This is a genomic window from Aliiglaciecola sp. 3_MG-2023, assembly GCF_030548205.1.
Classification (GTDB): domain Bacteria; phylum Pseudomonadota; class Gammaproteobacteria; order Enterobacterales; family Alteromonadaceae; genus Aliiglaciecola.
Genome location: NZ_JAUORV010000018.1, coordinates 1 through 57,671 on the forward strand (window position 1 = coordinate 1; position 57,671 = coordinate 57,671).

Below are 57,671 nucleotides of genomic sequence, written 5' to 3' on the forward strand. Positions count from 1 at the left end.
GCCATGGGTTTTAATGTGGGATTCAAATTGCATTTACGGGGCTAAAGCACCCGCCTACAGGGTAGCGGTTGTAGCCTGGTCTTTAGGCCATGGAATTTAAAGTGGGATTCAAATTGCATTTATGGGGCTAAAGCACCCGCCTACAGGGTAGCGGTTGTAGCCTGGTCTTTAGGCCATGGGTCTTAATGTGGGATTTAAATTGCATTCACGGGGCTAAAGCACCCGCCTACAGGGTAGCGTTTTGTAGCCTGGTCTTTAGGCCATGGAATTTAAAATGGCATAAAAAATCCGGCAGCGGCCGGATTTTTATCTTCGAGAAATTATAGATACCTAGTGTTTAAAATGACGCATACCGGTAAACACCATGGCTATATCGTGTTCGTCTGCCGCGGCAATAACTTCATTGTCTCGCATGGAACCGCCTGGCTGAATGACCGCTACAATGCCAGCCGCCGCGGCCGCATCGATACCGTCTCTAAATGGGAAGAACGCATCTGAAGCCATTACTGAACCTTTTACTTCGAGGTTTTCATCTGCAGCTTTGATGCCTGCTATTTTAGCTGAATAAACGCGACTCATTTGTCCTGCACCCACACCAATTGTCATGCTATCTTTGCAATAAACAATCGCGTTAGATTTAACATATTTGGCCACTTTCCAGGTAAACATGAGGTCTTTTAGTTGCTCTGGAGTTGGTTGGCGTTTACTTACAACGGTCAGGTCTTGCTCTTCAACCATTCCAAAGTCGCGCTCCTGCACTAATAAGCCACCATTGACGCGTTTAAAATCATAACCATCAGTTAATTGACCAGTCCAATCGCCGCACTCCAATAAACGCACGTTTTTCTTGGTTGCGACAATTTCAATGGCTTCTTTGCTTACCACTGGGGCAATAATCACCTCCACGAATTGACGATCAACAATAGCTTGAGCGGTTTTGGCATCCAACTCACGGTTAAACGCTATGATACCGCCAAATGCAGAAGTAGGATCGGTTTTGTACGCTCGGTCATAAGCGGTATACAAGTCATCACCTAAGGCGACTCCACATGGGTTGGCATGTTTCACTATCACACAAGCGGGTTCTGAAAATTCTTTTACACATTCTAAAGCTGAATCCGTATCAGCAATGTTATTAAATGATAACTCTTTGCCCTGTAATTGCTTAGCCGTGGCAACGGATGCTTCTTGAATCTGATTTTCCACATAAAACGCAGCCGATTGATGGCTGTTCTCACCATAGCGAAGATCTTGTTTTTTGCTCAGTTGAATATTGAAAGTCCGCGGGTATTCGCTGTGTTGGTGACCACAATCTTCATCGCAAGATTCGGAGTCTAGGCGCGCGCCAAAATAGTTGGCGATCATGCCGTCATATTCTGCGGTGTGCTCGAAAGCTGCAATGGCTAGGTCAAAACGGGTTTTGTAGGTTAATGAACCTTCATTTTCAGACATTTCGGACAGAACCCGCTGATAATCTTTAGCATTCACAACTATGGTCACATCTTTGTGATTTTTAGCTGCAGCACGAACCATTGTTGGGCCGCCGATATCGATGTTCTCGATGGCGTCTTCTAAAGAGCAGTCGTCGTTAGCTACGGTTGCAGCGAATGGATATAGATTGACAACTACTAGGTCAATAGCTTGAATGTCATTTTCTTGCATCACAGCTTCATCGATGCCGCGACGGGCTAAAATACCGCCGTGAACTTTTGGGTGTAATGTTTTAACCCTACCGGCCATAATTTCTGGATGACCAGTGTAATCAGATACTTCCGTTACATTAAGACCGGCTTCAGCAAGCAGTTTGGCAGTGCCACCAGTGGAAAGTAGCTCAACTCCTTGTTCAACTAGAGAGGTGGCAAATTCAACTATGCCTGATTTATCTGAAACACTTAATAGTGCGCGGCGGATGGGTTTAGCAGATGTCATTCTTTTACTCTTGATTGTGTGAAGATTAAATTGACCAAATAGTCAGGTATGGCGAAAACAAAAAGAGCACCATGAGGTGCTCTTTAGATTAAATTGTTACTAGAACCATAACGTGGGAAACCCCGATCATTAGTTCATTCCGTATTGCTTTAACTTTTTACGAAGCGTACCACGGTTGATACCCATCATGATAGCTGCGCGAGTTTGGTTACCGCGAGTGAAAGTCATTATTTCTTCCAATAAAGGCGCTTCCACCTCAGCTAAAACTAATTCATAAACATTTTCAACGTCAGTGTTATCTAACTGTCTCAAATATTTATTAACAGCTTGTTTAACGGAGTCTCTCAAAGGCTTTTGCGCTTGAGTTTGAGATGGAGTTGTCACTGTAGTAGTGAAAGGTGAAGTCACATTTTGATCGAACATAAACATCGTGCTCTTTAGTTGATAAAAAATTAAGCAGCAGGTGACATTGAATGACACTCTGCCAGTTTTTCAAAATACGTATTCAATTGGTCGAGTTGCTCTTGAGCATCTTCGATTAAATTGAATTTAGCTCGAAATACGCGTTCCTTGTCGTGATCTGCTAAATACCACCCCACATGCTTGCGGGCTATTCTGGCTCCCATAAAGTCACCATAAAATTGGTGAACATTACTGACGTGTTCAAGCATAACGCTACGAACTTCATCAATAGTTGGCGCGGGAAGCTCTGCGCCGGTGTTCAGGTAATGTAATATTTCGCGAAATATCCAAGGGTTACCTTGGGCACCGCGACCTATCATCAATGCATCAGCGTTAGTCATATCCAGCACTTCTTTGGCTTTCAACGCACTGCTGATATCACCATTTGCAACAACAGGAATCGATACCGATTGCTTGATTTTGGCAATCGTTTCGAACTCTGCATTGCCTTTATACATACAGGCTCTTGTACGTCCATGCACTGCCAAAGATTGGATACCATTGTTTTCGGCAATCTTCGCGATTTCTACACCGTTCCGATTATCTTGGTTCCAACCCGTTCTAATTTTTAATGTAACGGGTACATCGACAGCATTTACCACTGCTTGAACAATCTCTTCAACCAGTTTTGGGTATTGCAATAACGCAGACCCAGCCATCTTCTTATTCACTTTCTTAGCAGGGCACCCCATATTGATATCAATAATTTGAGCACCAGTACTAACATTTAATTGTGCTGCTTGAGCCATAAGCTGTGGATCTGCACCGGCTATCTGTACGGAACGAATACCAGATTCACCCGTATGATCCATCCGCTGCTTTGATTTGTCTGTGTTCCAAACTTTCGGATTAGAAGACAGCATTTCTGACACCACAAGCCCAGCACCCAAACGTTTACACATTTGTCTGAAGGGTCTATCTGTTACACCTGCCATAGGTGCTAACATGAGATTATTGTCTAATTCGTACTGACCAATCTGCATGAGTTAGTAGGCCCTTATATTGAACATTAAATGTTCGGCTAGTCAAAACGGGCGCTATGTTACGGTTTTTTGACCGTTTTGAAAAGGCTAATTTTTAAACAAAAGTGTAATTTATTTGCTTTCAATATCTTGACAGACAAGGGTTTCCATGGCCTGACCAGTCTTTGGGTTGTTTTTTAATCTGCTGATTTGAAGAAATATTATTTGTTAAACAAAACCTTATGTTATTTCATATCAATCGGTGAAGTTTTGTTACAAATTTTCCAAATGGACTAATTGGTCTGTTTTTATTTTTAAAAAAATTTTTGAATTTGCGCTTTATGTCAAACCAAGATGGTTAAATACTGCTATGAAGTTTCAAATTAAATTAAAAAACGAGCTTGTCTGTCAAAATTAAACAACCCTTAAGAAGGATTTTAACGATTCATTTTTTTACCTGACACCCTTGCCCAATCTCCTTCAATTGCGATGGGTTCCATCTCAAAATCTTCAGCATAAAGTTGATCTATTTCTTCAGCTTGATTAGCCAAAATGCCGGATAAAACGAGTAACCCACCTGGTTTACAATAGTCTGTTATAACGGAGCGCAACTCCCTTAACGGACCGGCTAGAATATTAGCTAAAACAATATCTGCTTGTAAATCAGGCTGGTCTTTAGGTAAGAATACGCTAATTTTATCAGCGACATCATTTCTGCCAGCGTTATCCATACTGGCTAACAGTGCTTGAGGATCGATGTCAATCCCGACCACAGATTCGGCCCCTAATTTTAACGCCGCAATGCCCAGAATACCCGAGCCGCAACCAAAATCGACAACGCTTTTATTGTCTAAACTGAGAGCGTCTAACCAACGCAAACAAAGAGATGTTGTGGGGTGAGTACCTGTACCAAAGGCCAAACCGGGATCCAACATCACGTTGACTGCCGAAGGATCAGGGATGTCTCGCCAACTAGGACAGATCCACAGTCGCTTTCCAAATTGAATTGGATGGAAGTTATCCATCCACTCCCGTTCCCAATCTTTATCTTCCAGTTGATCTAATTTATGGGCGAACCCTTTGCCTAGAATCTTCGATTTTTCAAGTTTGGATACAACGCGCTGCATATCGAATTCCGCATCGTACAAGCCAACCACTTGGGTGTCAGGCCAAAGCATAACTTCCCCTGGCTTAGGTTCATACATAGGGGTATCTTTAGCATCAGTAAAAGTTACAGCTTGGGCTCCATTGGCCGATAACATATTACCTATCTGCTCTGCATTTTCTGCATGTGTGTCGATTATTAGTTGAATCCAAGGCATCTGGGTTTCCTAAAAAGTCAATTTACAATAGTATCAAGTTCAGAAAAGATCGGCTTATTATTTTTTTAACTATTTTGGAATCAACGTTTTTTCATGATAAACAATAACCTATTTATTGCGCTGTTTTGTCTGATAAATTTGATAGTGCCAAATTTTGTTCAGGCGCAACAAAGCCTATTTGTTGCCATTGGCTGGGACAAGCCGCCTTATGTGATGAACAACGCCAAAGCTGGCTTTGAGGTTGAGTTATTGCGCGATGTTATGCAAACCATTGGCTATGAAGTTCAATTTGTTCAGATACCTTACGGCCGATCATATGACATTTTTAATATGAACAATATTGATGCGGTAGCCACTTTGAGCAGTAAGCGTAAGGCTAAACAACTATATCTTTCGAATGCCTATATTCAATATCAGAATGTGGTTGTGACTTTAGCTTCATCCAATATCCAACTCGATAGTGTTGCAGACATGTCTGAGATATCGACTGTTGGATTTCAATCTGCTTACAAACTCTTGGGGGCTGATTTTACCAAAATGACTTCTATTAATCCCGCCTACAGAGAAATACCTGATCAGGGGCGTCAACTAAAACTATTATTTAGTAAAAAGACTCAAGCGATTGTGCTAGATGTTAATATATTCAATCACTTAAGTCGCACAATCATAAAAAAAGCCAATCAACAACCGGTGGTCATTCATCAGCTTTTCTCGCCTAATATGTATCGCGTTGGCTTTCGCAACCCTGAGATTCAAGTTAAATTTGATCAAGGTTTAACAGCATACTTAACCTCTGAAAGGTATGTAGAGTTAAGCAAAAAATACCACTTTTACAGCTCTAACGTTTCTACTGAAAGCCACGCAACGCCATCTTTTACGGAAGAATAAAAGCTCTCATATCCTTAACTAAAGCTTTAAAGGAGGGCTCATGAATATACATCATGTGGCCAGCTTCATAATATTTCATCGTAACACGACTAAGATCTATGCCGTGGTGATTCATAGAATGTTCAGTGGCGAAAAATGGCGTAGCTAAATCGTAATAACCATTGGCCACAAATACTCTAAAATCTTTATTCTGACGCATTCCTTTTGATATGAATGGTGTAACGTTCATAAAGCCTTGGCTGCGTGCTGACTTCTCGTACAACCAATTCCAACTCATGAAAACTTCACCACTTAAAATGTGGTATTGCTCAGACCGTTTCACGTTAATATCATTGGCAAAGTAATGCTGTATGGCCGCTGTATATGCCCCGTCTATAGCATAAGACGACGGGTCAGCTTCAAAGTAGCCCGCTACGATGTTGGCCTCTTCACCTAAATAACGGCTGTCTAACCGACCAATGGCCTTTCCTTCATCTCGCATGAGCTCCTTCATGAATAAAAATTCGCTAATCCGCAGTTTAGATTGTTCAATATATTGTTTTTTTAAGCCGGTATAAGTATGCAGCTTGTTAACTACATTTTTTACTTCTTCAGGCTTAGCTAATGCGCCTTTCAATAAAACCGATGCGTATTCATTTAGGGCAAAATCACGCGTATCGGCTAAAAACTCCTGCAAGTTATTCCACTGTGATTTATTCGGTACTTTGTTGTGATACCAAGCTGTAGCAGCATAGGTAGGCAAGAATGTAACATAGGGTAAATCATTGCCTTCAGTGAAGTCTCCAGTTTGAAAATCAATGATAGATGAAATCAACAAAATTCCGTTTAGATCAATGGACCCCCAACCTTCTTGTAATTCTTTAACCATTGCACCAGCACGGGTGGTGCCATAACTTTCACCCGCTAAAAACTTAGGAGAATTCCAGCGGTTATTTTCAGTGATATACACTCGCACAAATTCAGACAGTATTTCAGCATCTTCTTTAACTCCCCAGAACGCTTTACCTTCATACTCGCCAAGGGGTTTGGAAAATCCGGTGCCAACGGGGTCAATAAAGACTAGATCTGCAATATCCAACAGACTTAACGGATTATCTTTCAAATTGAATGGCGCCGCACCCATGGGTTCAGCATCACTTGGCAACACCACTCGTTTGGGTCCGAATAACCCCATATGCATCCACACTGATGATGAACCAGGGCCACCATTGAATACAAATAATAAAGGTCTAGATTCGGCGTTCTTTACATCTGTTCGTGTGTAAGCGATATGGAATATGCTGGCTTTAGGTTTACCTTTTGCGTCTAGTAAGTGACTGTCTCCTGCGCTTACTTTGTATTTAACCGTAGTGCCGTTAAATTTTCCTTTGTGCTCAGTAACACTCATTTGCGCTTCGGGAATTTGCTTTACCTCCTTGCTTGATTCTTCTTTAGCATCCGCATGTAAGGTTAAAAACAACGTTGTGGTGAGGATCAGTATTATTTTTTTCATTTAAGTCTACTTATCATCTATTTTTGTTAAAAAATGTTTGTTGATAAACATTTTACCCAACCCAATCTGATTTGGATACGGTTAATGCTCGCTTACCATAAGAATCGCGAGTTTAATGATAAACTGCTCTTATTGAGTTGAAAATAACAGATTAAAATTGAGTGTATTTTCAACAATATTAGTGCGGAAACACCAATCAATAACACTAATATTGTTGTACTAAAAATGTACAATAATAAATTAAATAACAGATTTTATTGAATTAATTAACAGATTTAATTTGACAGAATCTCAGAGTAGGGTATGCTGCCCCTAGCTAAGAAAACCTCGTTAAAGATCTACATGTTCGTTGTTATATCGTTGTTCTTCGTCCTGTCGTTTTTAAGTTCGGTCTCTTTTTATGCTAAACCTGCCAATTATGGCACCCAATTTAATTTTTACAGGAAGATATAATATGTCTGATAAAGTAGTAGGAACTGTTAAGTGGTTCAATGAAGATAAAGGTTTTGGTTTCATCGAGCAGCAAGGCGGCCCTGATGTTTTCGCTCATTTCCGTTCAATCGTTGGTGACGGCTTCAAGACTCTTAAAGAAGGTCAAAAAGTTGAATTCACTATCGGCCAAGGCCAAAAAGGTCCTCAAGCTGAGAACATTCAAGTTATCTAATTCAATTTATCGTTAGATTTATCTAACGAATTGATAGAGAACTCAAAAAAGGCAATCTAATGATTGCCTTTTTTATTGTCTTTTTAACGCCTTTGGTATGCCATTCTTATTCGCTAATCTTGTTTCGATGGTACAAATGGGCTAATCCGCTGCCATACCTCACTGGGCTCCAGTCGTGACTTACTACCCACTACACAGAAAAGCCCTGGGCAGTCTGATGAAAAGCTTTTGGCCGTATCCCACGTTTCGTAGGGATGAGAATCATGGATCAGCAATAATTGTGGGTGGCTTTGACTTCCTGCGGTGATATGGAACTTATCTAGATTATTTTTTTTCATCGCGCACAAATAATACAGTGAATACTCTGTCCATTTAAGCATTAGAAAGCGTGATATCCGCCAGTTTCTGGGGTCTTTAGGGTTATGTAACGAACACAACACTTTTACCCAATCTTTTTTCCAAAGGGCACTTAATTCTTCGGTTAACTGGCTTGCCAATTTAGTCGACAGTATTGCCGGTGTAACATGCATTCCTTTGGATGTGTCGCCCACATTTGCCGACATTTTTAAAAGGCGCGCCGATGACTTCCACCATTTTGGATGAAAACTTCGAGGTTCGTATTGCAGCAGCGCTTTACCCTGATCAATCAGCTTTTCTATGGACAGAGGTTTTAAACAAATTACGTCGGCGTCAAAGGTAATGTAAAATTCATCAGTGAATTGTGTATGTGCAGCAATTTTGACAACTTGTTGTTTCCGCCAACCGCGCATATGTTGATGTTTAGCCAATTCAGGAACAAGATCTTCTTCAGACATCACAATCGGATTAAACTGCGCCCAACGCTGCACTTTTTCCCTGACTATTTGTACTTCGTCTGGCGGAGTTACAATCAAAAACTTAGAGAATAGGCCGGGTTCGCAGAACGCATCTAGGGTTTTAAATAGGATTTCAGTTCTACCTAAGTCATCTACATCGTAACTGCCCCTAACACTCAATGGTAAAATTGCACCAATTGTCATTCTATTATCCTATTAAATTTTCTGATGTATTAACTGTAAACGACTCTTATTACCTAAAATTGGCAGTGACTACTTACCTAGGTTACTTTACTTGAGGTTGGACTGAAAAGGCAATCCATTGAATTGCCTTAAATTTACCTTATAACCTATGTGCTACTTTTTTAACTCGGAGCGCAGTTTTTTAGTTGAAGCCTCTTTGTACAGGTATGTCATTGCCAATTGCTGAGCAGCATCTTTTAATTCAAGTTGCTCGATGTGTGCTTGCCTGAGTGAAATATAGATTTCGGCTAAGGTTTCCAGCGCAACAAACAACGATTTTTTGTCATTTTGCGCCACTGTTTTGACTAACTTTTGAGATAACTTGGGTAGTTTGAATTCAATTTTACGAAGACCATTGGGTTCAAACCCGCTATTAAACATGCCTAAGGGACCAATTACTGTTTGCCGTATAAAGGAAACAAAGTCTAGGGCTTCGTAGAGTTCACCTCTGGCTACTTTTGTTACGCCATAGTGCATCCATATCCAAAATCTATCTTCAAACCATTGGGGAGAATGGATGGGGTAATGCCCTTCGCCCTGCTCATATATATGGCTTAAGCAATTATCAATCTCCCATAATATTAACGGGTTATCTACTCGCTGATGGGCGTCTTCAATGGACACAAACTTCAAATCTACGTGTAAAGGCTCGACTGTATCGAATAGACAAATTAATAATCTGGGTTCCCCTACATGTTCTCCTGTCGCACAAGCGACTAGTGTACCCAGATTTGCTGCTATTGCCTCACGTTGCTGCATTACCAGCTCAACTTGAGATGGTACAACAGCAATGACTAAATCAAGATCACTGAATCTATCGACTTTATTTTCAGCAGCAGATCCAGATAGGGCTAACCCCATAAAACGATTATCTGTTGATATTTGTGCGATCAATTCCGTTAAAAAACGTCGTTGGTGGTCAAGTAAAGAACTTGGAATATTTGACATGAAAGCATGCTCCTTCGCTGGCTTGAATTGGCTGTTCGGTATACAGCGGGTTGAATTCAAGCCTAATTTTCAATCCCTTCGGCTTCTCCTTTCTACTATGCAAAGCAGCATTTTAGAATCGCATTAATTTTTGAAGGAGTAAATAGGTTGGGGACAAAAAAGAGGTTACCAAAAACACCAGTGTTTGCAGTTTTGTTGCTGCAGAAAATGCTCGGCATTTTGGCCTTGCAATAGTGCCAATGTGGCGAGTAACCCACTTTGAATACATTGTTGCGCTGCAACTGTTACCGATCGTGGTGCCTGTTGGATAGGGTAACCGGTTTTAGGATTCAAAACATGACCATAGCGTACCCCATTTTTAAGTAGGTACCGATTCGCATCGCCACTTGTTGCCAGTCCTCCACTGGCAATATTCACCATGGCTATGCCTCCCGAAGTATTGCTCGGATCCTCAATTCCTACTTGCCAATAGGGATGATCTTTGCGGGCTTGAGTAACTTGTATATCCCCACCGAAATTAACTAAAACGGATACCTGTGCTGCGATTTTCTGGCAAGTTTTGGCGACGCAATCTACAGCGTATTCTTTGCCAATACCGCCGAAGTCCAATTCGAAACCGACTGGTAAGGTAATTGACTCTGAGGTGTATTTAACACGTTGCCAACCTAAAAATGGTAGCAATGCTGTCACTTGTTCTTGTTTCGGAAGGTTATCGGAACCATCAAATTTCCAAACCTTTCTTAATACGCCAGAAGTGATATCAAATAATCCATCACTAATTTGATAACAGGTATCTGCAAACGTCAGTAGTTTTGCCGTTTCTGCATCAATTGCAACAGGCCGATTGTTACTTTGGTTTATCTGGAACATCAAATTGTTATTCTGATAACGACTATATTTGTTTTCGATGCGTTTGGTTTCGGTGTAAGCCATTTTAGTGAGTTTTTTAGCTAGGTTTGTATCCGTACTGTCCACTAATATTTCACAAGGACTGGCCATCGCAGAAAAGCGACCACAAATATGGTCGCCTCGCTTTTCTATCGTGAAAGGCAGTTTAGTGTTATGCATTTCTTGTCGATCTCAACCAAGCGGCTAAAAACTGTAGCTTACCTGCGCAATGACCGCTTTTAAAGCTGGATATAAGTCTTCATCAGCTAATGTCCCAGGTTGCTCGAATCCGGCATTCTCTGGGGTTTGCTGATAATATTCCAAACGAAATGCCAGTTCGTTACCGTTTTCTAACTGCATGCCGTACTTCAATCCTAGGGTAATAGCGGTCATTTTCCCGAGTCGGTAGTCTGCGCTGGCATGTTCAGGAAGAGGTGTTCCTTGGGATAAAAAGGGGTTGTAAAATTCCGCCTCATTCTGTTGATAGTAACGAATGTGTGGCTGGATATAGCTGGTTTCCGATAGGTTATATCGAAAACGCGTGTCAATTGTATGGGAGTCTATTTCCCAATCATCCGTAGCAAACCGATAGGAAAAGTCCATTACACCTTGATCAAGAGCATATTTAGTTTGCCAATACACACTGTGCTTGGTTCTTTCTGTGGGGCGAGATTCATGCACTATGTCTTGGGTCAAACCTTGTTGGTCAACTATACTGAGTACTTTGTACGGGTCATTGTGATAACCATCAGACATCGACAAACTATAGTTAAATTGCATTAACATCCGGCGATTAATTACTTGGGTGACACCAAACAGCAAATCTATGGTGTCTTTTTGTTCACTACCTTGTAATCGTGTCGCATCAAACGCTTGTTGATAGGCTTCAGTACTATCGAATTGTCCGTTATCAATGACCATGCTGGAAAAATCAACTGGACGCCCACCTACAGGATCTATGCTATCAAACGCATAGGATACACCCGCCGATAGGGTGGTGTTTTTCTGATTTAAGTCCATATCTAAAGAGCCATTACCGACAATAGATAAATAATCATATTCTTTAGAAGCTTGTAAACCAGCGCTGATACGGTAATTTTCAGCTAAAGGCTGAGTCCACTGTCCGCTAGCTTGCACACGGGTATCTCTAAATGTGTCATCTAGTGGTGTTTCGCCACCTTCTACTGTATATGAATCGTTGCCGGAAGGGCGTGTGAATGTTTGCACTCCAGACTGCGCAACCGCGCCTGAGGCAGAAGCGCCAGTGAGTGTATCGATGACCAATTTACCATTAAAATAGTGTTCATCACCGAAGTCTTTATTGGCATTAAATACTCCCTCAACTAATTGTACCCGATCTGTTTCGCCGTAATACAAGATGGCTGTATCAAACTGCCATTCATCACCTTTGTCTTGTGCTTGCACAGGCGTACCCAACAAAGCACACGAAGCTGCGGCGAGAATAGCACTGACGTTGTTATTTTGTTTTAGTTGCATCCACAACCTCCGCCTGCAAATGAACGGCCACCACTGGTCGCTTCTTTACTAAAGTAGATGTGATCATCTAAGCCAATATCGACACCTTCTGAATCAAGGGCCATTTCATCCTTTGCGAGTAAATCACGCTCCCAAGGTTGGACACCTAAATTTGCACAACCTGCGAGTTGCAGTAATGCCATCATGGCAATAAAAATCGTATATTTTCGTTTCATTTTTAGGTTCTCCTATTGTTTTAATAGCGCGACAATTTCTTGTTCATAAGTTGCGGATTTATCTATATGAAATCCTTTGTGAGCGACCACCAGTTCCCCTTGTCTGTTGATTAAGTAGCTTGTTGGCATACCGGGAATTTTATATTGGCTGGCTAAACTGCCGTGGGGATCGAACGCAATGTGAAATTGAGCTGGGTATTTGCTTAAAAATTTTTGTGCTAACTTAGCATCCTTATCCAAATTTACAGCTAAAACGACCAATCCTTCAGACTCGTATTTACGGGTCATTTCATTCATCCATGGAAACGATTTTCGGCAGGGCTTACACCATGAGGCCCAGAAGTCTAGATAGACTACTTTGCCGCTGTAATCACTTAATTTAATGTCTTGCAATTGAAAGTCAGGTGCAGGTAAAGCACTGGATTGAAAAGGTAGAAGTAGAACCAAAGTCAACAAGAAAAGACGCATAAAATACTTACTCTAAACAACAATGGTTATAGGGTAAGTTATCAACCTTAAGGGAACCTTAAGCTCAATGAATAGGGACGTTTTTCGCCTTGGTGAATCGAATTTACAGTACCAAGGTTAAAATTCGTACTCGAGAACAAAGCGCAAAGTATGATCTTTACTATCGCCATTCAAACCAGAAATAAAACCCAATTCCCATTTTAATTGCTTTTGACCTTGGTAGCGCTGGATCCCCATAAATGCAGGACCAATTCCAACGAAGTCTTCTCCTGTATATATTTCTACTGAAGGTTGCAGCCAGGGGTGCCAGCGGTATCTATATTTTAATCTGAATTGAGGGATGATCTCGCTTTCGGTTTCGCTATCTCTATCATTTCCCCATGTATAGGCGAGTAAAAAGTTGGTGGTTAAACTGGTTTGGCCAAACTCCTTTTCAATCAAGATACCAGATGTTGCTTCCCAAAGATCTCGGTGATGGGCTTTCTCAATTTCAAACAGTGCACCCCAGTCAGCCCAATATTGACCTTGCTCTGTTAGCATCCAGCGTGCCTCTACTTCATATGATGCTAAATCAAAGTCATCGTATTCGTCTCTGGCTCCGACTAAATAAAACTCTAACATCACATGTTCTGAAACCGCTTTTCCAAATGCCAAACGTTGGGTAAGTAAATTACCATCATCATTCTGGCGAGAGGCAAATCGCCATTCCACTTCGCGCTCATTGGGTAAAACGTAGGGGTGGTAAACTTTGTCTACTGAGCCTTCATCGGCGAAAGCTAGTGGCTCACATATTAGGGATGCGAGTAAACTCAAAAAACTGAAAAGCCTCATTTCATTGACTCCTTTTTCCCTTTTCTCATTGAATTGATAAAAAGTCTTAGCAAATTTGGCGTTATTAACGCGATTAAGTAGATCAAAATATATAGTCCTGTGGGAGATGACTCATAACCTATTAATGTGGCAAGAAACTGACCTATTTCATTTTCATCTGAAATGAATTGTTTGCTATTCCAAATTTGTTGTGAAGTGACTAAGTCTGTTTGTTGCAACAGGTAGGCGATGTGGGAGAATTGACCGACAACAAATACTAAAAACAGGTAGCGAGCTACTTTGACTTTTTGCAGGGGTTTTAATAGCAATACCAGCAAGGTAGCGATGCTTGTGCAGATACCGATACCTAAAATTAAACCTAAAAATAGCGAATGAGTCTGTTCGTTGAGACGCCAGAAACTGACATAGAACAGGAGTAGATTACTGGCATTTAGAATAATAATACAAATGATGAAAAGCGCTGCCAAAAGCCCAGCTAATAAACTGTACCTGAGCTGATTATTCACGAAAAAGGCCACAGCAATGAGGTAAGCAATGATAAGTAACAGGATCTTTAGAAACTCAAACCCCAAACCATCGGCGTATTGAGAGATAATTCCGATGTTATTGAACACAAGTAAACAAACAATAATGCCACTCACAATGCCAAAATACAGCCAGTGCTGCCACTTCGGTATCAATACAATTAGGATGGCTATTGACCAAAATATTGGTAAAGCATCTTTTAAAATCAGCACCACTGTATTACTTAGCATCTTGATGCTCCTCAGTGGACACGACATTCACGAAGCCTATTGCCGTATTCGGGTGATACTCTCCAAAGTAACGATATCTCCCCGCTTCTAGAGGGCCGACAAAGATACTCGAACGGCTATTAGCAAACACAACTTTTTCCCGATTGAGGTCAAAACTATCAATCTCTTCAGGGGTGTCATCTTGATTGATAAAGTTAATTTTGACTTTTTTGTGCTCAGGAATATCAATTTCAGGTGGGTAAAATAGGTGATTTCGAATGGTAATAGTAATTTCGTCGATTGCAATGGCGTTAAACGACAAGGTAAGTAACACTAACATCATGAATTTTTGCATGATGTTTTTAAGCTCATGACGGCGCACTTTACTCATGCAGAATTGAGCTCAACAAGCACGCTTAAACCACCTAAGTCTGATTTACCTAGTTTGAGTTTGCCATTGTGCATAGCGACTATTTGCTCGACTATGGATAGTCCTAGCCCACTCCCTTCAATTTTACTTTTTTGATGACTCTGACCGCGATAAAAGCGCGCTGTAGACTTTATTTGTTCGTGTTCGGGAATTCCCGTTCCTGAATCTTCAACAAGAATGCTTAGACATTTATCCTTGAGGCTTATGTTTATGCGTATATCACTATTTTCTGGCGTGTATTTATTGGCATTACTAATCAGGTTTTGTAGCAAAGTATATACAGCAAACTCATTGCCTCTAAATTCACAGGATTCACCACTAAGTTCAATATTTTGGTTTTTCTTATCAATATTCACATAGATATCGGATATCACTTTTTGAGCAATTTTGAAGGGGTCACAGATATCAAAGTTAGCAGAGATGATTTCAGGGTTGGTGCGACTGAGCAGTAAAATTTGGTTAACTACGTGAATCATTCTATCTGTATCTTGTTGTAATTGCTCAACTTCCTCGTGTTCAGCGCTCTGACTCTGCTGTAAATTATGTAAATTTATTTTCATTACGCTAAGTGGTGTTCTTAGTTCATGGGCGGCATGGCTGGCGAATTGTTTTTCTCGCTCAAATGCTGAATTTAAGCGGCTCAGTAAGCTATTTAGGGTACTCACCGTGGGCAGTAATTCTGCAGGTGTTCGCGACAGCGCAATGTTGGAAAAATCATTTTCTCGACGTTTTGATAACTGAGTCGTGAGTTCTCGTAGCGGTGCCAAACCGTAGGTAACGAGAAGGAATATTGCAAGGGCTAACACCGGGATGGCTAGAAAAAATGGGGTCATCGCCGAAATCATCATTTCCTCAGTTAGCTCAAATCTGGTTTTTAATGGTTGAGCGACAAAAACCCATAAAGAAGTTTGCTGATTGAAACTGGCATATACCCGCCATCGTTGAGCATTAAAATTCTGGTCAGAATAACCCACTTCAAAGGGAGCTATGGCAGTCAACGGGACGTTACTGGTGCGTAAAACTAAGTCATTGTCTGACCAACTTTGAATGGCCAAGTCTTCATTGGAAGCGGCAATGGCATGGCTTATTTGATTGGGTAAGTTAGTAATACTTTGGGCAAGGGTTTTTAATTCAGCATCGAACAACTCTGACGACATTTGCATACCTGAGCGATATCCTTGCAAAGCAGCCATAAAGCTAATCAGCGCAATAGCACTGATAAGAAGTAGGGTCAGATATTTGCGAATTGAATCCATTTAGTCACAGTAGGATCGTTGATTAATACTGTAGCCTACACCACGAACGGTTTTAATAAACTCCTTTGGTAATTTTTTACGTAAGTTATGGATATGCACTTCAATTGTATTGCTCGCCACCTCATCACCCCATTCATAAAGCTTGGATTCCAGTTGTTGTTTGGATTGAATACGCCCTAGGTTTTCCATCAATGACTTAAGCAAGGTAAATTCGCGACGAGAGGTTTCTACTTGCTGATTATTAATAAGCAGTAAGTGGTGGGTAATATCAAGGCTAACCGGACCGCAGCTTACTAAAGATTGTTGAGAGGTGCCTAACCGTCTTTCCATTACGCGCAAACGTGCCAATAACTCAGACATCTCAAAAGGCTTAGGCAAATAGTCATCAGCGCCTTTGTCCAAACCTTGGATTTTATCCGAGGTGGAGTCCCGCGCAGTTAGAATCAATGTTGGTATCGTATTTTTTTGTTTGCGGATTTTATCGAGTAAGGTTAATCCGTCCATATCAGGCAAGCCAAGGTCTAGAATCAATAAATTACAATCATCTATCTCTAGCGCGGCTATGGCGTCTTTGCCATTAAATACACAGTTTACGGCATAACTTTGCTTGCGCAATGATTTGCTTAGGGCTTCAGATAAAGCAAGGTCGTCCTCTACTAATAATATACGCATAATAGTTGGTTCTTATTCATAAACTGCAACGGGGTAGCAAATCGATAATAAAGTAATTCCATCGAAATTTGCATATTGATTGTCCCTATAATGATAGAAGCTTTACCTTAAATTAGCCTTAACACCGAATTTCTAATATCGATGTTTTCAAGCTCCAATAAAAAGGGGCACTAGTGTGCCCCTTTCATGCGTATTGAACAGGTTTAGAATTTATAACCTACGGTGAGTGAATAAACAAAGGGGTCAATATCCACATCTACTGTGCCTGCAGTACCATCATTGGTAAATGTCGCTTCAGTACTGATATCGATATAGCGAGCAGAAGCGTTAACAAACCAATTGTCATCCAACATATAGTCAAAACCAATTTGCGCAGACAAACCAACAGAGTCGTCTAATTCTAGGTCACTAAAGCCAGCTTCTTGATTGGCAGCAGTGAAATCTTCACTGAAGAAAATAGTGTAGTTGATGCCCAAACCTACATAAGGTTGAAAGGCACTATCACCGTCTAAAAAGTGATAATTAGCTGAAACAGTAGGGGGTAAGTGTTTAGTGGAACCTAAAGCACCAACGGTATTTAAACCAATATCGTGCTCAAAAGGGGTTGCTGCTAATACTTCAATTGCCCAATTAGGAGATAGGAAGTACGCAAAATTTAAGCCTAATTGAGAGTTATTATCAACGTTTACACCTACTCCAACATCCGCTCCGCCGATAAAAACGTTGCTGCTAGATTCGTCTGGGGCAACGGTTGTTACACCAGCACGTATGATCATATCACCGGTTGTGTAGGCTTGTGCATTCGTTGCACCAAGTGCGACTGCGACTGCTAGATAAACTGCGAGTTTTTTCATGTGTTTCTCCATCGAAATAATGTGTTTAAATTTGATGGAGAAAGCTTACCGAATTGAATTTTTATGATATTGATCTGGCTCAACCAAAAAGATTCAAAACATTGATGTAAATCAAAGTTTTATAATAGGCTTCTAAAAATCGATATTGGCGAGCAAATGTATGACGTTTAGTTTTGGTATTCAGTGCTTTTTCTAATCTGCCAAACGATTCCTGCGCCAAACGCATAATTGTTGTTATCTACGAGCAGGGGGCTATGGATATTGGCGGCGTTATTTTGAAAACGATAAGATGCACTCATAAACATGCGAACTGTTGGGGTTACATTGAACATGTAAGCGCCAGATAGTGAGACTCCTAGATAGCCCGCTTTTGCATCATATTCAGGTCGTTGTGCCGTGGCGAATTTAGCATCGACTTGATAAAAATAATCGTGTAATTTTTCTGTTCCCCAAATGGGCGATATGCTGATTCGAAAGCGATCTTCTGATTGCAATGCACCAATATATTGGTAGGTTAATTCTGGGTTTAGTACATATCCACGGTGGGTAATAGATGAAAAGTCAGTGGAGAATACTCCACGGCTTTGTAGTTTAAATTGAATTTGTTGGATACCGGTTGCTTTTTTACCGCTTTCGAACAGTTTAACACGAATTTGTGGCCCTACTTCAAACACAAAATCGAGATCTGGCATGCCTGCTCGAACTGAATCATCGCTAGAATCTGCGCTAAATGCGGCGTCTAAAGACAAGTCTATTTCCAACCAGCTTTTTTCTACTGCCACTGCACGAATAACACTGTTTTCTCCTACTCTGATAATGTCACCACGGTAGATGAAAAAAGGTAATACAAAACCATTGTTATGATTGTCAGCTGCTCCAGGGTATTCCGGCGTGCTGAAGCCTGCGCCTATAATACCGGCTTCCCAGCGTGGTTTTTTAATATAATCTTCATCCATCGATGTATCAATTTGCGCAAAACAAGGGAAGTTAATAAGGATTGCAATTAGCCATAATAGACTCAGTTTGAGAGACACAAAAATACCGTTTGAATGGGAATAGTAATGAAAATTTACTACAGCAGATGTAACTAGCTCAAGCTTAATATTATAAAAATGAAAAAGTATAAGACTAATTCGTGAGGGAGTGGAATATGGCTACAACGAATGAGGTGATAGAGCCGGTAAATAATAATCAGGGTCTACCTAATTTTCACTAGGTAGACCCTGAGAAGCATAAACTACAATCAGAGTTTCAGCTTTTTCTCTAGATAGTGGATATTTGTGCCACCGTTAAAGAAGTTTTCATCTGCCATAATGCTTTGTTGTAAAGAGATGTTAGTTTTAATTCCATCCACAACAAGTTCATCTAGGGCATGACGCATTCTGGCTATAGCCACATCACGATTTTCTCCATAGGCAATCAACTTGCCAATCATAGAGTCGTAATGAGGCGGGACACTGTAACCTGCATAGATGTGAGATTCCCAGCGAATACCAAAACCACCTGGTGAATGGAACATATCAATTTTGCCAGGGCTAGGCATAAAGGTCTCAGGATCTTCTGCATTAATTCGACATTCAATAGCATGACCGCGAATTTGCACATCTTTTTGTTCGATGGATAAAGGTTGACCAGCGGCAATACGAAGTTGCTCTTTGATCAAGTCCACGCCGGTAATCATTTCTGTTACTGGGTGCTCAACCTGAATACGGGTATTCATTTCAATGAAATAAAAATCACCGTTTTCATAAAGGAATTCAAAGGTTCCCGCACCACGATAGCCGATTTCAATACAGGCTCTACGGCAGCGCTCACCGATTCGTTCACGGGTTTCTGAATTAATTCCTGGTGCTGGTGCTTCTTCAACGACTTTTTGATGGCGTCGTTGCATTGAGCAATCACGTTCACCTAAATGAACCGCGTTACCTTGACCGTCGGAGAGTACTTGAATTTCAACGTGACGTGGATTTTCTAAGAATTTTTCCATGTACACAGTCGCATTACCAAAGGCTGCTCCTGCTTCGGCCTGAGTCATTGAAATAGCTTCAATTAGCTCTGACTCTTCACGCACCACGCGCATTCCTCTACCACCACCGCCACCAGCGGCTTTAACGATAATTGGGTAACCAATGCGTTTGGCGATACTTTTGTTGCGTTCTGGATCGTCATTAAGAGGACCATCAGAACCAGGTACACAAGGCACTCCTGCTTCTTTCATGGACTTAATGGCCGAGACCTTGTCGCCCATCAAAGTAATGGTTTCTGCTTTTGGACCAATGAAAATAAAACCACTTTTTTCAACTGCTTCTGCAAACTCTGCATTTTCAGCTAAAAAACCGTATCCTGGGTGGATAGCAACTGAATTAGATACTTCAGCGGCGGCAATGATTCGGGGGATATTTAAATAGCTTTCTGTGGCTGAAGCTTTACCTATACAGATAGATTCATCTGCAAGCAAAACGTGTTTCAGATCCTTATCTGCAGTGGAATGTACAGCGACGGTTTTGATCCCCATCTCCTTACATGCACGCAGAATACGAAGTGCTATTTCACCCCGGTTCGCAATTAAGACTTTATCAAGCATGGCAATTCGCTCGCTTATTCGATTACGAACATGGGTTGATCAAATTCAACAGGTTCTTGGTTTTCTACCAATATTTGTTTTATAACACCTGTTTTATCGGCTTCTATTTGGTTCATCATTTTCATTGCTTCAACAATACATAATGTGTCACCAACATTCACTTTTTGACCCACTTCAACAAATGCAGGTGAAGTAGGTGAAGCTGAGCGATAAAAGGTACCGACCATAGGCGATTTCACAACATGACCTGATATTTCAGGACTTGCTGCAGGAGTAGCAGGAGCTGCGGCTGGAGCAGCGGCTACTGGAGCAGGTGCTGGAGCATACTGCACAGGCGCTTGTGAAGAAGCACTCGCCCGATGAATACGTACTGACTCTTCACCTTCAGTAATTTCAAGTTCAGAAATACCTGACTCTTCTACTAGTTCTATCAATTTCTTTATTTTACGAATATCCATTTAAGCTCTCTTTAGTTACTCATTAAATTAATTTTGGCAATGGCCTTTGGCAGCAATTAATGCAGCTTTATAACCGTAATCTCCCAATCCACAAATTACCCCTTGGGCAACATCTGATAAGTAGGAGTGTTTTCTAAATTCTTCGCGCGCGTGCACATTTGATAAATGCACTTCTATAAAGGGTATACTCACACTCAATAGCGCGTCTCTAATCGCAACGCTTGTATGGGTAAATGCTCCAGGATTTATAATAATAAAATCGACATTCCCCATGGCATTGTGAATTGTGTCTATCAATTCATGTTCAGCATTTGATTGCAAATGCACTAGCTCAATGCTTTCCTGATTTGCTAGTATTGTTAATTCATCTACAATATCTTGTAACGTCTTCGACCCATATATGCCGGGTTCACGCTTTCCCAACATATTGAGGTTTGGACCGTTTAATAATAAAAATTTCACGAATTTGTCGCTATCTTCTTTTAAATTTCATTGTAGTGATACTCTTAACGTAAATTTGTTCAAAGTCAAATAAGAATCGAACGAAAATTGGTCAATTAAAAGTTGTCTAGAGTAATTATAGAGAATAGTGCCCAATTAGCAGCAAAATACTGGTCTTATCAGCGAAGTTTACTGCATCTTTTCTAAGTTATAGCTCAAAAGGTAAGGTTTTTGAATTATTTAGCCCATATCCACCTAGCGCATGTTTCACAAACGAGCCTGTTGGGTAACTTTTTAGGAGATTTTGTAAAAGGAAGCAATTTAGATCATCTACCCACTTCTTTACAGCACGGCATTCGCTTACACAGGAAAATTGATTCATATACCGATAATCACCCTGTTGTTAAATCACTTCGAAAGCAGTTTTCTGCTAATTTACGCCGTATGTCAGGGGTTATGATTGATATTTACTTTGATCACTTACTTTCACTGCACTGGCCAAGTTTTACAGTCCAACCCCAGCAAGTGGTCTTGTCTGCATTTTACCAACAATTGAAAGAAGAGCCGTCTAAGCATAGTCAACATTTTGCTTCTGTGCGTGCGGGTTTGTTAAAGCATCAGTGGTTACAAAATTATAATGAACGAAAAAGTTGTTTAGGCGCTTATCAACAAATTGAGAAACGATTAAATAGGCGAATTGAATTCGCTCAGGAAGGGTATCAATTCATGAATTTATACCATGCTCAGATAGAACAAGATTTTTTGGCGTTCTATCCTGAACTCATACATTATGTGCAAACAGTAGAACTAGATTAAAGGATGAATTATGGCAGTCCACGAAATTAAACACCCATTAATTTTACACAAAATTGGCTTGATGCGAGCGAAGGGTATTAGTAGTAAAGATTTTCGAGAACTTGCGAGTGAAGTTGGCAACCTTTTGACCTATGAAGCGACTCGGGATCTGCAAACCGAGCAAGCAAGTATTCCTGGTTGGACTGGCGAATCCATCGAGGTGGCCAAAATTAAAGGCAAAAAGATCACTGTTGTACCAATTCTGCGGGCTGGATTAGGAATGTTAGATGGTGTTTTGCAATTAATTCCCAATGCCAAAATAAGCGTCGTAGGATTATATCGCAACGAAGAAACACTGGAGCCTGTCGCGTATTTTGACAAAGTGGTTAAGGATGTTGACTTGCGTACTGCGCTAATTGTTGACCCCATGTTGGCAACTGGAGGCACTTTAATCGCTACCATAGACCTGTTAAAGCAGAAGCAATGTAAAAAAATACTAGGCTTATTTTTGGTCGCCGCGCCAGAAGGCATTGCAGAGGTTGTTAAAAAACATCCAGATGTAGATATATATGTGGCAGCAATTGATGAAAAGTTAGACCACCGAGGTTATATATTGCCAGGGTTGGGAGATGCTGGAGATAAAATATTTGGCACCCGTTGATATTGGCTTCGTTTGTTAGCAGGTATTAATCGCAAATTTCGCTGTTGTAAAGGTCAAGTTATAAAATAGTTGGTTAGCAAGCTATATTGAGTAATAATCAAGTTTTGCTTTTTAGTGTATTTATTCAACATGTTTGGCTAAAACTAGTACAACCTTGGGGCGTTACCAACTTTGCTTGAAAATTCTAAAAATAGCGTTGCATGTTGCGGAAGAAATTTATGTCAGTTGATTAGTTCTGCTTTTATTGCTTGTATTTCAATTCTCTGGGGATTGCATGTTGCAGCAGACCCACTAATTAGTGAACCCAAATTTGTACAATTATCAACCGTACAAGGGTTGTCGCAAGATACAATTAATGACTTACTAATTGATTCCAGCGGCTTCCTTTGGCTAGCCACTCAAGCTGGATTAAATCGATTTGATGGTTATCGAGTGGAACATTTTGACGGCAATGAAATGCAACTGGCTGACATTTCCATCGAAATTATTTTTGAGGATAACAACCAAAATATTTGGGTAGGTACAGGTCGTTCCGGTCTTTTTAAGATCGAGACGAAAACCGGCGAAACCAAACTAGTTGACGATTTTATTGAAGGCAATAGTACTTGGTCGGATAGTGTCACTAGTATCAGCCAATTGGCGAACAACCAAATTATAGTCAGTACTGAACGAAGTGTTTATATTGTTAGCCCTGATCTGGGTAAAGCCTCGTTATTGTATCAATTACCGAAAAACCAGCAGCTCGTTCAATTTAGAATCAATGCCGCGCTATTTTTGACGGATAAATTATTACTGGGGCGCAGTGATGGATTATTCGAGGTAAACTTGGATAGCGGCAAAGAGCGTCAAATAACCTTAGTCGATGAAGCCAACCTCGAACCAATTAACAACTTATTTTTAGCCAGTGATAATGTTGTTTGGATTGGCAGTAAGTTAGGTTTGTTTTGCATTACATTAAACCCCAATAATGGGTTAAACCTGATTGATCACGCATTAACTATTCCTATTTTAGACGTTTATGAGACAAGCTATGGAAGTTTGTATATTGGTTCCGAACGAGGGTTGTTTAGCTTTGACCCTTCATCAGGGCAACTGCAAGATTATCTAAACCCCTCTGATAGTCGCTTCTACATATCATCAGATAGCGTGACCGCAGTTGAAATGGATAGCAAAGGCAACTTGTGGTTAGGCTCTCCATTTGATGGTGCGCTGTATTGGTCGACCCAAAGCACGAAGTTCGAAAACGTGGGTCAAAACAAAGATGATGAAATTCAGTTAAGTAGTAATAGTGTGAAGTCTTTTGCACAATTTAATGATGAAGGTTTGTGGATAGGCACAAGCAACGGTCTTAATTATTATCATCTTAAAGAACATGAATTACGCGGTCACTGGTTTACTGAAGATATTGTCGGCACTAAGCGAGCCAGAATACGCGATATAGAAACCTTTGGTGACAACACCTTATTGTTAAATACCGATGGGGGATTATGGTCTTTTGATACCAAGACCAAAACTTATGCGCTGGCGAACAGTTCTGATTCAAAGGTGGCGCAACTTTTAAGTTCGAGGTTAGGTAGCTTTGCCAAAGATAATAATGGGCGCTACTGGTTTAGTAACTTTGAAAAATTTTATACCTATGATGCACTTACGGGCGTGGTGTCCGAAGTCGAGACCCTGAATAAACAAATTGATGCCAGTGCGTCATATGGCTTTTTAGGCGCTAGCCGGGCCTACAAGGATCTGTTGTGGATAGCTGAAAGGGAAAAATTGTGGGCATACAATACGCAAACCGATAGTTTACAAAGTGTACATGAGTTAGAACGCGCTAACATGGGGCAACCAGTATACCCAGAGAGCGTGGTTGAAGATAATAACGGAACCCTGTGGATTGCCTATCCTGGAGCGGGCTTGGTTGGCTTAGATTCAACAATTTATACGCCGAAATATGGCTTCGACAAGCAGAGTTTACTGCCAAGTAATATGATTTACGGTATTAACCAAGATGAAAATGGTGCCATATGGATGAGCTCCCATGCGGGGTTGTTGAAATTCGATCCCGCAGGGCCTTATCTACAACAATTTGGGATTTCTGAGGGGTTAGATGGAAAAGAATTCAATGGTTTGTCTCATATCGTTTTACAGGATGGACGTTTAGTCTATGGCTCTCAAAAAGGCCTTAGTATTTTTGATCCGGCCTCTTTTAAAACTCAAGATGCGGTGCCGCCCGAAGTCAAAATAACCTCGATCAAACTCAGTTCCAGTACTCTTAATATGCCCTTAGTAAACTTGGACAAAAGGGTGGTGTTACTCGATCATAAAGATGCTGGTTTAACCATAGAGTTTTCTACCCTTGCTTTTGAACATCAAAATACTACCCAATACCAATATAGACTTGATGGAACGGATAGCTATATCTATCCAGCAACAACGGATTCTCAAGTCACTTTTCCTAAACTAGATCCTGGTGAATATGTTTTTTCCGCGATTTCTTTTGACCCTATGACTGGGGTCAAAAGCCCTCCAGCTTCTGTGCATATTTTTGTGAAATATTCACCTTGGTTATCGCCAGCGGCATATACCATCTACATTTTTGTTTTCGTGTCTATGGTGCTGTTTTGGTGGTACAGACGAGATTTACAAAATAAACAGGTGATGTCGGCTCATGCTCAAGCATTGCAGAGTAAAAATCGCTTAACCCTAGCCTTAAGTGCCAGTAACAGTAATGTTTGGGAGTGGCGTTCGGATACCAAGGAGTTTTATGCTCCAAGAATTTCCGAAGAATTAGGTTATAAGTCTGATGATAATGTATTGAGCTTTGACGCACACATGGATCTTATTCATGAAGAAGACAGAGCTGTATTCAAGTCTAACTGGCAGGGCTTTATCAACAAAAACAGTCATGGTTTAGACGTAACCTACCGATTACGTTCTCGAACAGGTGAATGGCTTTGGTATCGTGATGTTGGCAATGAGGTTATCGATGAAACTGGCATGGAAAGAGTTGTTGCTGGTACCTATAGCAATGTGACTGAAACCGTTGCCGACCGAGAAAAGGTTAGATTGTTCGGTGAAGCCTTTAAACATACCCGAGATTGGGTAGTGATTTTTAATACTCAGTTAGTGCCCGTGGCAGTGAATACCGCTTTTTGTGACGCTTTTGGCATAGATGAAGATGGCGATTTAATGCGCCAATTAACGCGTCTGTTTAAATTGAATGCCGACTATCCCCCTCGATTTTGGAAAAAGCTATCTGAATTGAAGGTCACAGGGCATTGGAAAGGTGAAGAGCAGTTAAATATTAATGACGATAAAGTGTTAAATGTGCTCATTAATATGACGTCTATTGCCAGTATGCGAGCACAAGGAGAAATCGATTATTATCTAATGATCATGTCGGATATTAGCGAACAAAAAGAAGCGGAAAGTGAACTACGCCGACTGGCTAACTTCGATGGTTTGACCGATCTTCCCAATCGTACGTTGCTATTAGATAGGATCAAGCATGGTATTGATCATGCTGCTCGACATAAATCTAAAATGGGTGTGTTCTTTATCGATTTAGATCGTTTTAAACAGGTAAACGATAGCTTGGGGCATAAAGCCGGAGATGAACTGCTTAAAGTTGTTGCTCAGCGACTGACCAATCTATTAAGAAAGGACGATACGGTTGCGCGCTTAGGCGGCGATGAATTTGTTGTGATGGTAGAAGAGGTTAAGCACCCAGATCGTTTAAGTATTTTGGCTGAGCAGCTAATTAATATCCTTGAAGCGCCTATACAATTGGGCAACCAAACCGTCAGCGTATCTTCAAGTGTGGGTATTGCTATTTATCCCGGAGATGCCGATACGCCGGAAGAGTTATTAAGAAATGCGGATTTAGCTATGTATCACGCTAAAGAGCAAGGGCGTAGTAACTTTCAATATTTCACTCAACATATGAATGAAAAAGCCAAAGACCGTTTGTTAATGGAGAATCGTCTTAAAAAAGCTCATCAAAGCAAAGCTTTTATCAATTACTACCAACCCATAGTCAATACGAAAACAGGGTTAGTGGGGGGCTTTGAATTATTGATGCGTTGGCCAGATGCCAATGGCATGGTACCTCCTGATCAATTTATCCCTGTTGCTGAAGAGTTAGGGCTAATTGAAAACATGACTTGGGATGCTTTGGAGCGAGCCATGCCGGTGCTAAGTGAATGGCAGAGCAAAGGGCGGGAAGTGTATTTGTCGGTTAATCTCTCAGCACGCCACTTTGAGCGGCAAATCTCAATTGACCACATAGAATTGCTATTAGAACAATACGGTTTACCTGTGTCTAGCTTGAGATTTGAAATTACTGAAAGTGCGCTAATGAGAGACTATGAGCGTGCCTTACATTATATGGATTCAATGCGTCAACGTGGTTTTATTATTGCCCTAGATGATTTTGGTACAGGTTATTCGTCTCTAAAATATCTAAAAGAATTCCCCATCCAAGTTCTTAAAGTGGATAAAAGTTTTGTCGATGATATTGGCAAAAATAAGAGCAACGAAGCGTTAGTATTAACCACTCTGCGGATGGCCGATAGCCTCGGGATGTATTGCGTTGCAGAAGGGATTGAACAACAAGTACAAATTGATTTCTTTAATCAACATGGTTGTAATCATCTGCAAGGTTACTTTTATTCTAAGCCTGTACCAGAAGATCAAACCGCCGCGTTAATTGCTAAAAGTTGGTTGCTATAAGCGAAATTGCTCTGGGAGCTATGTATTTATCTGTTTCCCTAACCGCTAGTCGAAAACAAGTTCTTTGACTACCTATATGACTGCTCATGATTAGTGCCCAGCCAGTGGCTTATAAAGAAGCTTACACTACTCCTACCGAAGCTTGCTTAGCAGCCTGTATAACGGCTAATCAAATACTTGATTCACATGGTTTGCAAAAGGGCTTGCTTTCATAAACCCGGTTACTCTGGCAGAAGACAATTCATTACCCTGCTGGTCAAAAAATAAAATGGTGGGCAATCCCAAAACATCAAAGGCGTTTTGAAATTCAATATTCGTAGCCGTGTTGTCGGTAAGATCTATTTGCATCCACACTGTATCTGCAAGTGCATCCACCACTTGGGGATCTGGAAAGGTGTATTTTTCAAATTCTTTACAGGCTACACACCAGTCGGCGTAGAGATCCACCATCACGGTTTTTCCCTGGGCATTGGCAGCACTAAGTTTTTCCTCAAAATCCTGTAGGTTCTTCACCACTAAAAACTTGGGATGACCACTGGCACTGATGTTGACCGATGAACTTGCAGTAGAATGAAGCCCAGACGGTGACTGGGTGTACTGATGATAACCATATAATGCTGAGCCTATTAGCCCAATAAATATAATTAGACTGCGTATTCCTTTCCACAAGGAAGTGGGACTATTGATATTCATGACATAAAAATAGGTAAAAGCGGTTAGACCAAGTGCAGACCAAACATATTCTATCCAAATGTTACTGACTAAGCGCTCCAAGAAGGTTAGCGCAACCACTAACATCATAAAGCCGAACGCGACTTTTACCACGTTCATCCAATTACCTGCTTTGGGCAGCAATTTACCTCCGGTTACGCCAAATAAGATCAGTGGAATGCCCATGCCGATACTTAACGCATATAATGCAAAGAAGCCCAGAAGTTGATCACCTTGTTCGGCAATGTACAACAAAATCCCCGTTAGTGGTGCTGTGGTACAAGGAGAAGCCACCAAACCTGAAATGATGCCCATAATAAATGCACCAATAAAACTGCCACTTTTCTGTTTGTTACTCAATCCGTTTAATTTTTCTTGCCATTTAGACGGTAATTGCAGCTCGTATGCGCCAAACATAACTAAGGCTAGACAGACAAAAATGACAATTAATCCCCCTAAAATATAAGGGTTCTGCAAATAGGCAGTAAATTGCGCACCCGCAGATGCGATGATTAACCCTAATATTGAGTAGGTAATGGCCATGCCCTGAACAAACATAAAGGACAAACTAAACGCCCTAGAAGTGCGGATTGATTTACCTTGACCAATGACAATACTCGATAGAATGGGGTACATGGGAAACACGCAAGGCGTAAAAGCTAAACCTATACCTAACAGCAAAAACGCAGCTAACTTAAGGATAAGTAACTGCTCACCTTTGAGTAAGTTGGCAAGCTCGAATTGTTGCGAGACTGGAGTTGAATTCGCTTCTTGGTTAGAGTTGTTAGGTTGCTTAGTTTGAACCCCTTGATTGGCTGTTGTGGCGTTTCGTACCTCATCTAGATATACCACCTGAACCGTTGGTGGGTAGCACAATCCTGCGTCTGCACAACCTTGGTATTGCAGTTTCACCACTGCGTCTTTTTCTGAATTCAGTACCTTGTAGTTAATCTCGACTTGATCATAAAACACCGGTTGGGGCTCATCGAAAAATTCATCTTCTTTGATAATGGCCTCAGGGTAAATTGGTTGGCTTATTTCGCCATTTTTTGTGACTGTCTTAAATTGGTTTTTGTATAAGTAGTACCCTTCTGCGATGGTGAAACGCAAATACAGTTGATCACTTTTCTGATCGAAATCGAATTGAAAAGCTTGCTCAACGGGTAAAAATTGCGGTTCATCTGCAAACAGATCATCAAACGCTAGATTGCTTTGCGCCCAAATTGTGGAACAGAATAATACAAATACAGTGAACGATATAAGACGTCTAAAATTCATTTAAGGCTACTTTTTATCCAATTTAAATATGCATCGCTGGCGGACGCATTATCAAGAATTATCCATTGAGGAATATCATAGGGATGCAAACTTAACGTTAACTTAAAGGCATCCTCTACTTTGTTCGACATGGTTTTTATAATTAAGTGCATTTCAGAGTCAGTAACGACTTCCTCTTCCCAATGGTAGAACGATGATATCGGCTGAGATACCTGCACACAAGCAGCGAGCTTTAGGTTTACCAACTCACTTGCTATTTTTTCTGCTTGTTTCTTTGTCGGACAAGTTGTTAATACTATACAAAATTGTGAACTCATTAATATACCTTTTGTACTCTGGCCATAATTGACCCTAATGATAAGAGATATATTTCAAAAGATAGAGATTTGATCTATTCGCACTGTATAGAATTTTATACTTGCTCGAGTGGAAAAGTTTCTTGCTAATTTGCAAAACGGCCCCAGATCACATGTTTAATCAAGGAGTCTATCGTGTTTGGTAAATTGTTTATTTTGTTCGCTATCTTACCCATAGCTGAGATTGCGTTATTAATTAATGTTGGCGAGCAAATTGGTGGGTGGAATACAGTCGCTATTGTTGTTGTGACTGCCTTTATCGGTGCTTATTTTGTGCGACAGCAAGGAATCGCTACCCTAATGCAGGCCCAGTCAAAAATGCAGTCTGGCAATATGCCAGGACAAGAGATGGCTGAAGGTTTATTACTCGTAGTAGCAGGAATTTTATTGGTAACGCCCGGGTTTATTACCGACGCATTAGGTTTTTTATTGGCGCTACCTATTACGCGTCCGTTCATTGCCAAAAGTTTACTTAAGCAAATTTCCGTTAACGTTGTTGCAGGCCAACCTGGTCAAGGGCAGCAAAGTTATTCTCACACCAGTTACACACAAACCACCTATTCAAATCGTGGTAATCAGCAAGATGGCGATATTATAGAAGGAGAGTATGTCGATAAAGATGAGGTTGAGAACCGACCAAAAATCGATTCACCACCAAAACGTGACTAAGTGTACTGACATTATTTGAGTAAAGGCTAGTTTAGTTTTGTTTGGCTTTTACTCCGCCGGTTAAAGCAATGCGCATGGCTTCTTCCACTCCAATATCTAGTTTGCTGATCTGCTCCCTTTTTACATAGAGTGTATATCCCCCTATTTGATAACTCAGTGGGATATACACGCCAATTTTATCGTCATCTTTAAACAATTCAGTTGCAACCTGATCGGCCGTAATAAAGCCAATTAAATGCATGTCGGGTTTAATCTCTACAGAGACTACTGCTTTTGTATTTTCTTTATCGCTAATTTTGAATACGGTTAAAGTATCTCGTATGGCGCCGTAGACGGATTTAATGAGTGGAATTTTTTCCACTTGGCGGTTTGCTGTGGCCACTATCCAGCTAACAAAAAATACATTGACCAATAAACCTGCCAGTAAAATCAATATACAAGCGGTTAATAGGCCCATTCCGGGAAAATAGTATTCTTGCGGTACATAGGGAAACAATAGCGCTTCGGCACCTGACATAAACCAATAAATAAAATATAGGGTCAATGATAAGGGTAAAATAGCGGCTAACCCCTGAAAGGATAAAGACAATAGCTTTTTCATTAATTAACAACTCATGTAGTAACGAAATCCAGGTTATAATGACAGAGCTTCACCCAACTGGCGAGAATATAAGGATGAAAAAATGAAAGCAGGTGTATGCCATATATTGGTCAAAGACAAACAACAAGCCGAAGAATTAAAACGCCAGCTTGCCAAAGGGGCCAATTTTCAACAGCTCGCCAAAAAACATTCCCTATGTCCATCCGCTAAAAAAGGCGGGGATTTGGGAGAAGTGAAACCGGGACAAATGGTAAAGGCGTTCGATAACGTTGTTTTTAAGAAAGCGACGTTAACCATTCACGGCCCAGTGAAGACCCAATTTGGCTTCCATTTAATTAAAACTCTTTACCGCATGTAATCGCCTGAATCCCTTCGCTTTCCATAAAAATAGCAAAAAAACACAAAAATCCTCTTAAAAATAGATTTTTTTTAACATAAACCCTTGAAGTCAGTAAGGCTATCCCCATCTTTGCTCGCAGACACTCATTCGAGTTGAGGTGAAAGCCGCAACTCAAACCCCGATGTTCGGGAACTTTAACTTTAAAATTGGAATTTTCAGGAGATTTGAAAATGGCAATCCGTCCTTTACACGATCGCGTTATCGTTAAACGCCAAGAGCAAGAAAGTAAATCTGCTGGTGGCATCGTGCTAACTGGCTCTGCGGCCGAAAAATCAACTCGTGGCGAAATCGTTGCAGTGGGTAATGGTCGTGTTTTAGATAATGGTGAAGTAAAAGCACTTGACGTTAAAATTGGCGACGTCGTGATTTTTAATGATGGATATGGTGTTAAAACCGAAAAACTAGATGGCGAAGAAGTGCTTATTATGAGCGAAGGCGACATCCTAGCGGTTGTTGAATAACAGCATAATCAATTAGACAGAATTAAGAGGAAATTAAACATGGCAGCTAAAGAAGTACGTTTTTCTGATGACGCTCGCAACAAAATGCTTGCAGGCGTTAACATTCTTGCTAACGCGGTAAAAGTTACTTTAGGACCTAAAGGTCGTAACGTTGTTCTAGACAAATCTTTCGGCTCTCCTACCATCACTAAAGATGGTGTATCTGTTGCTAAAGAAATCGAACTTGAAGACAAGTTTGAAAACATGGGCGCACAGATGGTTAAAGAAGTTGCGTCTAAAGCAAATGACGAAGCGGGTGACGGAACAACAACTGCAACCGTACTAGCACAAGCTATCGTTACTGAAGGCTTGAAATCAGTTGCTGCGGGCATGAACCCAATGGATCTTAAACGCGGTATCGACAAAGCTGTTTTGTCTGCTGTTGAAGAACTTAAAGCGATTTCTACAAAATGTGCTGACAGCAAAGCAATTGCTCAGGTTGGTACTATCTCTGCAAACTCTGATTCAGAAGTTGGCGACCTTATCGCTGAAGCAATGGACAAAGTAGGTAAAGAGGGTGTTATCACTGTAGAAGAAGGTCAAGCACTTCAAAATGAACTTGAAGTTGTTGAAGGTATGCAGTTCGACCGTGGTTACCTTTCTCCTTATTTCATGAACAACCAAGAAAACGGTACTGTTGAGCTAGACAGCCCTTACATTCTTTTGGTTGATAAAAAAGTGGCTAACATCCGCGAATTGTTACCTACACTTGAAAGTGTTGCAAAAGCCTCTAAGCCGCTATTAATTATTGCTGAAGATGTTGAAGGCGAAGCCCTGGCAACTTTGGTTGTAAACAACATGCGCGGTATTGTTAAAGTTGCTGCTGTTAAAGCACCTGGTTTTGGTGACCGCCGTAAAGCAATGCTACAAGACATCGCTACACTAACTGGTGGTACTGTTATCTCTGAAGAGATTGGTCTTGAGCTTGAAAAAGTTCAACTAGAAGATCTAGGTACTGCAAAACGTGTTGTTATCAATAAAGACAACACAGTAGTTGTTGATGGTGCTGGTGATGAAGAAGCGATTAAAGGTCGTTGTACTCAAATCCGTGGTCAAATCGAAGAATCTACTTCAGATTACGATAAAGAAAAACTTCAAGAACGCCTGGCTAAACTAGCTGGTGGTGTAGCCGTTATTAAAGTGGGTGCAGCAACTGAAGTTGAAATGAAAGAGAAAAAAGCACGTGTTGAAGATGCACTTCACGCTACTCGCGCAGCGGTAGAAGAAGGCGTTGTAGCCGGTGGTGGTGTTGCCCTAGTTCGTGCAGCAGCTAAATTTGCTGACCTGACAGGCGACAACGAAGACCAGACTCACGGTATCAAACTAGCACTACGCGCTATGGAAGCTCCTCTACGTCAAATCGCATCTAATGCTGGCGCAGAAGCATCTGTAGTCACTAACGCAGTTAAAAACGGTACTGGAAACTACGGTTACAATGCTGGTAACGATACTTACGGTGACATGCTTGAAATGGGTATCCTAGATCCTACTAAAGTCACTCGTTCAGCTCTACAATTTGCAGCATCAATTGCAAGCTTGATGATCACTACCGAAGCGATGATCGCAGACGCGCCAGCTGACGAAGCTCCTGCTATGCCAGATATGGGCGGCATGGGCGGCGGTATGGGCGGAATGGGCGGCATGATGTAGTCGAAAGACTCGCTTCTGCTCAAAGCTTAGCTCTATGCTATGTACAAATAAAAAACCCGCTTCGGCGGGTTTTTTTATCCCTATTGATACTGCTTAGTATAGCTTTCAATTTGGCCTAAGTAGCCATTCTTTGTCTCGTCATCTAACCAAGCGACCTTGAAGGCGTTTTCTACCATTGTGGTAATCTGAGCTTGACTAAACTGACCTTCTTTTTGTAATTCAAGGAAGTTTTCGTTTAGGTAAGCCCTAAAGTAAGCAGGGTCATCGGAGTTGATCGTCACTAGCATTTCTTTTTCTAACATGCTGTGTATTTCATCAGATGTGAGGGATTGCACCACAAATCGGTTTGAAACTGGACATACTGTCAGTCCTAACTCTTTGTCTTTTATAAGCTGACACAGCTCGTCACTTTCTAGGGAATTAATACCATGATCAATGCGATCAACTTCAATGGTATTTAAACACTGCTCTATATGTGTTTGGGTGTTAAGTTGATTGACATCACAATGCATGGTTAATTTTAAGCCCATTGTTTTGGCTTTAGCAAACACCTCTGCAAACTTGATCGGCGGGTTATTTCTTTCATCAGAATCAAGACCCACTCCCACTAGCCAGTCTAAATAGGGTTCAGCTAAGGTTAGATGTTGCATAGCCGACTCTGCACTCATGTCTCGCAAAAAACATAAAATCAGCTGACTTTTAATGCCTAAGTTTTTTTCAGCGTCAAGCTGTGCTTTGTGAATGCCGGTGATGACTGTCTCAAAGTCAACCCCTCGGGTTGTGTGAGCTTGAGGGTCAAAGAATAGTTCTGCATACACAATTTCTTGGCTACGGGCTTTGCTTAAATAAGCATAAGTTAATTGATAAAAGTCGTCTTCGTCTATCAGTACGCTCATGCCGGCATAATAAATGGATAAAAACGAGGGTAAATCATGAAAATCATAAGCAGCGACCAGCGCTTCAGGCGTATCGTACGCTAAGGTTACGCTATTTTTCTTAGCTAAGCTAAAACTCAACTCTGGTTCAAGGGTGCCTTCAAGGTGGACGTGTAACTCTGCTTTAGGGATGTTTTCAATAAAAGTCTGCATAATAACTTACTCAACATTTGTTTGTGTTTGCGTATGTTCGTGTAGTTAAGCAAATTTAATACCTGTAGCTCACACCTTATTTTAATGGCTATGCTTAAAACTAAAACACAAATTGCACTGAAAACTCGGTTGCAAAGAACTTTTAGCCCCTCAGTCGCACTTATTCAGTGCAGCTAATTCTCAGTACAAGTAATTCACTGTGTAAGCTAGCCTCAATCCAGATAGTTTCTTAGAAGGTTGTTTACTGCTTACGACTCAAGGTTTACGCCTCTAGTTCCGTCATTGTTATTACGGGTTATTTTAAGTGCCGTCCGCCGTCGAGATGAATGGTGCGGCCGGTAATGTAATGACTTGCCATTAACCATTCTACTGTGTTTAGCACTTCCTGGAATGAGCCTTCGGTTTGTAGCAAAGACTTATTCCGTGCCTTTATTTTGTAACTTTCGTCGTCGTGCTCGTTAAATGCTAACAAGGCTGGAGCAATGGAGTTTACTTTGATATGAGGGCTATAACGCTGGGCAAAAGACAAGGTTAAGTTTTCCAACGCCGCTTTACTGGCGGCATAAGCCATGTGTTTTTTACTACCTTTAAAGGCAACATAATCACTAATGTGAATAATATCACTGTATTGTACTTGCGGCTGGTCAGCGGCTCCCGACTTACTAGCCCTAAATTGTTGTTTAAAGGCTAAATTAAGCAAGTAAGGCACTTCAGCATGAATAGTCATCATGTTCGAAAAAATAGCATGATAGTCAGCAAATGCTAAATCATCTTTATCATCGTGCCAATCAGATGCATTGTGAATTAAGCAGTCGATAGCAGCATGCTTGCTCTTCACAGAGTCAATAAACTGCTGGATCTGCTGTTGCTGGTAAAAGTCTACTTGATAGAGTTCAGCCCCCTTTGCCTGCAAAATATCGATAGACGCTCGGGGGGTCCGATAGGTACCTATAACCTTATATTTTTTGGCTAAAAAGTACTCGGCTAAGCACAACCCAAGGCGCTGACCCACGCCTGTTATTATAACGGTTAGCATTTACCTTAAGAACTCTTGCCGAGTAATGGCATTATCTTTAAAACTGCCACCTAAGGCCGTGGTGGAGGTATGAGAATTAGCATCCATTACCCCACGAGACTTTACACAATAATGGGTAGCATCAATTGAAACTGCTACATTTTCGGTATTCAGTAGAGTTTGCAATGCCACTAAAATTTGCTGGGTTAAGCGTTCTTGTACTTGTGGGCGTTGAGCAAAGAACCGCACTATGCGGTTTATTTTGGATAAACCAATAATGCTATCGTTAGGGATATAGGCTACGCGAGCTGTACCATCTATTGTGACAAAGTGGTGTTCACAGGTACTGATCAGACTGATGTTGTCTACTTTGACCATTTCATCCACATGCATTTTATTTTCGATGGCGGTAACTTTAGGGAAAGACTTGTAATCCAGGCCAGAAAATATCTCGTTAACATACATTTTAGCGAGGCGATGGGGCGTTTCGCACAGGCTATCATCGTTTAAATCTAAACCAAGTGTACTGACTATATCGGTAAAGCTGGCTTTAATTTTGGCGTATTTTTGCTGATCACTTAGCTGATTATCGAGCATAGGGGTTTCTAAACCACGCTTAATCAGCGCATTTCTAACCATTAATGCTTCTTGGCTAATGGGTTGAGACGACTTATTTTCACTGGCGATACTCAAAGTGGCAGATTGTGATGACATAATTATTTCTCCTGAGTAAAGTTGTTGTGATAGTCGAGTGATAGAGATACCGAATCGGCAAAGCGCAGGGCATGAGGCTTGTCTATTTTGACTTTCGCATACACAACATCTTGATGCTGACTACAAATTCTAAGCACATCGGCCACTAACTTTTCTAGCAACAAAAACCTTCCAGATTCAACATGCTTGATAATAGCTTTGGTGATGGTTTTGTAATTCAGGGCATCGGATACCTGATCTTCTAAACACCCGCTGCTAAGGGGGTAGTGGATTTGAGCATTAATCACTATGTCTTGTTGTTTGTTTTTTTCGTCGTCATTGAAGCCAATAAAAGTTCTGAGCCTTAAATTGGTGATCTCGATGATAGCATTCATCTTTGTAACAGTTTGTTTTGACAACTGACTAACAGAGTTATTGTCTAAAGCGAAAGCAGGAGCATTCATTAAGCATCTCTACACTATGTTGATATTAGTCAGTTGTACGCCTTATGTGTTGTTTTGGTTCAAATAAAAAGCTCTAACAGCATGTTAGGCATGAAGCAGTCAAAGCCACTATCAAAGTTGGTCAGCAATGACTCCGTGAAAAAAGGCCATGGAGATGGCCTTCTTACATGAATGATTAAATCTTATTTCTGGTTTTGCTTGAAACGAATAGCGAATAGGTCAAGGTCCAATATGGTCAATGTTGCTTCCCTTCGCTCTCAGTGCGAAGCAAACATATCCCTAACCAGGAAAACCAGACTATTTGACCTACACCAAAAATTTCCTTGAACACATCTGCTGGATAGATGGTGAAGACCCCAACCAGACCGACAATTGCACCAATATAGTTGAGTCCATGTGGCAAGCATTTAGCTTTTATGGCGATGATAGATATAAGAATCATCCATATTGCGCCGACTATTTCAATGCCGCCGCCAAGAGATTCTTGAACAACACTTACTGAAAGCCATACGGCTCGAGCCTGCTCAGGCTCTGTAACGGAAAGGCCAATAACTGTCTGTAACCCTATGTTTGCCACCATTCCTGCGGCAATAATAATACCGACCCAGATAAGTCCAAATATGCTTGCCGTTTGCGTCAATGTTTGCGAATGTACCTTTAGTCTGGCGTGAAGTGATTGAACAACCACCACCAATAAGATGCCAAACAATATATATCCGATGAAATTCATCAATGATAAAGGCAGCTGGTTTTGAGACAAGTAAATGAGCTTTTCTTCAACAGTTGAATTACTCGGATAACTAAAATAAGCCCCATAAAATACAAACATTATTATATATATTAGTGCTTCTCCCAATGCCGCGATGCCGCCACTTTTTTGCATTCTACTCATTAATGTTCTCCCTATTGATTAATATTAAATTTATTAGCCAGATAAAACTGGTGCGTCGTTAAATTCAAGTGAGCGGGCAAAGGTTTAATATATGCCACTAAAGCGAAGTCCAAGCAATGTGTAATAGAAAACGCTATCTACAAGTTTGCATTGTGTTCTACCCTTGGCAGGCTTTTTATATGCTCTGTTACCAACTAGTTAAGAATATGAGAATTATGTAGAATGCCTTAAGTAATGTCGTCCGAGCTTGTTGTCTCGGACTATCTATACGCTTTATCCTATAGGGGCGGACGTTTGTATAATGCTTGGAAACCCTCGTACTTTCTGATTTGCATGGTGATCGAGGTTTTATTGTGATAGAGAATTCAGTGTTACTCGCACTTAATGTTTCCTCCTTAATAGTCATTGCTTTTAGTGCGAATTTACTGGTTTTACGCTCTTTTGAACGGCAAACATATTTACCATTAGCTATCTGTTTTATCGCCATTGCGGTGATAATGTGCCAGCCAACCTTAGCTGTTTTTTTCCCAGCGTTACAAAACGCATTGCTGATCCTTGCGCTGCCTGCAATGTTGCTTATCAGTCCTTGTTTTTGGTTTTATGTTCAAGGACTCACTTCTGAAAAACCATGGCGTTTTAGCCGAAAATCATTACCTCATTTTATGCCCGCAGCCTTGGGCATGTTGATTGCGCTACTGACAATAATAATACCTGCCGACATTATTAGTGCCTTATTAGTTGAAGGAGATGATAGTGTTCTTACCCGCTCTCCCATCCTATTGCGCTACTTAATCTACGGAATGCTTATTATCACTTTTATCTTAATACTGGGCTGGGTATTACAATCGGGGTTTTACTTTTACAAAATTATTCAAAGGCTTAATACATATCGTCAGCACTTAAAAGACTTGTTTGCTAGTACCGAGTCGAAAGAAATTAAATGGCTAAGCTGGTTATTATTTGCGGTAGGGACAGTTTGGGTAACTGCGGCGGTTTATATTGTGCTAGATAATCTATTTTACTCCATTAAGATCGATCCTGTTTGGGCGAATGCAGTAATATTCGTGATGCTCTGGAGTGTCGCAATTTGGGGGCTTAGACAAAAACCAGGCTTTGAAGAGCTGTATGAAAGCAAAGATGATATTAGAGAAGTGCTTGAACAAGAAAATAACCAGCAGCGTAAATATCAACGTTCAGCATTAGATGAGCAACAATCCACACTGATTGCAGCAAAAATAGAAAAAGCAATGCATGAAGACAAAATCTATTTAGATGCATCATTGTCCATGCAAAAGCTGGCCAAGCATATTTTTACGTCACCTAATTACATTTCACAAACACTGAATGAAACACTGGGAATGAATTTTTTTGATTATGTAAACAAGTACCGTGTAGATGCCGCTAAACGCATGTTAGAACAAAGTAATGATACCGTGTTAGATATTGCTATGTGTGTCGGCTTTAACGCGAAATCGTCTTTCTATACTGCATTTAAAAAAGAAACCGAACAAACGCCAAGCCAATACCGAAAACAAGTTAAGTTAAATAAGGTACAGGCTTGATCACATTAAAAAGTGGTAACTGCGCCCATCAAACCAATAAAATTTACATTGGTCGTATACATGAATGTAAACAGTGATACGAGGCAGCAAAGAAACTAATACAAAGGCGTTAGATTAAATCCCAGTGCTTTTTTATTTTCAGTAATATCAGTAAGTTAGCAGTTTAGCGTGGTATTCAAAGGGATAGGGTTTTGATGTGTGAGGCACCCCGTTAATGTGCTGAATAGGTGGTTGTAAGGCGCAAATTAGTGGCGGTTGAATATTTCAGGCTTATCGTTTACTTTGTATATAAAATAAACACTTGTTAGCTTTGCCGATCGACAACATTTTTATAGTTTGGCAAGTAGAACCATGCGCCGCATTTTAGTTGATCACGCCCGTAGCATTAGTCGCTTAAAACGCGGTGCCAATGGTATGAAAGTTACCCTCAATACCGAGCTATTAAGTAACAAACAGGATGTTTCGCAATTTCTTTCCTTAAATTCAGCCCTTGAAAAGCTAGTGAAGCTGGATAATCGAAAAGCCAAGATGCTTGAATTAGAAACATTTGTTGGTTTAAACATTAAACAAATTGCAGAGATATACGCACTCTCTGTGAGAACGGTAGAGCGGGAATTGAAGTTCTCAAAGGCATGGATTTATAAAGAGATGGCCTAAACGGCTAAATAACCCTAAAACAGATTCAGCCTCACTACAATTTTCACAACACATTGCATTCCATTCAATGGTTTTTGCAATTCTTGCACACTTTAAGTCTCAACTTCTCCTGCCAAGTAACGGTAATTGAATAATATTTATCAAAAACAGTGGTTTAGGTGGTTGGTAAGTATCTTGCACCTATTTCTATTGAACAAGTTTGAATGTGCAAAATCTGTTTGAAATCAATCAGACAAGCAAACAACTTAAGTTAATTGGGCGTCAAAACTAACGCGCCGTAAATTAAATGGAGATAATCAATGAAAAACAACAAGCTTTTAGCAGGAGAAAAATTTCCGAAAATACAAATTAGCGACTCGAAGGGCAATCTCGCCAACCTTTCTGAGGCGGCTCACAGTGCTAGTGCCACTGACAGATGGTCATTAGTCGTCGCTTATCGTGGCTATCACTGCCCTATCTGTTTGAAGTATTTGAATAAGATGACCGAATACACTGAAAAACTAAACAATTTGAAAATTGACATTGTTGCCATTTCAGCAGACACACCAGAACAATTAAATAAAATGATTGATAAAGGTTTAGACACTAACTTTCCTGTACTCACGGGCTTAACCCTAACGCAAATGAACGCCTTAGGATTATATATTTCCGACCCCATGAGTGATTCTGAAACCGACCACCCATTCCCTGAACCCGGTTTGTTTCTAGTAAACCCTGAAGGTGACACTGTCATGATCGAAATTGCCAATGCACCTTTCATTCGCCCGGATCTTGAACAACTAGTGAATGGAATTGAGTTTGCTTTCGAAAATGACTACCCAGTCCGTGGTACTCACCAAAACTAGCGTTTAGCTATCTGGCTTTTGATCTGGTCGGCAATTACAAGTTGCCGACCTCCTATAAATCCTATTCACTTTCCCCTTTTTAAGCAGTTAAACTCTACTTAAACCAATCCATTTCCCCAAACAATTCCATTGATATGGGGGGCAACGTTAACGGCTATTGCTGTAACTAATAATGAAAACTTACCACACACACATAAAAAAAGAGTCGATGTTACATCGACTCTTTGCGGATAATTAAACGGGTAAATGCAGAGGCTTATATTCAGTTAGCCATGTTCTATTCTTGATTAATCATAACGGATTTAATATTTACAAATTCAGTTATACCAAAGCCACCATGTTCTCTGCCATAACCACTGGATTTCACGCCTCCAAAGGGTAAATTAGGCTGTGCTAAACCGTAGCCATTAATATTTACCATTCCGGTATCAAACTCTTCAATGGCCATTTTCACTGCTTTTTCTTCATCTGCTGAAAAAATGCCACCACCTAATCCATATCTGGAATCATTTGCTACCTTTATTGCTTCTTCATTGTCTTTAACTTTTATCAGCGCAGCCACGGGTCCGAATAGTTCGTCGTCGTATGCGGGCATACCTGATTGCACATTTTCAAGAACTGATGGCGGGTAAAAATAGCCTGTTTTATCTGGAATTTCACAACCCACAAGCGCCACCGCTCCTTTATCAATAGACTCTTTGACTTGCTCATGTAACTCGTCACGTAAGTCTTCTCTGGCCATGGGACCTAAATCCGTATCTTGGTTGTTGGGATCACCCATTTTCATACTTTCGATTTGCGCCACAAAGGCTTCCTTGAATTCATCATATTTTGCTGCGGTGACGACAAATCGCTTGGCTGCCACACAGGTTTCACCGTTATTAATCATGCGACCTTTTACGCAAGCCTCTACAGCGGTTTTAATATTGGCGTCATCAAGGACGATAAACGCATCGTTGCTACCTAATTCTAGAACCGTTTTCTTTGCGTATTTTCCTGCTGTCTCAGCAACTTTTTTACCTACGCTGTCACTGCCTGTAAAGGTTACGCCACGTATTTTGTTGTGAGAAATTAGTTCGGTTGCAGTTGAGCCTTTGATGAGTAATGACTGGTATACGTGTTCAGGGAATCCTGCTTGTTCGAACATTTCTTGTAGTTTAACGGCCATACCAAACACATTGGAAGCGTGCTTCATTACGGTTGTGTTGCCGGCCATAATGTTGGTGATACTGTATCTAATTACTTGATAAAGTGGGAAATTCCAGGGCTGAATACCTAAAATAACCCCAATAGGTTGATAGCTGATGATTGCTTTACCACCGTCTATTTCCCGTTCTTCGTCATCAAGTGCCTTTATGGCTTCTGTTGCTGTGTATTCACAAATGCCTGCACAAAGTTCTATTTCTTGTGCGCCTTGGGCTTTCACTTTTCCCATTTCTGAGATCATTAACTTGAGTATTTCAGATTTATTTTCACGAATGATGGAGGCTAAATTTAATACCAACTCGGCACGTTTATCTTTAGGCATCTTCCTCCACGATAAAAATGCTTGGTGACTTTTGTCTACAGCAACATTTGCTTCTTCTAAGTTCAAAAGTTGGAACTCGTCAACTACCTGTTCTGTATAGGGATTGATCGTTTTTACGGTGTTCGACATGATATTTCCTCTTTTTAGTTCAACGGAACAAGAGGTGCAAAACCTTTACCAACTTGGCTAAATTGTTAAGTCGTTGAAATGTATTGATAATTTCTATTTTCTTGTCTAGGCTCTGTGAATTAGGTTAAGGAATTTTGAAAAATATTCACAGCCTGAATTTATTATTGTGAATGTTACAGAAGGATATAAAAAGCCTGTAAAATTGCTTTTACAGGCTTTTAGAAAGGTTAAATGGCTGGGTTAAGACACTATCAAGTCAGTTACTATATTAAATGACTGCGGGTCTCAATGGTTATGGAATGACACCTTTAATAATTCCACTGAGTCTGCAAAGGTTAAGGTTTGTAACTCACCTTTACCTTCAACATTTATGGTGTTGACTTGCTGAGGCCATAAATCTCGCAACGCATCATGACGTATGCTCAAGTTCTCCAATTTAGCCGGTTGGGTAGTTTCCTGATACACCCAGAAAAACTTCCCTTCTATTTCATGGCCTACTACTTTTAATGGCAAAGCCTGCTGCTGACTATCGAATAACTTAAATCGCTTACTCACATAATTGCTAAATTCATTTTGCGTCTTTTCTGAATCGAGTATATCCGCATCTTTACCGAATATTTCTTTTACTGCGTGTTCGGCATCATGAACCCTGAAGCGATGCATGATTTCGATATTCTCAGTGCGAGGATTAAACAATACTGTGCTAATCGACGTTTTTTGTTGGTGAGCGCTTAAGGAAAACGCTGTAAATAACAGCGCCCCTATTATTAGTTTGATTAAATTACCCATGATTAGTTATTGTCGTCTTCTTCAATATCGTCTGCATCATAGGTTTTTACCTCGGTTTTTATGTCATGCATAATGTCTCGATAAACCTTGCCACTGCGCTTTTTGGTTTTATAGGCTTCAATCCGCGATGGAATAATTTTTCGCGGATAATGGTTGTTACTGACATCCACATCTGCAGTTTCCCAGTGAGGGTCAACGGTAACGCTAACTAGCTCTTTATTTTTGTCGGTGATAATGAGTTTGCTAACAGCTTTCGGCGTTCGACGCCAGATTTCTGCCGGAATATACTGGTTTTCAACACTGCCATCGGCAAAGGTGAGTTCCAATATAATGGGCATGACCAGGCCACCTTTATTTGAAAAATCCAGCACATAATAGTTTTTATCTTCTTCCACTGCGCGCTCTAGGGCTACTTTTTCCCAAGGTTTGAGTTTGCTTAGGAACTTCTGATAGGCATTGCGCTCTTTATTCGTCACCGTAAAACGATCGTTTTCGTCATAGAAATCGGTGATATCAGGGAAGCGTTCTATCCAAAGTTTTCGCCCTTCAGCTTTGTTACGTTTGTCAGTGAGTGACACTGGTTTATCAAGCTCTTCTTGACGTTGGCGGTCAAAATCGATATCAGGATCATGGGTGTCTAAGCGCAGCTTATAAATTTTATCGATGGAGATATCTACATGGTCGGTACTGTAAAACCAACCCCGCCAAAACCAATCTAAGTCCACCCCTGAGGCCTCTTCCATGGTGCGGAAAAAATCTGAAGGCGTAGGGCGTTTATATTTCCAACGCTGTGCATATTCTTTAAACGCAAAGTCGAATAATTCCCGACCCAGGATGGTTTCTCGTAGAATATTTAAGGCCGCAGCAGGCTTAGTATAGGCATTTGGACCTAAACGTAACACGCTGTCCGATTGGGTCATAATCGGGACCTGGGTTGATGATTTCATGTAATCCACCACATCCCTTGGTTCAACTCCCCAAGGAATACTGGGATCCCACTCACGACCGGCTACTCCGTCTAAAAAGCTGTTTAAGCCTTCGTCCATCCAGGTCCATTGACGTTCGTCAGAATTAACCACCATAGGAAAATATATGTGGCCAATTTCATGAATTACTACGCCAATTAAGAAACGCTTTTCTGCTTGGGAATAGGTACGACTACCATCCTTTTGCAACTCAGTACGAGGGCCATTAAAGGTGATCATCGGATATTCCATTCCGCCTACAGGGCCATTGACTGACTGCGCCACAGGGTAGGGATAATCAAATGAAAACCGCGAGTATACCTCTAAAGTCTGAATAATCGCTTCAGTGGAATATTTCTCCCATAACTTACCGCCTTCTTTAGGATAAAACGACATTGCCATCACTAAGGGCTGGTCATCACCGCCTTGTTGATGGCCACGGGCATCCCACATAAATTTACGTGAAGAAGCCCAAGCAAAATCACGTACGTTATTAGCTTTAAATTTCCATGTTTTGCTTTGGTTAGTGCCTTTTTTTTCGTTTTCTAATGCTTCTTCAGGGGTAACCACAAATACGATGCGCTCTGCATCTTCCGCTTGTTCTAAACGTTTACGTTGGGTGGAAGTCAGTACGTTTTTGGGATTTTGTAACTCACCCGTAGCACTCACAATATGATCCGCAGGTACAGTCAATTCCACGTCGTAATTACCAAACTCTAAGGTAAATTCGCCGCGGCCAATGAACTCTCTGTTAGTCCAAGCTTCGTAATCTGTATAGGCATGTAAACGAGGAAACCATTGGGCTAACAAGAAAATATCGTTGCCTCCTTCACGTGCATCATCAGGGAAATGCTCGTACCCAGAACGCGCAGTGACGGCATCTTCCTCAACAATATTAAAGGCGTAATCAATATTAAATACGGTTTTCTTGCCCGGCTTGAGGTGGCGGGGCAAGTCGATACGCATATTAGTACCCACTATGGTGAATTTAAGCTTGTTACCTTTGTTGTCGGTTACAGATTGAATGTCGAAGCCCAATTCATGGTCGTCGGTGAATTGCTGTCGACGCAGGGCACCTAGGCTAAGTTGGGCTGGCTTATCAGAGGATGCCGCTGCGGTTGCTGGCCCACGGTTACCAATGCCTCCAAAGGTTGTGGTCAAGGCCGACATGGAGTCGTTGCGGAATTTATTCTGCTCTAACTGCATCCACAAATATTTCAATGTATCTGGAGAATTGTTGTGATAAGTGATTTGTTCACTGGCTTCAATTCGACGTTTTTGTTCGTCTAATTTAGCCTTGATTTGATAATCAACCTGCTGTTGCCAATATTCATGACCGGGCTCGCCAGCGGCGTTGCGATAAACATTGGGGGTAGGTAGTGATTCATCTAGTTGGCGAAATTTATCTTCAAAATCGCCTTTTGTTTGATTAACTGTCGCGTTTGCCAGGCCAATCACAAAACATGATAGCATCGCTACCAAAGAGAGTGGTTTTAACATTGTATTACCAGATTGTTGTTTAAAAAATTTGCATTGTGAGCACAGTTTTATTTAAAACCTTAATCGACATGCGGTTATTTTTATCGGGGCTGTCTATGCATAACGAATTGTGAATAACTCACATAAAACACAACATAAATGAAACTTAAGTACCAAAACTAGTTGAAACAACTTCTATATGCTGTGTTTCAAACGATTGATTGAATTGTCAAAGTTGGAATTCGAACAACCCTAAATTAAGCTTACAACGATGGGATGTTAAAAGAAATGTTATAACATAATATTATTTTTGCTACTAAGACCTAAAATGTATAAATATGATTACAGCCCGCAGCGGCTTGATTCTACCAAAAATTTGGGGAATTTTGAAATACTCTAAAGTTAGCTGAGTTGATTGCTCAGAGCCTTAGCAATTAATACTGCCGAAATATTATCGTTGCCGCCGTGTTGATTTGCTCGGTGACTCGTAAGGAGATGCCAGCTACTTTAATGTAAGAAGCGTAAAGCAGTATAAAAAACCATCAAAAAAAATGAAAAAAATATGAAGATTGCTAGTTGTCAGACTTTATATATCTGAATTGTATGAGTATTTTATTTTTCAAAGATGTGGAATTGCTTTTTAAATTAGCGCTTGTTAGGATGCATTTTGCACACTTGATGTGGGGACGACCTCACCGCTCTTCTTTATTTACGGGGACGACCCCAACATAATAAGAGCGTATTTATGTCTTGGTTTATTCTTATCATTGCAGGGTTTTTAGAAGCTGGCTGGTTAGTCGGTATTCAAAAATCTGAGTCTTTTACACATATTCCCTACGTATTACTTGCCGTGTTATCTATGGCACTGAGTCTATTGCTATTTTCCATTGCCATAAAAGATATTCCCATTAGTCATGCATACCTTGTTTGGTTAGCTGTAGGTGCATCTAGTATTTCCGTTATTAATCATTATTTCTTCGCACAAAGTCTTTCTATCAAACAATTAATCTGTTTAGCTATCATTGCATTGGGAGTGATTGGTTTGAAGTTGACTAGTTAATATCGGAATAGAAAATTAATATAAAAAAGTGAGAATTTTATGTCTGGTGAAAAAGAGTTAGCCAAACTCATCGCTTCAATGGAGCCTGTTTTGTTGCCCCAGGAGTACGTGTTTGCAACCTTTGAAAATTGTGATTATCAACGACTGGAGACATTGAATCCCATTGGTACTTTTCTAGAAAAAGAAGGTATGTCGGTGATTATTGAAAAATGTATGGCCGACAAGCACGAAATCCCTTATTCAGGCGTATTTAAATGTATAACCTTAAATGTACACTCAAGTCTTGATGCCGTTGGTTTAACCGCAGCAATATCCACAACACTTACCCAATCAAACATCAGTGCAAACGTCGTTGCCGGGTATTACCACGATCACATTTTCGTTAATGTGGCAGATGCAAATCGAGCCATTGCCGATTTATGTACCCTGGCCGAAAATGGGCTAGTAAATTAATCAGATTAGTTGCTGTAACTAGCCTATTGAGTTGTGCCTTGGCCTAATCGTTAATCTTGAGTTATTTTCCGTGGGGTGGTGGGCCATTTGGAGGCCCGCCAGCACCGCCTGGAGGGCCGCCAGCGGGCCGAATGGACTCGCCGTGTAAACAGCCAATGAACATATTTTCACTGGGGCTGGCTGCGTGGTAGTGATAGCCTCTAACGTCGTCGCTCTGACCTCGGCACTCATCAAGAGGCTCTGCTTCCTTGCCTTGTGCATCTCGCATCGCATAAATGCCATAACCATCTGATGCATATCCAATTAAAGGCGCGTGACCATCATCGGTTTTTTCGGGAGTATCAGTACAGCCAGTTGTTGAGTGATAATGATATCCTTGATGAGCATTAATATGCCCGCCACAGTCATCAAATGCCGCTATGGTGTACGCGCCTAAGATAGCATCAATAGGGGCTGGACCTGATAATTCAGAGCCATCTAATGCAATTCCAACTGTGTGAACGCGTCCTGTTTCTGTGCTTGGGATAGGTTGAGTGGGGATCAGATAGGTGACTGAAAAGTCTTCGTCAAGATATTCGAGTTTGCACTCAATACAGTTTTGCATGTACTCCTCTTCGACGTCAGGTTTAGCCGCACCAAAACAAGCTTCTTTAGTGGCGGTGTATCGTACATCACCGGTTGCGGCGTCGTACACCATCCATTTTTCGTCACCGTAGTACTCACTCAGCTTTAGAATAAACTCTCCGGTAATATCTACCAGATCTCCTGTTCCTTCTTTACTAAACCACGCTCCGCCTTCTTCTGCACCATCGGTGATTTTTCTGGGGCAAAAAGGACCAGGCTCGCGACCCGCTGGCGCCCCCGAGGTGACTAATTTATAACACCTGGTTTTTGTCCCTTGAGCTGTTTCACAGTCTATTATTGTAGGCGTTTCTAAAAATGCCCCTTGCGCAAACATTGAAAGGTCGATGCCGTTACCACTGCTTGTTTGCGTCGAGCTATTAACAGAAGCGTCATTACAGCCTGTCAAAGTTATTGCACAGGAGACCGCAACCATCATTACTGTCCAGTGATTTGATAGTCCCATGATTTAATCCCTATATTCCCGTTTCTGTTGCGCTGACTGTTTAACTAACAATTAAATTAGTCTACAACAAAAATGTGCATATAGTATGCAGCCTCGCCTTTTTAAATAACAAAAAGAACCGGAGCCCTTAATTATGCGTAGACAGGATTAAAGCTCACATGTGTTAGCTAACGTATATTCAGGACGGAAATTTGAAAAGATGTTTGAGTGTACATATTTGTTTACGTGTTTTCAGCCACCCTAGAAAGCGTTAACCCTACCTTAACCTTGTGATTGTTAAGCTTTGCTCAATTATCGACTAATACACTTTACTGATACCCCATTGAGTATTCATAAAGTGGCTTCGTTTCATCTTATTTTATGTAATTAATTAGGAATGCTTAATTATGAAATCTTCAATCAGCACAGTAGCACTATTCGCGGTACTAACTTTGCTAATAAGTGGTTGCCAGCAAGAAATCCAACCTACAAAATCTGTTTCTGTTCCGGCAGTTTCTTACGTGGCAGTCACCGCAAGTGAGCATAAAATTGATACAAAAATGCAAGGCCGAGTGGTGGCATCCTCCATTGCTGAAGTTCGCCCACAGGTTGGCGGTATCGTGCAAAAACGTTTGTTTACTGAGGGTAATACCGTAGAGCAGGGTGAGTTGTTATATCAAATTGATCCTGCAACTTATCAAGCCGCTTACAATGAAGCAAAAGCCAGCTTGAGCAGCGCTAAGGCTGCCCTTGAAACAGCAAAATTAAAAGATGAGCGTTATGCAAGTTTGTTGAAATTTGAAGGTGTATCCCAACAAGATGCTGACGATGCGCATGCTACTTATCTGGAAGCCAAAGCCAATATCGAAAAATATGAAGCAGCGTTAGCCACTGCCGCTATTAACCTTGAGTTTACCAAGGTGACCGCGCCAATATCTGGCCATATCGGTATCTCCAACGTTACCCAAGGGGCGTTAGTAACGGCTCAGCAAACAGATGAATTAGCCACTATTCGTAAATTAGACCCTATTTATGTCGACATGACAAAAAGTAGTAAAGAGATGCTTAAATTGCGTCGATTACTCGGCTCAAATGGGATTTCAGAAGGTTCAACGGAAGTGTCACTTACTTTAGAAGATGGCTCGGAGTATGACCACAAAGGCCAGTTGAAAATGCAGGAAGTGTCAGTTGATGCGTCAACGGGTACCGTGACGCTTCGTGCTGAATTTCCCAATCCAAATGGTTTGCTATTACCCGGAATGTTTGTAAGAACTCAAGTGAACGAAGCGGTTGATGAGCACGCTATATTAGTGCCTCAACAAGGTATTTATCATTCAGCTTCGGGTGAAGCTTATGCCTATGTGATTGATGAAAATAATGTAGTAGAAAAGCGAGTGGTTGAAACCATTAACGCGGTTGAAAATAAGTGGCTGATTTCAAGCGGTCTATCAGAGAATGATAAGCTTTTAGTTGAAGGCGCTGGCAAAGTACGTCCTGGTAGTGAAGTAAAACCTGTGCAGGTTGAAATGAACGACCAAGGAACCATGATAACCGTGGTTAAGCAAGAGCAAAATACTTCCTCTACACAAGTGGGAGTCTAGTAAATGTTTGCTCGCTTTTTTATCGATCGCCCGGTATTTGCATGGGTTATTTCAATCATTATTATGCTCACAGGTATTGCCTCTATTTTCTCTTTACCTGTTGCTCAGTATCCAAGTGTGGCGCCACCTACAATAAGTGTAAGTACTAGCTACATAGGTGCCGATGCGACTACGGTTGAAAATAGTGTAACGCAAATATTAGAACAGCAACTCACTGGCTTAGATGGACTGTTGTATTTTTCATCTTCGAGTACCTCAGATGGAAGTGCATCGGTGAATATCACCTTTGAAGAAGGCACCGACGCTGATTACGCTCAGGTACAGGTGCAAAATAAAGTACAGCAAGTTACGTCACGTTTTCCAGAATCAGTGCAAGATCAGGGAGTTACGGTCACCAAATCGAATACTGACTTTCTTTTAGTGACCGCGCTGTACGACAAAACAGATCAAGCGACAGCCTTTGATATAGCCGATTACATTTCCTCTAATTTACAAGACTCATTAGCCCGTGTTGAAGGTGTGGGGGATGTGAGGGTTTTCGGTTCTCAATATGCGATGCGTATTTGGTTAGACCCAAATAAACTTGCTGCATACGAGCTAATGCCATCAGATGTCAGCAGTGCCTTAAGTGCACAAAACGTGCAGGTTCCAGCAGGTAAAATCGGTGCGGTCCCCACGTTAGCAAATCAAGAGTTAAATGCCACAGTGACGGCACAATCAATGATGTCTACCCCGGAAGAGTTCCGCAATATCATCATTAAATACGATTCTACCGGTGCAAATGTACGCTTAAGTGATGTGGCGCGAGTAGAAATTGGCAGTGAAAGCTATAGCGCCATTCCTCGTTTGAACGGCCACCCTGCGTCTGGTATCGCTATCATGCTATCTCCTGGCGCTAACGCACTGGACACTGCTACTCGAGTTAAGGAAAAAGTGGCGGAATTATCGGTAAATTTACCTGATGGCTATGAAGTGACTTTCCCCCGTGACAGCACCGCCTTTATTAAAATATCCATTAGTGAAGTCGTACAAACCTTAGTTGAAGCGGTTATTTTAGTTGTCTTGGTAATGTGGCTATTTTTGCAAAATTGGCGAGCCACCTTAATTCCGGCCATCGCTGTTCCTGTTGTTTTGTTAGGGACCTTTGGCGTACTCCAAGCATTTGGTTTTTCAATTAATACCCTCACCATGTTTGGCATAGTGTTATCTATTGGTTTGTTGGTGGATGATGCAATAGTCGTGGTTGAAAACGTTGAACGCTTGATGCATGAAAAGAATTTATCGCCACGAGACGCAACTATAGAGTCAATGTCGGAGATCACTGGCGCGCTGATCGGAATTGCAGTTGTATTATCTGCGGTATTCTTACCCATGGCATTTTTCGGCGGTTCAACAGGGGTAATCTATCAGCAATTCTCAATCGCGATTGTCTCTTCCATGACATTATCGGTCATCGTTGCATTAACCCTCAGCCCGACTCTGTGTGCAACGATGTTAAAGCCATCTGAACGTAACCCCGAAGGAAAAGGCTTTTTCGCCAAATTCAATCGTACCTTTGATCGAATGACTGAATCATACACCGGAAAAGTACAAAGTATGGTTACCCGTAAAGTCCGTTGGCTACTCGTTTACGGTGGAATTGTGGTGGCGCTAGCATTACTTATTGTGCGCTTGCCAACCGGGTTCTTACCGCAAGAAGATCAAGGCAGCACTATGTTCCAAATTGTTTTGCCACCAGGTGCTTCAATTAAACGTACAAAAGCGGTGGCTGAACAGGTAGAGCAATATCTAGTAGAAAATGAGAGTGAAGATGTTATTCGTATGTTCTCAATTGCTGGCTTTAATTTCACTGGAAGTGGGCAAAATGCTGGTATGGGGTTTGTGGCGTTAAAACCTTGGGATGAACGACCCAACGATGATCAAAGTGCCGAGGCCCTTATTGACCGTATGAATAAAAATCTATCAGGGATACGTGATGCCCAAGTTTTTGCAATGTCACAGCCTGTTATTCAAGGTTTAGGGCAAAGTAATGGATTCACTTTCGAAGTTCAGGCGGCAGCTGGTACCTCTCGTGAAGAATTAACCGAGCTGAAAAATGAACTGCTAGTACAAGCGCGGCAAAGTAGCCTTCTTGTAGGTGTGCGTGAAGGTGCACTAGGAGATACTCCACAATTGAAAATTGACATTGACAACGGCAAAGCAACATCCCTTGGTTTGTCGCTATCTGATGTGTCCAGCACCTTAACAACAGCATGGGCTGGGTCTTATGTTAATGACTTCATTGATGGTGGACGAGTGAAAAAGGTTTACTTGGAAAGTGATGCTCAATTTCGTTCGAAGCCAGAAGATTTGGGCGACTGGCATGTTCGCGGTTCCAATGCGGACGGTGAAACTACCATGACACCTTTCTCTGCATTTAGCAGTGCAACTTGGTCAAATGCCCCTCAAAGCTTATCTCGGTTTAATGGTATTGCGTCTTATCAGCTGCAAGGTGCTGCTGCCAGCGGTGTTAGCTCTGGTCAAGCTATGGCTGAAATGGAAAGGCTTGTTCAAGAAGTTGGGCAAGGTAAATTAAATTACGCTTGGAGTGGATTGTCATACCAAGAGAAGTTATCTAGCGGGCAATCAGGCTATTTATATGCTATTTCGATTTTAGTCGTATTCCTCGCGTTAGCAGCGCTGTACGAAAGTTGGTCTGTGCCATTATCCGTTATTATGGTGATCCCATTAGGTGTGATTGGTGCTGCACTTGCCGCGACTCTTAGAGGTTTGGAAAATGATATCTATTTCCAAGTTGCGTTGGTAACTACCATTGGATTGGCTTCAAAAAATGCCATTTTGATTGTTGAATTTGCAGAGGCTTCTTATCAGCGAGGTATGTCGTTGGTAGATTCAGCAGTACACGCAGCTAAATTGCGCTTAAGACCGATAATTATGACATCCCTGGCGTTTATATTTGGCACCATACCCTTGGCGATTTCATCAGGTGCTGGTGCGAATAGCCGTATCTCAATTGGTACTGGTATTGTTGGTGGCACCTTTACCGCTACGATATTAGGTATTTTCTTTGTTCCGCTATTTTTCGTGCTTATTCGTGGTTTCTTCCCAAAAAGACGTCCAGTTTACGATGATAGCCCAGATAAAGTGGAGAAAGCCGATGTTTAATTTCTCTTTACCTAAAACGGGAGTCGCAAAATTACTACCCATAGCTGGTGCATTGGTGTTAGCAGGTTGCAGTACCTTAGGGCCTGAATATTCTCGTTCAAATCTTCCTGTTGCAGAAACTTGGGAGAATGCACCGCAAGGCGAAATCCAAGGCTTGTCTGAGCAACAAGCCATTGACTTGCCTTGGAAAAGCTTCATCAAAGATCAGCGCTTAAGCCAAATTATTGAGCTGGCTTTGAATAATAATCGAAGTCTACGTCAGACCTTAGCAGATGTTGAAGCCGCGCGAGCGACCTATCGAATCCAGGACGCGAATTTGTACCCAACTATCAATGCAGGGTTAAGTGGTAATAGAACCAAAGCGTCGTCGGGTACAATTAGCACAACTTACGAAGCAGAAGCAGGTTTAAGCAGCTACGAAATCGATCTTTTTGGCAAAAATCGCAGTTTAAGCGAAGTCCAAATGGAAGCCTATTTGTCGAGTCAAGAAACGGCTAAAGCGGCAAAGATTTCATTAATTGGTGAAATTTCTAATGCTTGGTTAACCTTAGCGGCAGATAAGAATCAACTTAAATTAGCCCAAGAAACAGCAAGCAATGCTGAAAAAGCTATGGAAATAACCAATAAGCGCTTAGAAATGGGGGTTGATTCTAGAATCGATGTGGCCAGTGCGGAAACCATTTACTATAACGCCCGCTCGGATATTGCGAGTTACACAACCCAAGTGGAACAAGATCTGAATGCACTGCGCTTGCTGGTAGGTGAACAAATTGATGAAAACTTACTGCCTGATTTACTGCCAAGCAGCGAAACCTTAGTGGCAGATGTGCCCGCTGGTTTATCCTCCTCATTGCTATTGCAACGTCCAGATGTATTAGCTGCTGAGCACACCTTAAAATCGGCCAATGCAAACATTGGGGTTGCCAGAGCCGCGTTTTTTCCCACCTTATCGTTAACGGCAACCGGTGGTCTTGCTAGCTCGGTGTTAGCCGACATATTTAGTGGCGGCGCAAGTTCAATCTGGACTTTAGCCCCAAGCATTACCCTGCCTATTTTTGACGGTGGCGCTAATGATGCAAACTTAGCCTACAGTGAAGCTCAGCAGCAGAAATACCTAGCTGCTTATGAATACGCAATCCAAAGCGCGTTTTCCGAGGTGGCAGATGCGTTAGCGCGCAGGGCAACAATTCAAGATCAATTAAACAGTGAAAAATCCTTAGTCCTCGCCTCTACTCGTAGCTATGTTTTATCCCTTGCTCGCTATAAAGGGGGTATTGATAACTTTCAAAGTGTTTTAGAAGCCCAGCGAACCATGTATCAAGCTAATCAATCGCTTATTTTAACGAAACAAGCGGATTTGGAAAATCGTATTACCTTGTATCGAGTATTAGGTGGCGGTTTGGCTGATGATAATGCTTCATAAAGTAAATGAGTAAGGGTTAATAATCATGAACGTTTTATTAGTTGAAGATGATATCGACCTTGCAACAACCATTGTTGATTATCTGGAAATTGAAGCTATTGAGTGCGACCACGCAAGCAATGGATTAATGGGGTTGAATTTAATCGAAAGTAACTCCTATCAAATGATAATTCTCGATATCAATATGCCGAAGATGGATGGGTTAACCCTTTGCAGTACTTTGCGGGAAAAAGGCATGGATATTCCCATTTTGATGTTAACCGCGCGGGATAGTTTAGAAAATAAATTGCAAGGATTTGCAGCGGGTAGTGACGACTATTTAGTTAAACCTTTTGCCATGAAAGAGCTGGTGGCACGGGTACAAGTGCTGGCAAAAAGACGCAGTGGCGAGGCTAAAAAGTTATCTGCCGGTGATTTAAGCTTGGACTTAACTCAGCATAAGGCAAATTTGAAACAAACTACTTTGAAGCTCTCGCCAATGGCATTTAAGTTATTAGAGGTACTGGTGCGAGCGTGTCCGCAAACGGTGAGTCGACAACAACTTATTCAGCAAGTTTGGGGTGATGAACAACCCGATAGCAATAGCCTTAAGGTACATGTTCATCATCTTAGAAAGCAATTAGATGTTGAGCAGAGTAACGTAAAACTGGAGACTGTATCCGGTGTTGGTTTTGCCATTAAAGTGAGTCAAGAAGGACAACAATCGTGATAATCAGGCCAAGCCTTAAACTACATTTTTTCTTTAGTGTTGTATTGCTTGGCTCTTCAATGGTGATTGGTTTTTCTTTTTTAAGTGTCAATTACTTTGTTGACGGCCTGGATAGAAGCTTAGCAGGAGTTATGCGCGAACTCGCCAAAAACACGGAAGTTGAAGATCAACATCCTAAAATCGTTGCCGGTATTCATATTGCCAGCCGTTGGCAAGATACCCCTGAAGTGATTCAACAACAATTTAAAAATCGTCCCGTTAGAGTAGGTGAACTACTAAAAATAAAAGATCAAAGTACATTTTTATCCATGCCAAAAAACTTGTACTTCGTGGTGCTTTACCAGAACCAAAAAGGTGAAGACCGTTATATATCAAAATTTTTACTTGAAAAAGACCTGGTACCCGCTTATTCCGATATTCATCCAACTAACCGGCTCATTTGGACACTGGCAATAGCGATTGTTGCCATCTTACTGTTTGCTTTGTTGCTAGTTTTAATCATGCTTAAAGTTACTAAGCCTATTAAAACTTTGAAAAATTGGGCGAAATCCTTAGATCAGCGTAACCTTCAAAAGCCTCCCCCAGATTTTACCTTTAGTGAGCTCAATGAATTGGCTTCTTTACTGCAAAGTAGCCTGGTGTCAGCACACCAAAGTTTAGAACGAGAACAACGTTTCCTCAGTTATGCCAGTCATGAGCTGCGAACACCCGTTGCGGTCATTCGCAGTAATGTGGATTTGTTACAACGATTAAATGAAAAGATGCCAGCCAGTGAAAAGCAGAAACAAGTCTTAGAGAGAATCCAGCGGGCAGGTCTTACTATGACCAACTTAACCGATACTTTCTTGTGGTTAAGCCGCAATGAAGAAATACACATATCCAATGAGCCCATTAGTTTAGGTGAGAAAATTAATCAGGCCTGCAGTGATCTAAGTTATTTGTTAAGTGGTAAACAGATTGAGTTGAAAGTGGAAACCGACGATAGCAAGGTTAAGGTTGTTGCAGTTGCCTGCCATATTGTCATCAATAATTTAATTCGAAATGCTTATCAGCATACTCAACAGGGTGAAGTGCATATCAAGCAGCAAGGTAGCCGGATTACTATCATTAATAGTAATTCCACAAGTGATAATAATGCTTCGGTGGTAGACGCTAATGATGACAAAGTCGCTTTTGGATATGGGTATGGACTTGGCTTGCAGTTAAGTGAAAAAATTATTAGCAACCATGATTGGTTTTACGAAAAAACCAGTACTTCAGGCTTGTATCAGGTGACGGTAGATTTTAGTGGCTAAAACTAATTACCCTTAGTTTACGAATTTACTTTAAAATTCCACCTCTTTATAGATTAATCTAGGGCAAGACTATTCGCCCCAATGGACAGATATGCAATATAAACAGAATCGATGGATCAAGATGTTCATCGGCGTCATCCTCGTATGTTCAGGGTGTGCGACCATAGCAAGCCTAGATTTAAACCGACTTTATGGCGAAGAAAACACGCAAAATAGAACTCATGCCATGACTGCGCAATCTTCGCCAGAAAGTGCTGCAACTGTGTTTTATGAGAGCGAAGTTGAACCTGTTATTAATGCTCGTTGCGTGGTTTGTCATGCCTGCTACGATGCCCCTTGTCAGTTAAAAATGACCCATCCAGAAGGAATAGAGCGAGGCGCTAACAAAGAAAAGGTCTATCACGGCTCGCGTCTCATTGCTGCCACGCCCAATCGTTTATTCATTGATGGGCAAAACTCAACTGAATGGCGAGAGCGGGGATTTTACCCAGTCTTAAACGAACGTGAACAGAGCGCAACAGCTAATACGCAAGCTTCAGTTCTAGCTAAGATGCTCACCTTAAAACAGGAAAATCCCTTACCAGACGATAAATTGCTAGATGAGCGTTTTGATGTGAGTATTGATCGCAGTCAACAATGTCCAACAGTGCAAGAATTCGAAGGGTATGCCCAAAGCCAAGCCTTTGGCGGTATGCCTTATGCGCTGCCTGAATTAAGCAATGAAGAACATAACACTTTGATGAAATGGATTGAAGCAGGTGCTTACATGCCTTCTGCTCCAACTATTTCAGCTGCAGAGCAACAAGCCGTCGAGAAACTAGAAGCGTTTTTGAACGGTGATAGTTTAAAAGTACAATTAAGTGCCCGTTACATTTACGAACATCTGTTTAGCACTCATTTGTATTTTAGTGAATTAAGCGAAAGCAATGTTCAACCGCAATTCTTTAATATCGTTCGTTCTCGCACACCATCAGGCGAGCCAATCGAAATTATTGCCAGTCGTCGCCCTTTTGATGATCCTAAGGTGGAACGGGTTTACTACCGCCTGTTCCCCGTTACTTCAACAATCGTCAATAAAACCCATCAACCTTATGCAATCCATAAAGCCCTAACCGACAAATGGCAAAAATGGTTTGTAGATGACGATTATACGGTGACTGAAATGCCAAGTTATCAGCCTCAGGTAGCGGCAAATCCGTTAACTGCTTTTGCTCAACTTCCGGTAAATGCCCGTTATCGTTTTATGTTAGAGCGGGCACAAAATACCATCATGGGGTATATCAAAGGGCCAGTTTGTCGCGGGCAGGTGGCGTTGAATGTTATAAACGATAGATTCTGGGTGTATTTTGTGAAACCTGAAGTGGCCGCTTCAGCGGAAATAAATGCTTTTTACG

General features: G+C 41.2%; 52 protein-coding genes and 1 pseudogene (1 of these 53 running past the window's edge). 20 read left to right on the forward strand and 33 right to left on the reverse strand.

What is annotated here, in order from left to right:
- Positions 1-330: 330 nt before the first annotated feature.
- The 4 genes from purH to prmA all read right to left on the reverse strand — a co-directional run bounded on the left by purH (position 331) and on the right by prmA (position 4,675).
- On the reverse strand, positions 331-1,929 hold the full coding sequence (gene purH, locus Q4574_RS17850; RefSeq protein WP_303476092.1) for a bifunctional phosphoribosylaminoimidazolecarboxamide formyltransferase/IMP cyclohydrolase: 1,599 nt from the start codon (positions 1,927-1,929) through the stop codon (positions 331-333).
- A 129-nt stretch (positions 1,930-2,058) separates the two neighbouring features.
- Positions 2,059-2,352 carry a DNA-binding transcriptional regulator Fis gene (gene fis, locus Q4574_RS17855; RefSeq protein WP_040523552.1) on the reverse strand — a complete coding sequence of 98 codons (294 nt, stop codon included), beginning with the start codon at positions 2,350-2,352 and terminating at the stop codon, positions 2,059-2,061.
- Between the two features lie 29 nt (positions 2,353-2,381).
- Positions 2,382-3,374, reverse strand: coding sequence for a tRNA dihydrouridine synthase DusB (dusB, locus tag Q4574_RS17860; protein WP_303476099.1), 993 nt, complete (start codon positions 3,372-3,374; stop codon positions 2,382-2,384).
- A gap of 416 nt (positions 3,375-3,790) precedes the next feature.
- Positions 3,791-4,675 carry a 50S ribosomal protein L11 methyltransferase gene (gene prmA / locus Q4574_RS17865; protein WP_303476101.1) on the reverse strand — a complete coding sequence of 295 codons (885 nt, stop codon included), beginning with the start codon at positions 4,673-4,675 and terminating at the stop codon, positions 3,791-3,793.
- Positions 4,676-4,768: 93 nt separating this feature from the next.
- Between prmA and Q4574_RS17870 the strand changes: the two genes are divergently transcribed.
- Complete coding sequence (locus tag Q4574_RS17870; protein ID WP_303476103.1) at positions 4,769-5,563, forward strand: ABC transporter substrate-binding protein; 795 nt, start codon at positions 4,769-4,771, stop codon at positions 5,561-5,563.
- On the opposite strand, the gene Q4574_RS17875 is transcribed toward Q4574_RS17870, so the two are convergent.
- Positions 5,550-7,055 (reverse strand): S10 family peptidase, encoded by a 1,506-nt coding sequence (locus tag Q4574_RS17875; RefSeq protein WP_303476106.1) that lies wholly within the window; start codon positions 7,053-7,055, stop codon positions 5,550-5,552. The two genes, Q4574_RS17870 and Q4574_RS17875, sit on opposite strands and share 14 nt — an antisense overlap.
- Positions 7,056-7,509: 454 nt before the next feature.
- Here Q4574_RS17875 and Q4574_RS17880 point away from each other — a divergent pair, with 454 nt between their 5' ends.
- A complete protein-coding gene (locus Q4574_RS17880) occupies positions 7,510-7,719 on the forward strand; it encodes a cold-shock protein (protein ID WP_008846166.1) in 210 nt (69 codons plus the stop codon).
- 113 nt (positions 7,720-7,832) lie between these two features.
- Here the strand turns inward: Q4574_RS17880 and Q4574_RS17885 are convergent, their stop codons facing one another.
- The 16 genes from Q4574_RS17885 to aroQ all read right to left on the reverse strand — a co-directional run bounded on the left by Q4574_RS17885 (position 7,833) and on the right by aroQ (position 21,074).
- Complete coding sequence (locus tag Q4574_RS17885) at positions 7,833-8,738, reverse strand: DUF6492 family protein (protein ID WP_303476110.1); 906 nt, start codon at positions 8,736-8,738, stop codon at positions 7,833-7,835.
- A 153-nt stretch (positions 8,739-8,891) separates the two neighbouring features.
- Positions 8,892-9,725, reverse strand: coding sequence for an aminoglycoside 6-adenylyltransferase (locus Q4574_RS17890; RefSeq protein ID WP_303476112.1), 834 nt, complete (start codon positions 9,723-9,725; stop codon positions 8,892-8,894).
- A 165-nt stretch (positions 9,726-9,890) separates the two neighbouring features.
- A complete protein-coding gene (locus tag Q4574_RS17895; protein WP_303476306.1) occupies positions 9,891-10,724 on the reverse strand; it encodes an FAD:protein FMN transferase in 834 nt (277 codons plus the stop codon).
- A 93-nt stretch (positions 10,725-10,817) separates the two neighbouring features.
- Positions 10,818-12,110: a DUF3570 domain-containing protein gene (locus Q4574_RS17900; protein WP_303476115.1), complete on the reverse strand. Its 1,293-nt coding sequence runs from the start codon at positions 12,108-12,110 to the stop codon at positions 10,818-10,820.
- Positions 12,101-12,325 carry a DUF4266 domain-containing protein gene (locus Q4574_RS17905; RefSeq protein ID WP_303476118.1) on the reverse strand — a complete coding sequence of 75 codons (225 nt, stop codon included), beginning with the start codon at positions 12,323-12,325 and terminating at the stop codon, positions 12,101-12,103. The genes Q4574_RS17900 and Q4574_RS17905 overlap by 10 nt, the downstream gene beginning before the upstream one ends.
- A gap of 12 nt (positions 12,326-12,337) precedes the next feature.
- Entirely contained in the window at positions 12,338-12,793 is a 456-nt protein-coding gene (locus tag Q4574_RS17910; protein ID WP_303476121.1) for a TlpA disulfide reductase family protein, read from the reverse strand.
- Between the two features lie 117 nt (positions 12,794-12,910).
- Positions 12,911-13,624 (reverse strand): hypothetical protein, encoded by a 714-nt coding sequence (locus tag Q4574_RS17915; RefSeq protein ID WP_303476123.1) that lies wholly within the window; start codon positions 13,622-13,624, stop codon positions 12,911-12,913.
- Positions 13,621-14,379 (reverse strand): hypothetical protein, encoded by a 759-nt coding sequence (locus tag Q4574_RS17920; RefSeq protein WP_303476126.1) that lies wholly within the window; start codon positions 14,377-14,379, stop codon positions 13,621-13,623. The genes Q4574_RS17915 and Q4574_RS17920 overlap by 4 nt, the downstream gene beginning before the upstream one ends.
- Positions 14,369-14,713 carry a cupredoxin domain-containing protein gene (locus tag Q4574_RS17925; RefSeq protein WP_303476308.1) on the reverse strand — a complete coding sequence of 115 codons (345 nt, stop codon included), beginning with the start codon at positions 14,711-14,713 and terminating at the stop codon, positions 14,369-14,371. Before Q4574_RS17925 ends, Q4574_RS17920 begins: the two co-directional genes overlap by 11 nt.
- Positions 14,714-14,745: 32 nt before the next feature.
- Complete coding sequence (locus tag Q4574_RS17930; protein WP_303476127.1) at positions 14,746-16,044, reverse strand: ATP-binding protein; 1,299 nt, start codon at positions 16,042-16,044, stop codon at positions 14,746-14,748.
- Positions 16,045-16,716, reverse strand: coding sequence for a response regulator (locus Q4574_RS17935; protein WP_303476129.1), 672 nt, complete (start codon positions 16,714-16,716; stop codon positions 16,045-16,047). It lies immediately after the preceding gene.
- 203 nt (positions 16,717-16,919) lie between these two features.
- On the reverse strand, positions 16,920-17,570 hold the full coding sequence (locus Q4574_RS17940; RefSeq protein ID WP_303476132.1) for an OmpW family protein: 651 nt from the start codon (positions 17,568-17,570) through the stop codon (positions 16,920-16,922).
- 167 nt (positions 17,571-17,737) lie between these two features.
- A complete protein-coding gene (locus tag Q4574_RS17945; RefSeq protein ID WP_303476134.1) occupies positions 17,738-18,604 on the reverse strand; it encodes a MipA/OmpV family protein in 867 nt (288 codons plus the stop codon).
- Positions 18,605-18,813: 209 nt separating this feature from the next.
- Positions 18,814-20,154: an acetyl-CoA carboxylase biotin carboxylase subunit gene (gene accC / locus Q4574_RS17950; protein ID WP_303476137.1), complete on the reverse strand. Its 1,341-nt coding sequence runs from the start codon at positions 20,152-20,154 to the stop codon at positions 18,814-18,816.
- Between the two features lie 14 nt (positions 20,155-20,168).
- Positions 20,169-20,612 carry an acetyl-CoA carboxylase biotin carboxyl carrier protein gene (gene accB / locus Q4574_RS17955; protein WP_303476140.1) on the reverse strand — a complete coding sequence of 148 codons (444 nt, stop codon included), beginning with the start codon at positions 20,610-20,612 and terminating at the stop codon, positions 20,169-20,171.
- Between the two features lie 27 nt (positions 20,613-20,639).
- Positions 20,640-21,074: a type II 3-dehydroquinate dehydratase gene (gene aroQ, locus Q4574_RS17960; protein ID WP_303476142.1), complete on the reverse strand. Its 435-nt coding sequence runs from the start codon at positions 21,072-21,074 to the stop codon at positions 20,640-20,642.
- A 210-nt stretch (positions 21,075-21,284) separates the two neighbouring features.
- On the opposite strand from aroQ, the gene Q4574_RS17965 reads away from it, so the two are divergent.
- The 3 genes from Q4574_RS17965 (at position 21,285) to Q4574_RS17975 (ending at position 27,234) form a co-directional block, all read left to right on the forward strand.
- Positions 21,285-21,869: an ACP phosphodiesterase gene (locus Q4574_RS17965; RefSeq protein ID WP_303476144.1), complete on the forward strand. Its 585-nt coding sequence runs from the start codon at positions 21,285-21,287 to the stop codon at positions 21,867-21,869.
- A 10-nt stretch (positions 21,870-21,879) separates the two neighbouring features.
- The gene (upp, locus tag Q4574_RS17970; RefSeq protein ID WP_303476146.1) at positions 21,880-22,509 is read left to right on the forward strand and encodes a uracil phosphoribosyltransferase; all 630 of its coding nucleotides are present in this window, start codon (positions 21,880-21,882) and stop codon (positions 22,507-22,509) included.
- Positions 22,510-22,734: 225 nt separating this feature from the next.
- Entirely contained in the window at positions 22,735-27,234 is a 4,500-nt protein-coding gene (locus Q4574_RS17975) for an EAL domain-containing protein (RefSeq protein WP_303476147.1), read from the forward strand.
- A gap of 165 nt (positions 27,235-27,399) precedes the next feature.
- Here Q4574_RS17975 and Q4574_RS17980 read toward each other — a convergent pair whose 3' ends face one another.
- Complete coding sequence (locus tag Q4574_RS17980) at positions 27,400-29,223, reverse strand: protein-disulfide reductase DsbD (RefSeq protein ID WP_303476149.1); 1,824 nt, start codon at positions 29,221-29,223, stop codon at positions 27,400-27,402.
- Positions 29,220-29,540: a divalent-cation tolerance protein CutA gene (cutA, locus tag Q4574_RS17985; protein ID WP_303476150.1), complete on the reverse strand. Its 321-nt coding sequence runs from the start codon at positions 29,538-29,540 to the stop codon at positions 29,220-29,222. Before cutA ends, Q4574_RS17980 begins: the two co-directional genes overlap by 4 nt.
- 174 nt (positions 29,541-29,714) lie before the next feature.
- Between cutA and Q4574_RS17990 the strand changes: the two genes are divergently transcribed.
- On the forward strand, positions 29,715-30,248 hold the full coding sequence (locus Q4574_RS17990; RefSeq protein WP_303476153.1) for an FxsA family protein: 534 nt from the start codon (positions 29,715-29,717) through the stop codon (positions 30,246-30,248).
- Positions 30,249-30,279: 31 nt separating this feature from the next.
- Here Q4574_RS17990 and Q4574_RS17995 read toward each other — a convergent pair whose 3' ends face one another.
- Positions 30,280-30,849, reverse strand: a complete 570-nt coding sequence (locus Q4574_RS17995) for a DUF502 domain-containing protein (RefSeq protein ID WP_303476156.1) — start codon at positions 30,847-30,849, stop codon at positions 30,280-30,282.
- A gap of 82 nt (positions 30,850-30,931) precedes the next feature.
- Between Q4574_RS17995 and Q4574_RS18000 the strand changes: the two genes are divergently transcribed.
- From Q4574_RS18000 to groL, 3 genes are all read left to right on the forward strand, one after another.
- The gene (locus Q4574_RS18000; protein ID WP_303476158.1) at positions 30,932-31,207 is read left to right on the forward strand and encodes a peptidylprolyl isomerase; all 276 of its coding nucleotides are present in this window, start codon (positions 30,932-30,934) and stop codon (positions 31,205-31,207) included.
- Positions 31,208-31,419: 212 nt separating this feature from the next.
- Complete coding sequence (locus tag Q4574_RS18005; RefSeq protein ID WP_143834662.1) at positions 31,420-31,710, forward strand: co-chaperone GroES; 291 nt, start codon at positions 31,420-31,422, stop codon at positions 31,708-31,710.
- A gap of 39 nt (positions 31,711-31,749) precedes the next feature.
- A complete protein-coding gene (gene groL / locus Q4574_RS18010) occupies positions 31,750-33,399 on the forward strand; it encodes a chaperonin GroEL (RefSeq protein ID WP_303476164.1) in 1,650 nt (549 codons plus the stop codon).
- A gap of 80 nt (positions 33,400-33,479) precedes the next feature.
- Here groL and add read toward each other — a convergent pair whose 3' ends face one another.
- From add to Q4574_RS18035, 5 genes are all read right to left on the reverse strand, one after another.
- The gene (gene add / locus Q4574_RS18015) at positions 33,480-34,487 is read right to left on the reverse strand and encodes an adenosine deaminase (protein ID WP_303476167.1); all 1,008 of its coding nucleotides are present in this window, start codon (positions 34,485-34,487) and stop codon (positions 33,480-33,482) included.
- A gap of 295 nt (positions 34,488-34,782) precedes the next feature.
- The gene (folM, locus tag Q4574_RS18020; RefSeq protein WP_303476170.1) at positions 34,783-35,523 is read right to left on the reverse strand and encodes a dihydromonapterin reductase; all 741 of its coding nucleotides are present in this window, start codon (positions 35,521-35,523) and stop codon (positions 34,783-34,785) included.
- Entirely contained in the window at positions 35,524-36,216 is a 693-nt protein-coding gene (gene folE / locus Q4574_RS18025) for a GTP cyclohydrolase I FolE (RefSeq protein ID WP_303476172.1), read from the reverse strand.
- Between the two features lie 2 nt (positions 36,217-36,218).
- Positions 36,219-36,590 carry a dihydroneopterin triphosphate 2'-epimerase gene (gene folX / locus Q4574_RS18030; RefSeq protein WP_303476311.1) on the reverse strand — a complete coding sequence of 124 codons (372 nt, stop codon included), beginning with the start codon at positions 36,588-36,590 and terminating at the stop codon, positions 36,219-36,221.
- A gap of 304 nt (positions 36,591-36,894) precedes the next feature.
- Positions 36,895-37,551, reverse strand: a complete 657-nt coding sequence (locus Q4574_RS18035; protein WP_303476174.1) for a DUF4386 family protein — start codon at positions 37,549-37,551, stop codon at positions 36,895-36,897.
- Between the two features lie 353 nt (positions 37,552-37,904).
- Between Q4574_RS18035 and Q4574_RS18040 the strand changes: the two genes are divergently transcribed.
- The 3 genes and pseudogenes from Q4574_RS18040 to Q4574_RS18050 all read left to right on the forward strand — a co-directional run bounded on the left by Q4574_RS18040 (position 37,905) and on the right by Q4574_RS18050 (position 40,615).
- Positions 37,905-39,113 (forward strand): AraC family transcriptional regulator, encoded by a 1,209-nt coding sequence (locus tag Q4574_RS18040; protein WP_303476176.1) that lies wholly within the window; start codon positions 37,905-37,907, stop codon positions 39,111-39,113.
- 315 nt (positions 39,114-39,428) lie between these two features.
- Positions 39,429-39,770 (forward strand): annotated as a pseudogene (locus Q4574_RS18045) (ECF-type sigma factor); the annotation flags it as partial.
- A gap of 299 nt (positions 39,771-40,069) precedes the next feature.
- The gene (locus Q4574_RS18050) at positions 40,070-40,615 is read left to right on the forward strand and encodes a redoxin domain-containing protein (protein WP_303476178.1); all 546 of its coding nucleotides are present in this window, start codon (positions 40,070-40,072) and stop codon (positions 40,613-40,615) included.
- Between the two features lie 277 nt (positions 40,616-40,892).
- Here Q4574_RS18050 and Q4574_RS18055 read toward each other — a convergent pair whose 3' ends face one another.
- The 3 genes from Q4574_RS18055 to Q4574_RS18065 all read right to left on the reverse strand — a co-directional run bounded on the left by Q4574_RS18055 (position 40,893) and on the right by Q4574_RS18065 (position 45,526).
- Positions 40,893-42,272, reverse strand: a complete 1,380-nt coding sequence (locus tag Q4574_RS18055; RefSeq protein WP_303476179.1) for an NAD-dependent succinate-semialdehyde dehydrogenase — start codon at positions 42,270-42,272, stop codon at positions 40,893-40,895.
- Positions 42,273-42,557: 285 nt separating this feature from the next.
- Positions 42,558-43,061 (reverse strand): DUF6702 family protein, encoded by a 504-nt coding sequence (locus tag Q4574_RS18060; RefSeq protein ID WP_303476181.1) that lies wholly within the window; start codon positions 43,059-43,061, stop codon positions 42,558-42,560.
- Between the two features lie 2 nt (positions 43,062-43,063).
- Positions 43,064-45,526 carry a M1 family metallopeptidase gene (locus tag Q4574_RS18065; RefSeq protein WP_303476183.1) on the reverse strand — a complete coding sequence of 821 codons (2,463 nt, stop codon included), beginning with the start codon at positions 45,524-45,526 and terminating at the stop codon, positions 43,064-43,066.
- Between the two features lie 724 nt (positions 45,527-46,250).
- On the opposite strand from Q4574_RS18065, the gene Q4574_RS18070 reads away from it, so the two are divergent.
- Positions 46,251-46,565: a multidrug efflux SMR transporter gene (locus tag Q4574_RS18070; protein WP_303476185.1), complete on the forward strand. Its 315-nt coding sequence runs from the start codon at positions 46,251-46,253 to the stop codon at positions 46,563-46,565.
- A 39-nt stretch (positions 46,566-46,604) separates the two neighbouring features.
- The gene (locus Q4574_RS18075; RefSeq protein ID WP_303476186.1) at positions 46,605-47,018 is read left to right on the forward strand and encodes an ACT domain-containing protein; all 414 of its coding nucleotides are present in this window, start codon (positions 46,605-46,607) and stop codon (positions 47,016-47,018) included.
- Between the two features lie 61 nt (positions 47,019-47,079).
- Here Q4574_RS18075 and Q4574_RS18080 read toward each other — a convergent pair whose 3' ends face one another.
- The gene (locus tag Q4574_RS18080) at positions 47,080-48,105 is read right to left on the reverse strand and encodes a YHYH protein (RefSeq protein ID WP_303476188.1); all 1,026 of its coding nucleotides are present in this window, start codon (positions 48,103-48,105) and stop codon (positions 47,080-47,082) included.
- Between the two features lie 386 nt (positions 48,106-48,491).
- Between Q4574_RS18080 and Q4574_RS18085 the strand changes: the two genes are divergently transcribed.
- From Q4574_RS18085 to Q4574_RS18110, 6 genes are all read left to right on the forward strand, one after another.
- Positions 48,492-49,685 (forward strand): efflux RND transporter periplasmic adaptor subunit, encoded by a 1,194-nt coding sequence (locus Q4574_RS18085; protein WP_303476189.1) that lies wholly within the window; start codon positions 48,492-48,494, stop codon positions 49,683-49,685.
- Positions 49,686-49,688: 3 nt separating this feature from the next.
- Positions 49,689-52,850 carry an efflux RND transporter permease subunit gene (locus Q4574_RS18090; protein ID WP_303476190.1) on the forward strand — a complete coding sequence of 1,054 codons (3,162 nt, stop codon included), beginning with the start codon at positions 49,689-49,691 and terminating at the stop codon, positions 52,848-52,850.
- The gene (locus Q4574_RS18095) at positions 52,843-54,273 is read left to right on the forward strand and encodes an efflux transporter outer membrane subunit (protein ID WP_303476191.1); all 1,431 of its coding nucleotides are present in this window, start codon (positions 52,843-52,845) and stop codon (positions 54,271-54,273) included. The genes Q4574_RS18090 and Q4574_RS18095 overlap by 8 nt, the downstream gene beginning before the upstream one ends.
- 22 nt (positions 54,274-54,295) lie before the next feature.
- On the forward strand, positions 54,296-54,982 hold the full coding sequence (locus Q4574_RS18100; protein ID WP_303476313.1) for a response regulator transcription factor: 687 nt from the start codon (positions 54,296-54,298) through the stop codon (positions 54,980-54,982).
- Positions 54,979-56,277, forward strand: coding sequence for a HAMP domain-containing sensor histidine kinase (locus tag Q4574_RS18105; RefSeq protein ID WP_303476193.1), 1,299 nt, complete (start codon positions 54,979-54,981; stop codon positions 56,275-56,277). Before Q4574_RS18100 ends, Q4574_RS18105 begins: the two co-directional genes overlap by 4 nt.
- Positions 56,278-56,368: 91 nt before the next feature.
- A protein-coding gene (locus Q4574_RS18110; RefSeq protein WP_303476195.1) for a fatty acid cis/trans isomerase crosses the window boundary here: on the forward strand, positions 56,369-57,671 show its 5' portion. It continues 1,094 nt past the right edge of the window; the window shows 1,303 of its 2,397 coding nt (coding positions 1-1,303); it begins with the start codon at positions 56,369-56,371; its stop codon lies beyond the right edge, outside the window.

What these genes read in the sequence shown, in the direction of transcription:
- purH (WP_303476092.1), bottom strand. Translation starts at nt 1,929, where the DNA reads ATGACATCTGCTAAACCCATCCGCCGCGCACTATTAAGTGTTTCAGAT.
- Q4574_RS17935 (WP_303476129.1), bottom strand. Translation starts at nt 16,716, where the DNA reads ATGCGTATATTATTAGTAGAGGACGACCTTGCTTTATCTGAAGCCCTA.
- Q4574_RS17940 (WP_303476132.1), bottom strand. Translation starts at nt 17,570, where the DNA reads ATGAAAAAACTCGCAGTTTATCTAGCAGTCGCAGTCGCACTTGGTGCA.
- Q4574_RS17885 (WP_303476110.1), bottom strand. Translation starts at nt 8,738, where the DNA reads ATGACAATTGGTGCAATTTTACCATTGAGTGTTAGGGGCAGTTACGAT.
- Q4574_RS18085 (WP_303476189.1), top strand. Translation starts at nt 48,492, where the DNA reads ATGAAATCTTCAATCAGCACAGTAGCACTATTCGCGGTACTAACTTTG.
- Q4574_RS17995 (WP_303476156.1), bottom strand. Translation starts at nt 30,849, where the DNA reads ATGAAAAAGCTATTGTCTTTATCCTTTCAGGGGTTAGCCGCTATTTTA.
- Q4574_RS17980 (WP_303476149.1), bottom strand. Translation starts at nt 29,223, where the DNA reads ATGAATTTTAGACGTCTTATATCGTTCACTGTATTTGTATTATTCTGT.
- accC (WP_303476137.1), bottom strand. Translation starts at nt 20,154, where the DNA reads ATGCTTGATAAAGTCTTAATTGCGAACCGGGGTGAAATAGCACTTCGT.
- Q4574_RS18005 (WP_143834662.1), top strand. Translation starts at nt 31,420, where the DNA reads ATGGCAATCCGTCCTTTACACGATCGCGTTATCGTTAAACGCCAAGAG.
- Q4574_RS17905 (WP_303476118.1), bottom strand. Translation starts at nt 12,325, where the DNA reads ATGAAACGAAAATATACGATTTTTATTGCCATGATGGCATTACTGCAA.
- Q4574_RS17895 (WP_303476306.1), bottom strand. Translation starts at nt 10,724, where the DNA reads ATGGCCAGTCCTTGTGAAATATTAGTGGACAGTACGGATACAAACCTA.
- Q4574_RS17920 (WP_303476126.1), bottom strand. Translation starts at nt 14,379, where the DNA reads ATGCTAAGTAATACAGTGGTGCTGATTTTAAAAGATGCTTTACCAATA.
- Q4574_RS18055 (WP_303476179.1), bottom strand. Translation starts at nt 42,272, where the DNA reads ATGTCGAACACCGTAAAAACGATCAATCCCTATACAGAACAGGTAGTT.
- groL (WP_303476164.1), top strand. Translation starts at nt 31,750, where the DNA reads ATGGCAGCTAAAGAAGTACGTTTTTCTGATGACGCTCGCAACAAAATG.
- Q4574_RS18035 (WP_303476174.1), bottom strand. Translation starts at nt 37,551, where the DNA reads ATGAGTAGAATGCAAAAAAGTGGCGGCATCGCGGCATTGGGAGAAGCA.
- Q4574_RS18080 (WP_303476188.1), bottom strand. Translation starts at nt 48,105, where the DNA reads ATGGGACTATCAAATCACTGGACAGTAATGATGGTTGCGGTCTCCTGT.
- Q4574_RS17870 (WP_303476103.1), top strand. Translation starts at nt 4,769, where the DNA reads ATGATAAACAATAACCTATTTATTGCGCTGTTTTGTCTGATAAATTTG.
- Q4574_RS18060 (WP_303476181.1), bottom strand. Translation starts at nt 43,061, where the DNA reads ATGGGTAATTTAATCAAACTAATAATAGGGGCGCTGTTATTTACAGCG.
- Q4574_RS17925 (WP_303476308.1), bottom strand. Translation starts at nt 14,713, where the DNA reads ATGCAAAAATTCATGATGTTAGTGTTACTTACCTTGTCGTTTAACGCC.
- Q4574_RS18000 (WP_303476158.1), top strand. Translation starts at nt 30,932, where the DNA reads ATGAAAGCAGGTGTATGCCATATATTGGTCAAAGACAAACAACAAGCC.
- Q4574_RS18070 (WP_303476185.1), top strand. Translation starts at nt 46,251, where the DNA reads ATGTCTTGGTTTATTCTTATCATTGCAGGGTTTTTAGAAGCTGGCTGG.
- prmA (WP_303476101.1), bottom strand. Translation starts at nt 4,675, where the DNA reads ATGCCTTGGATTCAACTAATAATCGACACACATGCAGAAAATGCAGAG.
- Q4574_RS18095 (WP_303476191.1), top strand. Translation starts at nt 52,843, where the DNA reads ATGTTTAATTTCTCTTTACCTAAAACGGGAGTCGCAAAATTACTACCC.
- dusB (WP_303476099.1), bottom strand. Translation starts at nt 3,374, where the DNA reads ATGCAGATTGGTCAGTACGAATTAGACAATAATCTCATGTTAGCACCT.
- Q4574_RS17930 (WP_303476127.1), bottom strand. Translation starts at nt 16,044, where the DNA reads ATGGATTCAATTCGCAAATATCTGACCCTACTTCTTATCAGTGCTATT.
- Q4574_RS18050 (WP_303476178.1), top strand. Translation starts at nt 40,070, where the DNA reads ATGAAAAACAACAAGCTTTTAGCAGGAGAAAAATTTCCGAAAATACAA.
- Q4574_RS17900 (WP_303476115.1), bottom strand. Translation starts at nt 12,110, where the DNA reads ATGCAACTAAAACAAAATAACAACGTCAGTGCTATTCTCGCCGCAGCT.
- folM (WP_303476170.1), bottom strand. Translation starts at nt 35,523, where the DNA reads ATGCTAACCGTTATAATAACAGGCGTGGGTCAGCGCCTTGGGTTGTGC.
- folX (WP_303476311.1), bottom strand. Translation starts at nt 36,590, where the DNA reads ATGAATGCTATCATCGAGATCACCAATTTAAGGCTCAGAACTTTTATT.
- Q4574_RS18065 (WP_303476183.1), bottom strand. Translation starts at nt 45,526, where the DNA reads ATGTTAAAACCACTCTCTTTGGTAGCGATGCTATCATGTTTTGTGATT.
- cutA (WP_303476150.1), bottom strand. Translation starts at nt 29,540, where the DNA reads ATGAGTTCACAATTTTGTATAGTATTAACAACTTGTCCGACAAAGAAA.
- Q4574_RS17910 (WP_303476121.1), bottom strand. Translation starts at nt 12,793, where the DNA reads ATGCGTCTTTTCTTGTTGACTTTGGTTCTACTTCTACCTTTTCAATCC.
- Q4574_RS17875 (WP_303476106.1), bottom strand. Translation starts at nt 7,055, where the DNA reads ATGAAAAAAATAATACTGATCCTCACCACAACGTTGTTTTTAACCTTA.
- accB (WP_303476140.1), bottom strand. Translation starts at nt 20,612, where the DNA reads ATGGATATTCGTAAAATAAAGAAATTGATAGAACTAGTAGAAGAGTCA.
- add (WP_303476167.1), bottom strand. Translation starts at nt 34,487, where the DNA reads ATGCAGACTTTTATTGAAAACATCCCTAAAGCAGAGTTACACGTCCAC.
- fis (WP_040523552.1), bottom strand. Translation starts at nt 2,352, where the DNA reads ATGTTCGATCAAAATGTGACTTCACCTTTCACTACTACAGTGACAACT.
- Q4574_RS17880 (WP_008846166.1), top strand. Translation starts at nt 7,510, where the DNA reads ATGTCTGATAAAGTAGTAGGAACTGTTAAGTGGTTCAATGAAGATAAA.
- Q4574_RS18075 (WP_303476186.1), top strand. Translation starts at nt 46,605, where the DNA reads ATGTCTGGTGAAAAAGAGTTAGCCAAACTCATCGCTTCAATGGAGCCT.
- upp (WP_303476146.1), top strand. Translation starts at nt 21,880, where the DNA reads ATGGCAGTCCACGAAATTAAACACCCATTAATTTTACACAAAATTGGC.
- Q4574_RS17890 (WP_303476112.1), bottom strand. Translation starts at nt 9,725, where the DNA reads ATGTCAAATATTCCAAGTTCTTTACTTGACCACCAACGACGTTTTTTA.
- Q4574_RS18090 (WP_303476190.1), top strand. Translation starts at nt 49,689, where the DNA reads ATGTTTGCTCGCTTTTTTATCGATCGCCCGGTATTTGCATGGGTTATT.
- Q4574_RS17915 (WP_303476123.1), bottom strand. Translation starts at nt 13,624, where the DNA reads ATGAGGCTTTTCAGTTTTTTGAGTTTACTCGCATCCCTAATATGTGAG.
- folE (WP_303476172.1), bottom strand. Translation starts at nt 36,216, where the DNA reads ATGTCATCACAATCTGCCACTTTGAGTATCGCCAGTGAAAATAAGTCG.